We start from the raw sequence: 57,671 nt of genomic DNA on the forward strand, positions 1-57,671 counted from the left end.
TTTATATATTGATTCATCCGGAAAATACTGAATTCTGAAAATATTATTTCCAGAATTCATCATGATAGATATCGGCTTCCGTCTCATGGATAGCATCCAGAGTTTTTCCTATTTTTTCCAATGCCGAAGTATCCAGAATTTTTTCCAGATGAGGAAACCACGTCCGCTCTTCGAAGCGGATGTGTTGTTCCAGTGCATCAGCAAAATTTGTTAATAACTCAGTATTTACAGATAATTCAATATCAGCAATAAGCGCTCTGATCTGTTGGTGTTCTTTTCTGATCTGATCAGCAAATTCATCATCAGCATAAGGAAATAATATTTTCTCTTCCTCCCGAAAGTGTTCCTCCAAATGTGAGTTCCAGAAATAGCTCACATAATCCTTTATACGTTCGGGTGGAATATCTTTCTTCAATCCCTGGCGTATCTTCCATGCACACAATAATCCAAAATGGTGATCACGTGATAGTAATACAATATTTTCATTTCGTTTCATCATTTCATTTTTTATAAAAAATCTTCAGAGTACATGTGCTCTGAAGATTTGCATCAGTACGTCTATCTTTTTTCTTTCAGCGACCATCCGAACTTCAGCCCTATAATAAATATAACCAGTAGTAATTCTCCAAGTGCCAATAAGATATCTCCAGGTACACGCATCCAGCGTAGAAAATGCATCATATCTGTTTGCATAAATTCAGCAGAACGTGCATACCAGTAACCTTCTTTTATAGAAGCTACCGACTGTATAATTCCGATAGGTAAAAGACTTATTGTAACCATTACCAGTAAGCCTATATTAGTAAGCCAGAATGCCCAGCCTATCAGCTTATCATTCCATTGTCTTTCCGGATATAATCCTCTGAGCATAAACATCATCAGTCCTATGCCTAATATCCCGTATACTCCAAACAATGCAGCATGTCCGTGAACAGCCGTAGTATTTAGTCCTTGTATATAATATAATGCAATAGGCGGGTTGATGGCAAATCCAAAAATTCCGGCACCCAGAAAATTCCAGAAACACATTGCAATGAAACAATAAATTGGCCATTTGTATGCTTTAATCCATTTGGTAGATTTACTAAGCTGATAATTATGATAGGCCTCGTAACCAATGAGAACCAATGGAACTATTTCCAGTGCACTAAAGGTTGCTCCTAATGCTAAAACTGCTGTTGGTGTTGCCGAAAAATACAAGTGATGGAATGTTCCCAAAATCCCTCCTGCTAAAAATATAATAGTAGAGAATAATACTGCATTGGTCGCAGATTTCATTCTCAACAGACCTAATCTGGTAAACAGGAATGCAGCTACTACTGTAGCAAAGACTTCGAAGAAACCTTCTACCCAAAGGTGTACAACCCACCATCTCCAATACTCAGCAATTGCCATATGAGTCTGTCTTCCGTACATTAACCCTGCACCATAGAACATGGCAATGGCTACAGATGCCAATACAAAAAGTGTAAGCATGTGGCGGTTTTCATCTTTCTTCTTCAGTGCAGGCATCAGTGCTCTCAACATTAATATAAGCCACAATATCAGTCCTACTAACAATAGAATCTGCCATATTCTGCCAAGCTCTATATATTCATAACCCTGGTGTCCCCATAAAAAGTTATCCACAAGTCCCAGTTTTTGCATCACCCCCAGCCACTGTCCGGTAAGTGATCCCAGTACTACAATAAGTAAAGCTCCGAATAATATATTCACGCCCAATTTCTGATACTTCGGTTCATATCCCGAAACAGCCGGAGCAATATATAATCCTGTCGCCAGCCAGGAAGTAGCAATCCAGAAAATAGCCAGCTGAACATGCCAGCTTCGCGATACCGATTGTGGTAAATACTGATCTAACGGAATACCATAAAATGCACTGCCCTCTACTCCATAATGCGCTGTTACTACGCCGGCTAACATCTGCACAAGGATTAAGAGCGCTACTACCCAAATATACTTCAGGGTTGCTCTCATCGAAGGTGTAGGCTTCATATTACGCAAAGGATCCTCCAAAGGCAATTCCTCTTTTATTTCTTCTTCTTTGTTTCGGGCATGATACAATACTAAAATCCCCAGACAGGCTAATAGCATAAGTACACTGAATCCGGACCACATATGCAATGAACTTGGTGGTGTATTTCCTACTAATTCGTCATGTGGCCAATTGTTGGTATACGTAACATTATCTCCGGGGCGGCTGGTAATACATACCCACGTACTCCAAGCAAAAAATGCATTCATTTTTTCCATACGCCCAATATCCTTGATCGTATGAACCGGAATAGCATAAGCATTTCTGAGCTTATCCATGGAAGGATCTCCCATAAAGAGTTTTTCGTAGTAAACTGCCAGTTCACGTTGTACTTTTGCCCGCTGTGGAGAAATTACAATTGTATTGGAAGTCTCATCGAAAGTATTAGTTCTTAATTCTTTTTGTAATAAAATCTTATACTTGGCCTGTTCTTCATCCGGCAGATTGTGGTAGACTTTATTATCCTTTTTGGCCAGTTCATCCAAAAGCAATACAGCTTCACGGTGCAGATAGTCTGCGGTCCAGTCCGGAGCAATATAAGCTCCGTGTCCCCAGATACTACCTACCGTTTGCCCGCCAATAGACTGCCATACATTCTGGCCGTCTTTTACGTCCTGTCCTGTATACAATACCTGTCCTTCCGTGGTTATTACTTTATCCGGAATCGGAGGTATTTTGCGGTAGATATCTACACCATAGTATATAAGTACCGCAAAAGAAACAATGATTACAGCGGCCAGCCAGGTCCATAATTTTTTAGGTGTCATGTGTTTTTATTTTCTGGTTATAGTGCGCTAAAATCTTTTTCCAATCGGACAGATTTAGGGAATAGTATATTGTTTTCCAGATGAATATGTGTATGAAGATCATTTTCAAAATCCTGTAACATTGCAAATGTTACTTTGTAAGTATTACAAGCGTCCGCAGGTGGTGTATAACCGTCTGTTAATGCTGCTATTTTTTCAAAACGTTCTCCTTCTATAGTATGCTCGTGCTGCATCATATTCACAGGATTCTCTACCGTACCAAAATGCGGTTGTCGTAAAGCTTCTCCGGTCTGTTGTGCCTTAATCATATTACGGACAAAAGGAAAAAGGATAAGCTCTTCTTTTTTCATGTGGGCTGCAAGGTCCTTCGCAGACTCATCAAACAGCTCACGAATTTCAAAAAGCTCCGGGTGCCTGTCTCCGTGCACCTTACAAAGCTTATCCAGAAATGCCTGCAAAACCGGTGTTTTTTCCTCTACATAACGATGGTGTGTTTTTTCTACATAATCTGCCAATAGATCTAAAGGCCATGAAGTAAAATCAATATTAGCACCTCCGCTTGTAGGCAGATTATCTATTTCTTCATAGATTTTTTGTTCATCTATGCCTTTTTTCTCACAAGCATCTGCGATTGTTCTGCCACCTTTGCAGCAGAAATCTATTCCATATTTTTTGAATACAGCTGCTGTTCTGAAATCCTCAGCTACCATAGCTCCGATATGATCTGTTTTTGCGTTCATAATAAAATACCTTTTTATCTTTTATTGTTTTAAATTTTTTTGATTAAGACCTCACAGGCTTTAGAACCTGTGAGGTATGCTATTTATTTTTTCAGAGAAAGAATATATTTCACCATTAGCTTGGCATTGTCCTGACTTAGCCCGGCATGCGGTGTCATAGGAATGTCCCCCCATACACCTTTTCCGCCTTCAATAATTTTTCCGGCAAGATGATCTACATCGGCTTCTGTATATTTTGCAGCAACATCCTGATAAGATGGGCCTACAAGTTTGGCATCTACTTTATGACAGGATAAGCAGTCTGCTCCTTCTAACAGTTTCTTTCCTTCTTCTTCCGGAGTCCCTGCAGTTGCAGATTCCTGTGCCGTTTTTGGTTCTTCTAGCATGACATTGGATTCAGTTTTTGGCTGCTCCGGAGTTTCTTCTTTTTTGGAACAGGAGATTATAGCTAATGATGCCAATGCGAGGGTAAATACTATTTTTTCATTTCTTCTTTGGGGTATTAAATTTTACTTATTTTATTTGTTCCTTTATTTTGTCCACTGTTGTATTAATATCTATATTCAGTCCCTCTTTCTGGTATGCCAGAACCCCGGACTTAGAGAATACACTAATGATGTTGGAATGCGAAAAGTCCATTGGTGTTATCTTCTTATATTTTACCGCCAGTACATTGGCAAGCTCCCGTGTATCTTCTTCACTTCCCCGCAGAAATACCCATTGCTTTCCTTCCAGTTTATTGTTTTTTATAAAAGCTCTCATTCTTTCCGGAGTATCGTGCTCAGGATCTATAGAGACCAGTATATATTGCAGTTCATCCGAATTCTGTTTTCCAACTTTAGCCTCTATATCTTTCATATCTGCTGTTAATCGAGGGCAAGCCGTTTTGCAGGAAGTATAGATCATAACCATTGTCAGCACCTTTCCTTTTAACTCCTCTAATTTTATTTTAGTACCATCTGGTTTTTCCCAGGATGACTGTAAGTTGAAAATAGAATCGGGATCTATATTTTCGTTCTGTTTTTTCTGGCATCCACCCAGTATAAAAACAGATAATAAGCTTATAATAAATGTTCTCATTTTACTTTTTTACTTTTATTAATTTTCGGCATCTCTGGCACATCTGAAACCGAGATTGTTGATGGTATAATCCGCTTTCACGCTACCCCGGAGTGCAAACCGTATAAAGGCAGCATAATTCTTCAGGTCGGATGAAGTAACAGAAGCTCCGGCACAAAAAAGAGTCTCATTGGTTGTATTATCTTTTCGGGATTCTCCCGACATCATAACCGAACTAAAATCTTCTGTCCACTCCCATATAGTCCCAAACATATCATATACTCCCCATATATTAGGATTCGATTGCTTTACCGGCTTTTTATACATTAACTTTTGCTGATAGAGTTGCAGTATTCGCTGCGTAAATTCGGGAGTTGCAGCGGCATTTTTATTATTTTCATCTGCACGGGCTACATATTCCCATTCGTCTACTGTTGGAAGTCTTTTCCCAACACTTTCGGCATAAGCCTTCGCCGCAAACCACGATATACTGGTTACAGGAGCCTCCGGACTTACATCTTCAGGAATTTCATAATCTCCTTTCCAGTGATTCAGATAAGTAGAATCTGCAAATAGTCGTAATACTCTGCTTTTTGTCCATTGAGGATTAGCTTTCAGAAAAGTCAGGAATTCTGCATTGGTTACGGCAGTCTCATCAAGATAAAAGGTTTTTACTTTTACCAGACTGTCGGTTTCTTTTCCCACAAATGGTTTGTAACTTCCGCCCTCTATTTTCTGCATTTTTTTAGTATCTGCTACTGGTGTGAGTATACGGGAAACAGGCTTCGGTTGTTTCTGATCTTGTTTCTCGGAACAGGAAATACTAAAGAATAAAACCAATATGTATATTAAATTTCGCATCATTTGGCTCCCAACTTTTGCTGTCTAACTTCTGTAATTAATTATTCTTTTTATATACTTTAGGGTTATCATCACCCACTACTTTAATCTTACCAAGAGCGCCTTTATTAAAAGCTCTGAAAATAGCATGGTCTACAATTACATACTCACCAGGAACTGTCGCCTTAAATTCTACAATCGAAGCTCCGCCTGGAGGGATGACAGTAGTCTGAACATTTTCATTGATTTTGCTACCGCCTTCTATATATACTTTGTCAAAGATTTCACCGATGATATGAAAAGATGAAGTCAGATTCGGGCCTCCGTTTCCTACAAAGAATCTTACATTTTCACCCACCTTTACTTTCAATTCATTGTCTCCCAGAAGTGCTCCTGTCTTACCATTGAATACCACATATTCCGGGTGTTCTGCAATTGCTTTATCCATATCAAATTCCTGAATACCTTTGTCACCGTATTTACCTTTGGTATAGAAATCTCCCTGCATGATGTAGAACTCTTTATCTACTTTCGGCAATCCGCCTTCTGGTTCTATCAGTATTAATCCATACATTCCGTTGGCAATATGCATTCCTACCGGAGCAGTTGCACAATGGTATACATACAGACCCGGATTCAGGGCTTTAAAATTAAATACGGCTTCTTTTCCCGGAGCTACAAAAGTTGCTTCTGCACCGCCACCAGGGCCATTTACAGCATGAAGATCTATATTATGCGGGAATGTACTGTTTTCATTATTTTTTAAATGAAATTCAATCTCATCTCCTACTCTCGCCCGAATAAAGCTTCCCGGAACGGTTCCGCCAAAAGTCCAGAAGTTATATTGGGTCCCGTCTGACAGTTCACCTGTTTTTTCGATGGTCTCCAGACGTACAATCAGCTTTTTTGCAGCTCTGTTCCCTATTGGTTCCGGCACCAATGGAGGTGATGTCAGTTTGGCTTCTTCTGCATTTCCCTTAACAGCAATACTTTCAGTATTTCCGGATTGTGAGGTTTCAGAAGGATTTTGTTTACACGCATTTAATGCGAAAGTTGCAGACAAAACAACAGCAAGCATAATAGAATTTTTCATGTGTTTACTTTTTATTTTACTTCTAATCTTTTCTGGCAATAATGATTACCGCACACAGGTTTTTGTTGTATTTGGTAAAAATGTTTTTCATCTTCAATACCCTTTCCCTAATCCCCGGATGCAAAACCATATTTTTAGCAATGTTCAGGAATCCTAAAAAACCTTCATCACTTATGATCCGTTTAGGTTCCAGAAGATGCATGGGTGCTGTTTCAATATTCAGCATACTAAAACCTTCTTTTTCCAGTATCTTTTTCCATTCGTCCGGAGTAAGTGGTCTGGCATTCACTTTTATTACTTCTGCCAGCTCCCGCTGTATATGAGCTTTTACACTTTCATCCAATCCTTCCGGCATTAGTGCCAGCTCGTGTATGGCATAGAGACCTCCCGGTTTCAGAATGCGATAAGCTTCTTTCACAATCTCAGATTTTCTGTGATCGGCTTGCATGGTGAGCATAGCTTCTCCCAAAACTTTAGTCTGGCTATTGTCATTCAGCCTTGTCTGTGCTGCATGATCATTCTGAAATACAGCTTTGGTTTCAGAAAATTTTCGTTTTAGCAACTCTACAGCTTCTTCGTCTGCATCAATCCCCGTATATGTTTCGGGCCTATATTCCATTATTTTGCCTGCCGTGAAACCAAGCCCCGGAGCGAACTCGGTTACCTGATCTTTTTTATTTATAGCCAGTAATCCCAGCATTTTAAGCGTTAAATCTTTTCCTCCGGGGCGCAGCACTTTTTTACCAATTTTTGCCAAAAGCCAGTGTCCCGACATTTTTTCTATACTTCCCGTTCTCATTTTTTTATCTTTTTTAGCTGGAGAAGTATTCCTCCAACGATTAATATTAATTTCCCAACCTCAGCATATATAAAATAATCATGTAAAGAGGTTGGCTGTACTGGTTTTCCACTGGCCAACATATCTGCTCTTGCATCCAGAATGGGTAACATCCAAAACTTTTCGAGCAATAACAGAATAATCAGCAGTATATAAGAGATGATAATTCCGATAGTCAAATATTTTTTTACCAGTAAAAAGTTCAAGGCAATTACACCTGCCAGGAATAATTGGATATTGGTAGAAACTCCAAACATCAATTTTCCCAATTCCAGTGCTATAGGTAATGTTATTCCCGGAACCTGAAATTTCAGAGGTGTTTCCAGAAAACTGATACTCAGCATTAGCCCCAACCAAAAGCATAAAACAGCAAAAACAAACGGATATCTGACTTGTGTTTTCATATTAAAAGAATTAAATACCTTTTTATCTTTTATTATAATAAATTTTTTATCTCCGCAGAAAGGTTTCGTGAGCATCCAATTTATTGATGAACTCTCCTATTTTGGAATTTTCCAGCATTTCTTTCAGGTTTTTACGGATATGTTTAAATTCATTGTGTACAGGACACGGAAATGATTCGGAACATTCTTTAAGTCCTAATGCACAGCCGTTAAAAATACGGTCACCATCCATTGTCTTTACAATATCGGCGATAGGCCTGTTCAGATTATATTCATCCAGATAAAAACCTCCGGTAGGTCCTTTTGCAGATTGTACCAGACCTTTTCTGCTAAGATCCTGTAATATTTTAGCGATGAAATGTTCTGGTGAATCAATTCCTTTTGCAATATCTTTAATACCAATCCTGCTACCGTCCTTTGTTTGCTGGGCGATAAAAATCAGGGCACGAATAGCATATTCACAAGTTTTTGAAAACATTTCTGTACTTTTTCTATGACAAATGTACAGCAAAAACATTAATAAAAGATAAAAAACTCTTTTATTTAACATGATTTTTTTCAGCCCTCAAAGTCATACGCTTATGCACAGTTGTTCTCGGTACTAGAATTGGTAATTAAATCAGTTCTGTTTTTCTTTTTATAATAACCGGGCGCAGTGCAAGCAACATAACACCTATTAAAAGACAAAGTATTACATAACTAACAGACAAGCCTTTTATATCATATACATTCAGAACGCTGACAAGTGTATAGCTCACAACCGAATTAACAATATAACTGCCACCGCTGGTAACACCACCCGACATTCCTGCTGCTCCCGGAAACCTTGTAAGGCAATAGGTAAAGTAAACATTATAAAGATAACCCATTTGAAAGTGCAGAAGTGCTACAAATACCATCATAAAAGTTACACTATGAAAATAAGGTGCGGCGAGATACATTGCAACAGCTATTCCCAACTGTACCAGTAAACCATTGCTCAGTTTTCTAAAAAAGGGTTTACGGATCAGCCATTTGCCCAGCAATCCGCCTAATAGCAAAGCCAGCCCTGATAACAATGCACTATATCCGGTTTGTACCGCTGTATAATGGAAGACATTTTCAATAATAAAAGGAGCCGCCATATTGAAAACAATGACCATGGAATAACACAATCCTAATATAATAATCCCATAGCTAAAATCTTTTGCACCTAGCAGCTGCCGATAGGTTCCCAAAATAACATCCAAACGGAAGGGACGTTTTTCTTTTATAGTCTCTCTGCTAAATATACTTTCCAGTATTAGTAATACAAGTGAGTAAAATCCTAAAAAATAAAAATTGGATCTCCACCCGAAAAAGTGTTCCAGATAACCTCCTAAAAAAGGAGCCAGAATCGGAGCCGCAGACCATACAATGGAAAGCAGGCTTGTATAATGTTTCTGTTGTTCTCCTTCGTATACATCGATAAAAAATGACCGCTTCGCCACCATCACAATTGCTATCAAGAAACCCTGAACTGCCCGTAAAACTAATAGCCAGTCAATGTTGTACAACTGAGTAATAAGAAAATTACTTATAACAAAAAGCAATAATGCAACCATGGCTATTCTGTACCTCCCAAAACTATCGACAAGGCTTCCTACAAAGAGCTGAGAGACACCATAACTAATCAGATATATAGTTAGGGTTAATCGAATGTCTGCTGCAGAAACCTGAAGTCCTGTTACCATCTGAGGAAATGATGGAATATAGATATCCATGGCAAGTCCCGACACCGGAATCAATAAAAAAGCTAATACTGTAGATATTCCCCTCTGTTTTTTAGTCATTTTATCCATACTAATTATCTTTTAAATGAGAAGGTAAAGCTACAGGCTTGTTAATTTTTTTTCGTTACCTGATTCAAATAATTTTATACGAAAATCAAATACGAATTGAAAAACATTTACGATATTCCCCGGGGCTGTTTTGGGTATATTTCTTGAAAAACTGAGAAAAATGCTGTACATATTCGAATCCCAAACTGTTTGCTATTTCAGAAATATTCCAATCCGAATTTTTCAATAAATCTTTTGCTTCTTCCAAAATACGCTCCTGAATAATTACACTGGTAGACTTACCCGTTAATTTTCTTAAAGTATGATTCAGGTGGTTGACATGTACATGGAGCAATTCGGCAAAATCTCCGGGATTCCTTAGTCTTATCACAGTATCTGGCGCATCAATCGGAAACTGATTATTCAGCAACTGTAAAAAGCCAGATACCAGACGATCCGGACGCTCTGATTTCTCATCACTTATTACCCTCGATTTTTGAAAACGGATTACTGCATTAAAGATCAGGCGAAGAAAACTTTGCATCAGTTCTTTTTTATAGGGCAATGTACTTTGGTACTCCTGCTCCATCAGCTGAAAATAAGTATAGAGTGTTTTGTACTCTTCATCTGTCAGTAGAAGAAAAGGGAACAGTTGATCTCCCAATACAGTCTGAACTTTTTTAAATTCTCTTTTCAGATCCGGAGTCAGGTATAATTCATTAAAAATACTCAAATAGCCATCCTGTTCCTCTTTATACATATCAAAACTCATTTTAATGTCAGGATCTGTAAAGCAGATAAGAGGCTGGTCTGCAACAACTCTTCCCTCATCAGTACAAAACACGGTACCTCCAGTGGAAAGACAAACTTTATAATAATCTCTTCGGTGAAAAGGAAGGGATCGTAAACTATGATATCTCCTCAGTACATTAAAATGCTCTGACTTCCCACCCGATTTAATCAGGTCTTCGGGAACAACCCGGTTAGTAGACTGATAATATTGTACAATAGTTTCTAAAAAATCCATATTCAAATATACAAAAATCAAATACAGAAAATATCAGTTTTTAACAGAACGAAATATCAGAGCATTCTAAATATGATACTATGCAGGGATTACTTTACAGAGAAAGCCTGCTTTACCGGAAGACCTCTCCAGCTATCCGGCGTTTTCAATCCCAGCAACCATGCTATAGTAGCACCGGTATCGTAAGTAATAATTGTATTCTTCAGTTCCTGACCTTTCTTTACACCTTTACCATAGGCAACCCACGGAATCAGAATCTCATCTAAGGATTTTCCGCCATGTCCTTTATCTTTACCACCATGGTCAGCGGTTACAATAATAACAGTTTCGTTGGCAATACCTGCATCCTTTACAGCCTGTACAATTTTCCCGATACGGGCATCTACCTTTTTTAATTCTTCATAATAAGCTGGTGTACGATGTCCTATATTATGCCCTACACCGTCCGGCTGATCAAGATGAACAAATGTAAGCACTGGTTTTTTGGTTTTGATAACTTCCACAGCCGAATCTGTACAAAAATCATCATTATCTTTTGCAGGAATTCTTATATCCGTGGTCCCTTTCTGAACCAGAGCATCTATCCCCTGCCAACTGTATATAAGCGCTGTTGTAGCGGAAGGTTTTTGTTCTTTTAATATACTGAAAACAGAAGGGAATATTCCTTCCTTTGTAAGATCCGAAGAAGGGATCTCCGGAACAGCACTATTCCATTCGGTATAGCCATGCAACGTAGGTCCTGCTCCCATAATCATAGATGCCCAATTAACAGCACTGGACGAAGGTAGTACGGAACGTGCTTTCAACGACCATGAACCTTCTTTCATCAGATTTTTCAGATTAGGCATATCAGCTTCTGGTAAGGCATAAGCCCCGAAACCATCGCATCCGATAAGGACTACATGTTTTACTTTTTGTTGTGCATATACTGTTAATGCGATGAAAAAGCTCACCAGCACCAGAACAGATTTTCTCATGATATTTGTTTTAATGGTTATTCACCAAAGATACACAAAGTATGAGAGTTAGATCACAATTCTGTATTACTAAGACTTAACATAATCTGAAAAGAAAAGACTATTAAGAATGATTGACAAAAGCCTTGTCAGCATTTCGGACTCTGACAAGGCTAATTGTTTTACTGATGATAAATCTATAATATATTCAGGGCTTCTAAAATAGCCTGATAAATCTCTTCTAAATCTTCTTGAGTAGTGCAGTAAGGAGGCACCAGATAAATGATATTTCCCAGCGGGCGCATTAGTATACCACGCTGTAAGAAATAAGGATATAATATTTCGTGCATATCACTGAAATAGGAAGTCTCCTCATCTATCTTCCATTCCATAGCAAAGATTGTCCCTGTCTGGCGTACTTCTTTTACCTTAGGATGCTTCGCCAATATTTTAGCAAACTCTTTATGCTGTTGCACAATACGCTGTATCTTTTCCCCAGTATCTTTTAGTAATAATAAATCCAGACTCGCTAATGCTGCTGCACAAGCCAAAGGACTTGCCGTAAAAGAATGCCCGTGAAACAATGCTTTTGTTTTATCATCTGAATAAAAAGCATTATAGATTTCCTGTGTGCAGGTAGTTATTCCCAAAGGGAGTGTTCCGCCCGTGAGACCTTTTGAGAAGCACATAATATCGGGAGCTTCCGACAGGTGATCAGCAGCAAACAGCTTTCCTGTACGCCCAAATCCTACAAATATCTCGTCTTGGATAAGTAAAACCTCTTTGGATCTGCAAAACTGCATAAGCTCTGAAAGAGCATCGGCTTCATGCATCAACATACCACCTGCTCCCTGTACCAGGGGTTCATAAACAAAACAAGCTGCTTCGTCTGCGTACAAATCTATATAGTTTTTTATTTCCTTCAGATTCTCTTTTGTCGGAATATCTATAAACAATACCTCGAAGAGCTGCTCCCCAAAGGGATTTGTCCACATTCCACGCCCACTTACTGACATTGCGCCAAAGGTGTCACCATGATATCCATTTCTAAAAGCAAAAATTTTATTCTTTTTTACGCCACGGTTATAATGAAGCTGAAGACACATTTTCAGTGCTACTTCTATCGCTGTGGAACCATTGTCGGTGTAAAATGCTTTTTCCTGATTATCGGGTAGCAAAGACAAAAGCCGTTCAGATAATTCAATAGCATTAGGATGTGTAAATCCTGCAAAGATTACCTGCTCCAAAGTTTCCAATTGCTGTGATACTTTAGCTGCTATATAAGGATGTGCATGTCCATGCAGTGTTACCCACCACGACGACACAGCATCTATATATCTTTTCCCGTCCGCATCATAAATATAAGATCCCTCTCCTCTTACAATAGGGATATGACTAGCTGTTTTCATCTGGGTGTAAGGATGCCAGTTCACCTTACGATCACGTGCTATTAACTTTTGCTGCATACGGCCTCTCTTTCTTTAACCATAGGTTTCAATCCTAAATTCTGAAGCATTTGCATATCTTCCGACACTCCCGGATTTGGAGTTACTAACAATGTCTCTCGCTCGCCGGTAAAAATAGAATTTGCTCCTGCCATAAAGCACCATGCCTGTTCAGCTTCTGTCATTTCTATACGGCCAGCACTAAGGCGTACCATAGAAGCAGGCATTGCAATACGAGCCGTAGCTATCATTCTTACCATGTCCCATATATCGACTTTTGGATTATTTTCCAGTGGCGTTCCTTTCACTCTTGCTAAAGCATTTACCGGAACCGATTCGGGGTGTATCTCCATATTAGCAAGTGTTCTCAGCATTGCAACGCGGTCTGCATGAGTTTCTCCCAAACCTATAATTCCACCCGAACAGACTGTGATTCCTGCTTTTCGCACATTGTTTATCGTATTGATACGATTATCGAATTTACGGGTAGAGATAATCTCATCATAGTACTCTTCTGAGGTATCCAGATTGTGATTGTAAGCATATAAACCTGCTTCCTGTAATCTTTTAGCCTGTGGTTCAGTTAACATTCCTAAGGTACAACACACTTCTAATCCCATTTCATTTACACCTTTCACCATATCTATAATACGGTCAAAATCTCTGTTATCTCTTACTTCACGCCATGCAGCTGCCATGCAGAAGCGGGAAGCTCCTCTTTCTTTAGCTTTTTGCGCATGGGTCATTACAGTTGCTGTAGGCAAAAGTGCCTGCACTTTGATATCGGTATGATAGCGTGCTGCCTGCCCACAGTAAGAACAGTCTTCCGTACAACCTCCTGTTTTTACAGACAATAAAGTCGAGATTTGTACCTCATCTGCCTTATGCCATTCGCGATGTACTGTCGCTGCCTCATATACGAGTTCCATTAATGGCTTGTTATAAATTTCGAGCAACTCTTCTTTCGTCCAGTCATGGTGCAATGTCTTTTCTTTGGTCATATTGTTTGATTTTTACTTTTACTTTTATTTTTCAACACCCGTATTTACGGGCATTTGTTTTTTTTTACTTTAAATTTCGTTGAATGCCGCCAGCTACTTCCTGAATCACTTCTCTGGTAAGATCTTTAATCTCTGGTAACTCTATTACTTTTGAATTTTCCGGAATATGTTTTAACAACACTTCTCTGGTTTCCGGAACGAAGTCTCCGTTGAAAACAACAAAAGCAACTTCTATATTTCTATAGCCAAGTGCTTTCAGAGAAAGAAGTGTATGATTGATGCAACCCAGATAGTCTCGTACAACCAGAATAACCGGTATTTTAAAATGCTTAATAAGATCTATCATAAACTCCTCATGATTTAACGGAACAAATAACCCTCCGGCACCTTCTGTTAATAGTATATTATCGGTTTCAGGTAATCGGAAGTCATCTACCTTAATCTCTATTCCTTCCATAGCAGCCGACTGATGCGGAGATGCCGGATATTGCAAACGGAATCGCTCAGGATGCATTCTCCATTCATCACTGGTCAATTGCTTCACAAGCATACTGTCAGACTGATCCAGATCTCCGGATTGTACAGGCTTCCAGTAATCTGCCTTAAAGTATTGCCTCAATACAGCAGAGGCGATTGTTTTGCCAACCCCTGTACCTATTCCTGTAATAAAATATTTAGTATTCATTCTGTTATTTTCTTGTTGCTATTTTTTTCAACCACATAGACATATTTTTCTAACCACATAGGCACAAAGTTGTGTATCGTTATACCAAGGTATCTTCGATACTGATATAGAATACATAGCTGATGTGCAAAATTTATTTTCTATGAAAATCTTATAATCATGACTAATTCTATGTGGTTTAAAACAGTATTTTATCTCTTTTGTGGTTAAGCCAGCCAGAATATCATTTTCAGTCATGTTTCAAATTATCTTTAATTATACTAGCCAGTTCATCTATTTCTATAAATGAATTGAACTGATGTAGCGTAATCCGCAAACGCTCGCTTCCAGCTTTTACCGTGGGAGAAAAGATGGGATAAGTATTTATTTTTTGTTCTTTTAGCTCTTGTACAGCTTTACAAAGCTTTCCCACAGTAGGAAACTGTACAATTTGTACAGGGCTCATACTTTGAGACAGAGAATGAATCTGGTATTTCCGGAAGTACTCTATATTATTTTGTAATTCATTTTCTAAACGTGGATAAGTCTCAAGAAACTGATAAGCTTCAAGAATTCCTTGCACCTGATATCCCTGCATTGCCGTAGAATAAATAAATGGTGAAGCAAAATTAATAAGGTATTCTTTTAATACGCTGCTTCCCACTATCGTTGCACCCTGCATCCCAAAAGCCTTTCCATATGTTACCACTGTAGCAAGAACACGATTCTGTAAATTATACCGGTGTACCAATCCTTTTCCAAATACTCCAACTGCATGAGCTTCATCTACAATTATCCAGGCAGCATATCGTTCTGCCAGTGTAATAATTTCTTGTAACGGAGCAAAGTCTCCATCCATAGAATACAGACTTTCTACAGCAATAAACACTTGCCCTATTGTATGGGATAGTAAATACTCTAAATGATTCAGATCATTATGTCTGAATTTCTTTTTCTGAGCATGTGACAAAGCACAACCATCGTGCACAGAACGATGCACCAATTCATCAACCAATATTGTATGATGTCTGCCTGCAATACAGGAAAACAATGCAAGATTCGCTTTATATCCTGATGGAAACAATAAAGCACTTTCTAACTCATGGATTTTGGCAATAAATTCCTCTGCTTGTGCATAAACAAGACTGTTACCACTAATCAATCTTGATCCTGTAGCCCCGGAAAGCAGTTCCGGATTTACATTTAACAATTCAAGTAAATGCTGCTGAAAAGCTTTATTACCTGCAATTCCCAAATAGTCATTGGACAGAAAATCAGTTCCTTCTTCCTGTATTTTCAGACTGCGGAAATTTCCATTTTCCCGTCTGTCTGCTAATACCTTATGCCAGTGCTCCGGCTGATTCATAAGACAATACTTCTCTTCCTACTGCATCTATCCAATCCTGAAACAATTGATTTTCTATCTTCAGAACTTCTCCGGCATAATTCTCCCAATTCTCGTGGAAACGTTCTAACTGTTGGATCATTTCTTCAAGATGACCTTCTTCTTCCAGAATAATAGACTTCACCATTACTCTGGACTTTGCTTTATCCAATGCTTCCTGATAAACAGGATAAAGCTCATCTGCTCTCACTTCTATAGCATAGGTTACAAACAGATAAGAGGCATACCGAAGTTCTTTTCCATCTAACCGAAAAGTATCTTTCAGAAAACGACTGGCCCGCATATCCAATCTGTGGAGATATTGTCGGGTATATCCCTGCGCCAGCATTTCATCTACTTTATAATTAATACAGTAGTCCGGTATCAGTTTTAGTATTTGCTTTTTTAGATAATAAGCATGACGGTGCTCTTCTGCAGCATGCTTTAGCTGGATAAGATCTACCGTCACCGGATCTTCACAGGCAGATATTTTCCGGGCACCCGCATTTTCCATAAACGAAAGTGTATTCAGCCATTTCGCATGTATCTCATTATCCCGAATAATCGCTTCTATTATTTTTTGCATATAAATATTTGAAGCAAAATTATTATCTTGCCGGACCTTAAATGGTACCAGATTTAAAATAATGAGTAGTCCGGATCAGTTTTTATACAAGAAAATAATCTATATAGACAAAAAATCGTCACGACCTGTATATTTACAAATCGTTCATCAGATGATCAATGCTATCCAGCGGGGATATCTGATGAAAGGAATGAAATTGCTGGGAACCAGAAATATGAGCATTATTCTGGAAGTACACCGGAAAACGGTTATTGCTGCATATGAAGAACTGGATGCTCAGGGATGGGTAGAAACAATTCCGAATAAGGGAACATTTGTAATTGAAAGCGGAAGTACCAAAAACATTAATATAAAGACTCCGAAAAGACAAGATCTTGCAACTTATCCACAACAGACAGGTTTCAGTTTCCGTCAAAGCAATCTTCTGGACAATCCTTTTGAACATTCATCCTGCACATATATCTTTAACGACGGTGTTCCGGATACACGATTATCTCAGATCGGAAACTATTCTAGTTTTTACAGTGCCAATCTGAAACGTAAAAGCAGTTATAAAAAGATAGGTTACTACAATACCGAAGGGAGTGAATACTTTAAAGAACATCTTGCTCAGTATCTTAACCTGAGTCGGGGACTTCATATCAGTAAAAACAATCTTCTGATTACCAGAAGTACAGAAATGAGTATTTACATTATCTCCGAAATCCTTCTGTCTGAAGGTGATATGGTAGTTGTAGGAGACCCTAGTTATTTTGCTGTAAATATGATCTTTCAGAAATCCGGCGCTGTTATTAAAACAATCCCGGTAGATGAGGAAGGTATCCGCACGGATCTTATAGAAGAACTGTGCAAAACCACTAAAATCAGAATGCTCTATCTAACACCGCACCACCACTACCCTACTACAGTGCCTCTTAGTGCCCAACGTCGAATTGAATTACTGTCTTTGGCTTCGCAATATGGTTTCGCTATTGTAGAAGATGATTATGATTTTGAATTCCACTATGACAATACTGCAATATTACCAATGGCCAGCTCGGATACTGATGGCATGGTGATCTATGTAGGCTCATTTGGTAAATCTCTGGCTCCCGGATTTAGAACAGGTTTTATTGTAGCACCTGAAAATCTGATGACAGAAATGCGTAAATACCTAGGCATTATAGACAGGCAAGGTGATATTATTATGGAGCAAGCACTGGGAGAAATGATTGCAGAAGGAGAAATTAACCGTCACCTGAAAAAATCAGCCAAAATATATAAAGAACGCAGAGATTTGTTCGCAGGCTTACTTCAGGAACATCTGGGTGATCATATAAAATTCAGTATTCCTTCCGGCGGACTTGCGGTATGGATGGAATGGCGGTCACCGGTTAATCTTTTTCAGCTAAGTGCTCATTGCCAGCAAAATGACCTTTTTATTCCCCGTACACTCTTGTACCAGAACAAAGACTTTACCGCCCTCAGATTGGGTTATGGCCACTTAGAAGAGGATGAAATGAACAAATCATTGCAAATCCTTCGCAACGCAAATGAATCGCTGAAAAAATAATCTATCCTAAATAATTACAATCCCCTTCAGATTATAACTATTTTGTGGCTTTAAGCCCATAAGTGTAGACATTGTACGGCAGTAAACGCTGTGCAAAAAATTTCGAAATAAAGCTTCCCAACAGTAAAGGAAAAAATAACAAATAACCATTGGGCACCAAACTGCAAACCAGAAAAAGAGCTGTTAGCGGAGCATAAATGGAAGCTGATAAAGTTGCTGCAGCACCAACCAATACAAAATTAATAAGAATAAGATCTGTATGAAAATAAGTATTACACGCCAAAGCAAACAGTAATCCCAACAATGCACCTGAAACAATACTCGGGGCAAATACACCACCGTCGCCACCAGCACCAAGAGTTAAAGAAGATGCCACGGGTTTCAGGAAAACCAATGCCAGAAGTAAAAGCATAGATACTTCTTTATGATTTATCGCCTGGTTCAGGATTCCTTTAAGTCCGTGATAACTGTCTCCATATAATACTGGCAAAAAGAAAATCATACTCCCTACGATAAGGGCGCCAAGATTTACACGAAGAAAATTATTATCTATTTTTGAGAAAAAGTCTTTGATATGGATCACCAGAATGGTAAAATAAACTGACAAAATCCCACCCAGCAAACTGAGTATTACAAAAAATGGTACTGCCGACCATTTCCAGCCACTAATACTAATGTCCAATAAAGGTTTGCTATCGAACAAAAAGATAAATAGTCCTGCAATAAGAGCAGAAGCTGTACAGCTAATCGCCAGTGACTTATTGACTCTTCGGGCTATAACTTCCATAGCAAATAACCAACCTGCCAGCGGGCTTCCGAATAAAACAGCAACTCCGGCAGTTACTCCGGCACAGATCAGTTCGCGTTTATACATTTTTGCAGAAAAACCTTGTTCGTAAGCCATATTACCAACAGTAGCTGTTGCAACCACAGTGGAAACCTCAACACCTGTAGAGCCTCCGAAAATTACCGTAAGAAAACCATTCAGATAATGAGAAGGTATTTTGAAAAAAGGTAAATGATCTTTTCGTTGATCCAAAGTTTTATAGATTTCTGTGATCCCTTTATTCTTTCTGTTCTGAAAAAAATATTTTCTAAGGAAATAAATTGTCGTAATCCCCACAGTTGGCAGTACAATAAATAATAAAGAATTATGATCTTTCGCCAGAGAGAAAAACTTTTCTTCCAGATATTCGGTAATATGTTTTAGAGAGAAAGCCAGCAATGCACATATTAGTCCCACCAGCAATGATAATAATACAAGTTTGAAGTAATGTCGGATAATGACCTTTTTTCTTTCCATGTCAAAGATTTATGCATTGAAAAATGCTCTGCAAAATTACAACAATCATGTTTTTTTTCAAAATACACAGAAATAATATATATACTCAGTAAAAGCATTGTTATTCAGAAAAATAACTGTATGAAAAATTATGAATTTTAAGTAAATTGCAAGTACAGTCAGGCATAGCTTGCTGCATTTAACAATTTACAAGTAAATGACCGAAATACACCATCTAAACTGCGTACGAATTGTTTCTCCACTTAATGATAATGTATGTGGACATTGCTTACTGATACGAGAAAATGACAAACTTATCCTTATAGATACAGGTATTGGGCTTCTGGATACACAGCAACCTGATGAAAGAATAGGTCAACAGCTTATTGATATGGTAGGCTATCGCTTCAGTGAAGACCTGACTGCTATACGACAAATTCAAAACCTTGCCTTTGACCCTCAGCAGGTCACTGACTGCATTATATCTCACATGGATAACGATCATATTGGCGGTATTGCCGATTTCCCTCAGGCAACTGTACATATAGGAGCTGAGGAATTGAACAGTTTTAATTCCGGAAACCCCAGGTACATAAAACTGCCTATGGAGCATCGCCCCATAGTTAAAACATATGCTAAAACAACAGATGAGTGGTACGGTTTTGAAGCGAGAAAAGTTGAAACAGATACTGAGGCTGAAATATATCTTATTCCTCTGTTTGGTCATACCGAAGGCCATTGTGGAATTGCCATAAAGGCAAATAACCAATGGGTATTTTATGTTGCAGATGCTTATTATCTGAAAGCAGAGCTATATGACAGCAATCATCCTGTAAATGAGTTGGCCAGAATACGTGCCGAAAACAATGATTTGCGTATAGAAAGCATCAGTAAAATACGAAAACTAACCAATGAACATCCTGAAATTGAAGTATTCGGTTATCATGACATAGAAGAATTCAGGCGTTATAATCCTGAAACAGTATACTGACCCAAAATAAACACACAATCACATGAGCAGAAAAGAACATATTATCAGAAGTTATATCAATGCTTATAACCAGTTTGATATTCCCGGAATGGTAGCTAATCTTCACGACAATATCATTTTTAAAAATATTCAGGACGGAGAAACTAATCTACTGTTACAGGGAAAAAAAGAATTCAGGCAACAAGCTGAATTGGCTAAAACTTACTTTACCGAAAGACAACAGAATATCATATCTGTAAAACACTCCGAAGATCAAACTGAGATAGAAATAGATTATTTTGCAGTTCTTGCTGCAGACATGCCTAATGGATTGAAAAAAGGAAACGAGCTCAAACTAACAGGCAAATCAATTTTCAGATTTTCGGATGACAGAATTATTGAGCTAACAGATATAAGCTAAATATGGTAAGAACAGAAACCATAATTGCAGTAAAAAATGTATCCAAAAGTTCACAATTTTATCAAAAACTGCTGAACTGCAGTGGTGCTCATGGTGGTGAAACTTTCGAAATACTAAAAGATGGTAATACTGTAATCTTATGTCTTCATAAATGGGGTGAACATGATCACCCTACAATGCTGAACGCTGAAAAAGAAAATGGCAACGGAGTTATCTTATTTTTCAGAGTTAGTAATATCAATAGTATTTTAGAAAATGCCAAAATTCTGAATGCAACAATAGAAAAGGAAATTCATTACAATGAAAATTCTCTTAAAAATCAGTTTATTCTGAGGGATCCGGACAACTATTATCTTATTATTTCCGAATAAAATACAGCACTGTCATGAGCAATACTAAAAACACACTATCAGGATTATTAATATTTGTAATGAATATTATTTATCCACAAATTCAAAATGTGGAAAAGGTCATAGATACAAGTATAAAGAAGGACAACTTCAATGGTGCTATACTTTTAGCTAAAAACGGAAAAACTGAACTATTAACTTATACCGGATTCGCAGACAGACATTATGACATCAAATTTTCGGACAAAACAAAGTTTCATATTTTCTCACTTACCAAAACATTTACTGCTGTATTAATTATGCAATTGTATGAAAAAGGTAAAATAAATCTGGACGCACCAATAGCAACCTATTACCCTGAATATAAAGGTGAGGCAGCTAAAAAAGCTACAATAAGAAATTTACTAACCTACAGCAGCGGCCGTGAAAATAAAGACATTAGCTCTCCCGAACTCATTCATCAGGCTTATGATAATACAATCTGGGATCTGGATGATTTTATTAATACATTTCTTTCTGAAAAACTAGTGGATCAGCCAGGTACAAAGTTTAGTTATAATAATGGTGACTATATCCTGCTAGGCAAGATTATTGAAAAAATATACAAGAAACCTTTTGAACAGGTTCTAAAAGAAAAAATATTAGTACCCCTGAAAATGTACAATACAGGATTGCTGCATCATAATGACATTATGCAGAATATAGACGATGGATATGTTGCTGATGATTTGGATTCTTTTGCTTTGCATACTCCTACCAATACCTATATCGATAATTTATATTCTGCCGGAGCCATGTATTCTACACCAAAAGATTTACTGATCTTTGATCAGGCAGTTTTTAATCATACTATCATTAAGAAATTAACCTTGGACATTATGCTTACATCCAATAAAGAACTAGGAGATGTAGCATTGGGCTTATGGGTTTATCCTAAAAAGTTTGGTACTGTAAATACACTATTTGCCGAACGCCAGGGAGAAGGCTATGGACATAGTGCTAATTGGGTACATTTAGTTGACAAGAATATTTCATTAATTATTTTATCGAATACCAAGGATATTAAATACCTCAATAAAATGAGGGAAAGATTAATCTCCGCTTATTACGGACAATAACATAATAATAACACAAATGTTTACAAAAGAAGAAATAAAAGCTGCTCACAGCAAAGTGAAATCAGGTGCAGATTTTCCTGCTTACATTCAAGATTTAAAAAAGTTAGGAGTTATCTCCTATGAAACATTTGTAAATGACGGACATTCAGATTACCACGGTGCCAACAATTACAAAGCAAGCTCAGCCCCAGGATACGAAGTGCTAATTATATCAGACACCATTCATGAAGAACAATTTAAAAGTGACTTAAAGTCTCATCAGCAAGGCAATACAGATTATTTAAGATTTTGCAATGATGCTGCAAAATCTGGAATAGAAAAATGGCTTATAAATATGGATGAGATGACATGTACCTATTACAGTAAAGATGGAAAAAAAATTCTAACTGAAAATATACCGGGATAAAAATATGTATATGAAAGAAATACTTGATGATTACGAAACATATGGACCACTATTTTTAGTAGACCAGGAACATTACGAAGAGTTTTGCAGTTACCTGAAAAAAATAACTTTAAAAAAATCAGAGTTTTTTCTAAAAGAGGGTGAGCAATGTGAATATCTTGGCTTTTTGAAAAATGGACTTATGCGAACTTTCTATATCAACGAAAACGGAGAAGACATCAATTTTAATTTTCATTTTAATCATCATTTTTTCACAGACTATGAAAGTATTCTTCAGAACGTAAAATCCAAGATGAACATTAAAGCGCTTAAGGATTCCGAGATTATGTTATTGCATAAAGACGATTTACAAAAGCTCTATCAGAAAGAAGCTTACTGGCAGGAATTCGGAAGAAAAATGACAGAAGTAATCTTTCTAAGTGCCCAAAAAAGGATAGAAGAACTTTTATATTATGTTCCTGAAAGAAGGTATTATAACCTTTTATCAGAAAACCCTCAGATCTTTCAGTTAGTTCCTCAGAAACATATTGCAAGTTACTTAGGAATAAAACCTCAGTCTCTGAGCAGGATAAGAAACAGAACTGTAAAACGTTAACCTAAGTGAAGCATTTTTAGAAACCTCTGGTTGTATATTTGTTATACCAAAACATAACAGTATGGAAACAAACAATCTAACAATTATTTTAGTTCACGGGGCGTGGGGCGATGGCTCGCACTGGAGACATGTTATTGAAAATCTTCATAATGAAGACTACATTGTAAGAAGCGTTCAGCTTCCATTAACATCGTTAGAGGACGATATCCAAAAAACAAAAGACCTGATCGACATGCAGGAAGGCAGAGTTATTCTGGTTGGGCATTCTTATGGAGGTGCCGTTATTTCTGGCGCAGGGCATCACGACAAGGTAGTAGGACTTGTATACATTGCTGCTTTTGCACCGGATAAAGGAGAAAGCATGGGAAGAATTTTTGAAAGAAGAGAACAGCCTTCCGGAGCTGCCAATATTTACCCGGATTCTAAAGGTTTCTTATGGATTAAATATGACAAATTCCATGAGAGCTTTGCACAGGACCTGAATCCCGATGATTCAGTGGTAATGTCTTTATCACAAAAACCAATTCACGGAAATATTTTCGGAACAGAAGCTGGTGAACCAGCATGGAAAACCAAACCAAATTGGTATCAGGTTTCCGATCAGGATCATATGATTCCGCCAGCAACACAAAAAGAAATGGCAGAACGTATGGACCCGAGAAGAATTTTGCACCTGGATGCCAGTCATGCTTCATTGGCAACACATCCAAAAGAAGTTACAGCTCTTATTAAGGAAGCTGCAAGCGTTATGTATTAAAATTTCCGATTTATTTATAATCTAAAACCTCCTTTTTCAGGGAGGTTTTTATTTTCTATTTGTGGCTGGTCGGAATGAATTTCAATCACTAAATAAATAATTATATGTATAAAGTCTTAACTATCATTACATAATTATTCCCTCGTTTCTCCCGTGCTATTGCAATGTGGTGCATAAAAGGATTATCCCTTAAATTAGAAATAGAAAAATTCGACAGGTAAATAGGATTATTATATATTCAAGGTTTTAATCTTCAACATACCTTCTGCCCGCAGCTCTGAATCCAAAGAAGAACATTAGAACAACTGCTATTGACAGGAAATAAAAAGAACTCTGCCAGTCGGAATTCCAGTCATGCAATTTTCCAAAAATCGGAGGTCCGAAAGCTGCAATAAGATAACCAACGGATTGCGCCATCCCGGATACTTTAATAGCATTGGCACTGGATTTAGTACGCAAGGAAAAGAACAATATGGATAAGCTAAAAGATAATCCATTTGATAATCCCAACAATATTGCTGTGAAATACACCCAGTCCGATTTTAGCCATGCAAACATCAGAACGCTCGCCATCATAGGGATACAAACAAAAGCTATCATAATTTTCTGATCTTTCATTCTGTTAGCAATAATAGGCCCGATAAAGGTAATAGGCAGCATGGCAATCTGAATAGTGAAAAGTACCCATCCCGGTGCATTTCCTGTCATACCATAGTCTCCTAATACAGCCGGAAGCCAGGAAACAAGGCAATAATATACCAATGACTGTAAGCCCATAAATATGCTGATATTCCAAGCCTGTGCAGACTTAAACATATTAAAGTCTGACTTGGCAACATCTGTTTTCTGCTGCTTTGCAGTATCTTTATTAAAGATAAGTTCCAATATTACAACCAGTAAAGCCAGTAACGCTATCACCAACCATATTCCTAAAGATCCCTGCCAGCCGTAGCCTGTCCATTGTCCGATACTGATACTGTAACCAGATGCCAAGGCTGCTGTAAGATTCATTGCTACAGCAAAAATTCCGGTCATAAGACCAATCTGCTTGGGAAAATTATTTTTGATATATCCCGGTGTAATTACATTACCAATAGCAATACCTAGGCCTATGAAAACTGATCCCGCAAATAATGTCCATACTGATCCAAATACACGCAGAAACAAACCAAAACTAAGAATTATAAGTGCATAAAGTAAAAATCTATTGATACTAAACCGGTGAGAGAAACGGCTAACCAGAACTGAACAGCTGGCAAACATAAATAGCGGTATGGAAGTAAGCAGACTACTCTGAAAATGATCCAGATGTAATGTACTGCCTATCTGATCCAAAACGGGACCAACAGCTGTTATGGGAGATCTGAGGTTACTGGACACCAGTATAACAACTAAAACATTAATCAGTAATAAAAAAACTGAAGCTTCTTTTCTTGTTTCGTACTTCATCGTCATAAAGATTAGAGTACAAAAGTAATTACGCAATTTTATTTAAATTTGCCATAATATTAATATAAAACGACATGAGTTGTAATCAGGATCCTATCAATATAGATGATATAAAAAAGCCTTATTTTGTTTGGTTTGAAGACAACTGGATACATGATGATGAATTGCATTCGCATCATAAAGGTCAGCTGGTATATGTAGAAAGTGGCTTCCAATATCTGACGGTTGAGGGAAAGATTTATCTTTTACCACAAAACCATGCAGCATGGATTCCGCCGGGGCATATCCATAAGACCAACTCGCATTCCGAAAAGATCAGATTGATGATTATGTTTTTCGAAATCGATAAAGATGACTCGTTTTATAAAGAAGTCAGTGTTTTTCTCGTCCCGCCTGTGCTGAAAGAAATGATTAAATATTCCGAAAAGTGGTCTAAAAAAATGCAAGAAGATCCTAATGAAACTATATTCTTAAAAGCTCTAAGTAATGAGCTTCCGCAATTTGTTGCACGCTCTCTGCAATTGCACATCAGCCCACCGGAAGACAAAAGATTATGCAAGGCTATTGATTACCTCCATGAGCATTATACCGAAGATCTGAGTATGGAAGATCTAAGCGAAATTGCGGCATTATCTCTGCGTACACTGGAACGGGTATTTAAAAAAGAAACCGGATTAACACTAAGTAAATACCAGCAAATGCTTCGTATTATTAAAAGTCTGGAATTATTAAGCGACCAGGAATGGACGATATCCGAAATAGCTTTCAAAACGGGTTATAAAAGTCTGCAGGCATATACCAATAGCTTCTTCTCTGTTATGCAATACCGCCCCAGTGAGTTTCTGAAAAAATTGGTTTAGATTTTAAGCTCAAGAAATAAATTCATTTGAATTTCAATTAGCTTTCTGAAAACTTCAAGACTGTAAACTAAAACAAACTTTTATATATCTTTAATTTTAATACTTCTATTAGAACATTTTGTCAATTTATTTCTGAATAGTAATAATCCTCCGGCTAGTATCAAACATATAACACTGGTCCAAGCCAGACTTTGTATTCCGTAATGAGTAATCCAATAACCACCTATAAGCGTGCCTGCTGTTACCGCAAAGTTACCACATGAAGTAAATATACTGTTTATAAATTCCGGATTCTCCTTAGAAGAGGTTACTACATTAATATTTCCTATCAAGAATCCCCCGGAGTGTACAAGTCCCCAAAAACAAGTTATCCACACCATCGGAATAAATAAACCTCCGTATTCATAGATCAGTAAATGTATTATTAACAGAGAAATAATAAAAGCAGCTAATGTTGAGACAGAAAATTCACCCATAAACCTTCCAGCCAGTTTATTTCCTAAAATACCAACACTCCCAAATATTAGGAGCATCAAACTTATCTGTTGTCCGTTCATATGGGTAACTGTTTTCAGGAAGTCCGACATGTAACCATATGTAGAATACATTGCGGTAATCAACAAAAATGATAACAAGAAATTTATCCATAATAATCGGCTATTCAGTACTTTTTTATACAATACTTGTACTGCTTGATTACTATATTCGACAGAAGGTAAGTATAGATATACACCTGCAGCTGCTATTAGATTTATAAAAGCAGTTATTAGAAATGAATATTGCCAACCTATGGTATCAGATATTAATGTGGAGAGTGGGACTCCCAATACCGTGGCAACTGTAAGACCAGAGAATATTATGCCTGCCGCTTTCGATTGTTCTTCATTTGATACAGTTTTTTCAGCGATAGACAGTGCTACAGACCAATATACAGGATGAAAAAAGGCAGGGATTATCCTTATCAGCAATAAAATATAAAAATCATGAATATAAGCGGACATTATATTTATGAAAGCAAAAATGAGTAATGAGAAAATGAGTAGCCCTTTTCTGCGAAAAGAAGACAATAGCATAAGCGTAAACGGACCGAAAACAGCTACAATAATTGCAAATGCACTCAACAACCAGCCTGCTTTTTCGATTGAAACACCAAATGCTGATGCCAGATCAGATAATATTCCAATCACCCCAAACTCTGTTGTTGTGATTCCGAAAATACCAAGTGCCAATACATAGAGAGTTTTTTTAGATTTCATTTAATTTTTTTTGCAAATTTGTAAAACATACTATTCACAAACCATATACTTACCAATAAGTTCTATACTTACCTTTTGGAAAGTATAAAATAGAAATAAACCTATTATGCCTGAATTTTTTCACGACAAAAGACTGTATTACACCCCTATTGAATTTGCCCTAAACCATATAGGAGGTACATGGAAAATGCCAATATTATGGCGTCTGCAAGAAAAAGCTTTAAGATTTAGTGAACTAAAAAAAGATATACCCCATATCACTGATAAAATGTTGACTAGCCAATTACGCGAACTGGAAAGTAAAGGAATGGTTAATCGGAAAATCTTTCCTGTTATTCCTCCAAAAGTGGAATATAGCCTAACTCCAAAAGGGAAAAAAGCTATTCCGATTATAGAAACTATTATGAAATACGGATACGATCTGATAAAAGAAACCGGAATTGAATATCCACCTAAAAACATTGAAAATAAATAATCAACTTCATTAATAAGTATACTATATTACTCACTATTTAGTGATAAAATATTATATTTGTATAATATTCATTTCTAATCACTTTGGCTATTTTTAGCAATGGACTAATAAGTTATATAGGTGAGAAAGCCGGCCGCTTTATGTATGATGAAGATCTGGTCGGCATTCTCTTTTTATTCCTTTATATTTCAATTACTTACATATACATTATAAATACTTATATTTGCCATCAGTTTTTGGTGCATCTTAAAAAGTGCTTAAAAGGGAATCAGGTGTAAATCCTGAACAGACCCGCTGCTGTAAACTTCGCAAAACAAATTAGCAATATGTCACTGTTACCACAGTAATGGGAAGGCGCTAAAGAGAAGTAAGTCAGAAGACCTGCCAGAAATATATGTTTGATGCTTTCGTGGAATAAAGCTATATCGACCTGAATAAACTCTCCCGGATTTCTCTCTGGGATAGTCATGTACTGATATTCGCTGCAAAGGCTTAAACATTTTTGATATAATGTAAGGCCAATGCTAAAAAGACTACTTTCTTCCTGTTTCTACTCATTGCTTCTGCTTTTTGCAGCCGGATTTATTTTTGCTCAAAAAAAAGATACAACACGAATAAAAGAAGTCGAAGCTGTTGATATCTTCAAGAAAAACTCACGTACTGTAATTGCCCCACAGAAACTGACATCTGATATTATTGAAAAGCTAAATAACAATTCGGTTGCCGATGCTCTTCGTTACTTTTCCGGTGTTCAGATTAAAGATTACGGTGGTGTTGGTGGACTAAAAACAGTAGATATCCGCAGTCTTGGAGCACAACATGTAGGTGTATTTTATGATGGAATCCCTATTGGAAATGCACAAAACGGAATTGTAGATCTTGGCAAGTTTTCTTTGGATGATCTGGAAGAAATAACATTGTACAATGGTCAGAAAAGTGACATCTTCCAATCGGCAAAAGACTTCGGAAGCTCAGGTACAATTTATCTTCAGCCAAAGAAACCTATCTTCAAAAATAATAGAACAACCAATCTTACTGTCCGAACTAAAAGCGGCTCTATACAAACTTTCAATCCTTCTTTCAGGTTAGAACAAAAGATTTCTAACTCGGTTTCTGCTTCTCTTAGCGGAGAATATATGGATACTGACGGAATTTATAAATTCAGGTATTACAGAAAATATCCTAATGGCCAGATTGCTTATGATACCATTGCAAAACGACATGATGCCGATGTAAAAGCCAAACGTTTTGAAACCAGCATTAACGGTGATCTGAAAAATGGAAAATGGGATCTGAGAGCTTATGCATATTTATCTAACCGCGGATTACCCGGCGCTATTGTAAACGGGCGATTCGGCGACGAAGGGCAGAGGCTGAAAGATGCTAATTATTTTATTCAGGGAAGCTGGATGCAAAGAATTTTTCCAAAAGTACAAACACAGCTGAAAGCAAAATTTGCATACGACTACAATCGTTATATCGACACTCTTGCACCCCAGCGTCCAAAAATCGACAATCAGTATATACAACGGGAATTTTACATATCCTCCTCTACCCTTTACCAGATCAACAACAACTGGGACGCAAGTATATCGGCAGATTTTCAGTACAATAATATGGCTGCCAATCTTTATAATTTTAGCTATCCCAAACGTTATACTACTTTACTTGCTTTAGCAACCAACTATCGCTGGGGAAGACTAAAAGCTCAGGGAAGTTTACTCGGCACCTTTGTACAAAATAACGTATTACAAAATGCTGCACCTGGAGACGAAAACAAATGGACACCGGCTCTTTTCATTAGCTACCAGCCTTTCAGCCAACATGATTTTCATTTAAAAGCATTCTACAAACAGGTTTTCAGACTACCCACATTTAACGAAATGTATTATAAGACACTTGGAATGTCACTTCTAAAGCCAGAATTCACACATCAGTATGATGTTGGTTTTAGTTACCGTAAAACATTCTCCAACGGAATCGTAAAAAATATAAGCCTGAATGTAGATGGTTATTACAATGATGTAACCAATAAAATTACATCAACCTTCAATGGTAATATGTTTATCTGGATGAACCTTAGTCTTGGTAAAGTAGAGATTATAGGAGCAGATGTTAACCTACAAAGTGAACTGGAGCTGGGTCAGTGGCGAATACGTCCACTCCTTACTTATACATACCAGAGAGCAAGAGATTTTACAGATCCAAAAAAAAGTTATTATGGCCATCAGATTCCTTATACACCATGGAACAGTGGCAGTTTTGCTCTGATGACAGATTATAAATCCTGGGGGCTAAACTACAGTTTTGTATATGTAGGCGAACGTTATGATTCCAGTCAGAATAATATTCAGTACAACCATTTGCTCCCATGGTATACCCACGATCTGTCTGTACAAAAAACTTTTCAACTGAATAAACATCAGTTGAAAGCATCTTTCGAAGTCAATAATCTTTTCAATCAATACTATGATGTTGTGCTTAACTATCCTATGCCTGGACGCAACTTTAGGTTTATTTTAAATTTTACATTATGAAAATAAAAAATTTAGCTTATCTGTTATTTATTGTTTTCCTCGCTTCATGCCGTGGAGACCAGTATATCATTCAGAAAGAGACTGAAGAGATAACTCCACCACAAGATATAGCAACCAGAGGCTTTTACCTTCTTAACGAAGGTAACATGAACAGCAATAAAGCTACCCTGGATTTCTTTGATTATACTAAAGGAACCTATTCACGTAACATCTATGCAGAAGCCAATCCAAATGTGGTAAAGGAGATGGGTGACGTAGGTAATGACATTAAAATCTATGGCAGCAAAATGTATGTTGTAGTAAATGCTTCCAATAAAGTCGAAGTACTGAACGCCAGAACCGTAAAAAAAATAAAAAGCATTACAGTGGAAAATGGTAGGTCTTTAGCTTTTGCTAATGGTAAAGCTTATGTTTCCTCTTATGCAGGACCTATATCTGTGGATCCGAAAGCACCATTGGGAAAAGTAATGGAAATAGATACTATCTCATTATCGGTTACCCGCGAAGCAATAGTTGGATATCAACCAGAGGAAATGGCTGTAGTAAAAAACAAACTTTATGTGGCTAATTCCGGGGGGTATCGTGTCCCCAATTATGACAGAACTATCTCTGTGATTGATCTCACAAATTTTAAAGAAGCAACCAAATATGATGTTGCTATTAATCTTAATAAATTGATGGCAGATACAAAAGGCAATCTGTATGTAACTTCCAGAGGTGACTATCTGACCGTATCTCCAAACTTATTCATTGTTGATAGCCAGACAGGTGCCATTAAAAAGACTTTTAATATACCTGTCGGTAATTTCACTATTGTCAATGACAAACTTTATTATCTAAGTAATGCATTCAACTATAATACAGGAACTACAGTAAAGTCTTATGGAATTATCGATCTTAAAACTAAAGAGGTTATTACTAAAAAACTATTCAGTTCCGAATATGAAACAAAGATTGAAGCCCCTTATGGTATCGCTGTAAACCCAATTACAGAAGATCTTTATATAACCGATGCTGGCAATTATGTTTCCACAGGAAGCCTGTATTGTTTTGATAAAAACGGAAACTTCAAATGGAGGACTGAGGGTGGAAATATTCCGGCGCACTTTGCATTTTTATACAAATAAACATTGACACTATAATAAAAAATTATCCATGAAATTTTCAGAAAAAACAAATATTGGTAAAACATTTTTATTGGGAGGTATTATACTTACAAGCCTCTACAGCTGTTCTTCGGACAATGACACTACCGAGCCTATAGTCTATAGTAAATACATTAGTGAAGTATTGGATTATATGCCTGCTCCAGGACAGTTCACCAACGATCTGCCAAAATATAATGCCGGGGATACTAAAAAGGACATGATACAAAAGGCCAATGATGCTATAGCAAAAGGAGCCAATGGTATGATACATTTAGGTGGCTTTGGAGGCTATGTTACATTCAGATTTGACCACACCGTTGCAAATGGTGAAGGTGCTGATTTTAAAATTTTGGGTAATACTTTTACCGGAAGTTCTGAGCCAGGTATTATTATGGTAGCCTGGGATAAAAATAAAAATGGTAAACCTGATGAAGATGAATGGTATGAAATTGCGGGCAGTGAGTATTTTAAAGATACTACTATTAAAAACTATAGTATCACCTATTATAAACCAGATGAATCCAAAGCTCCGGTAAAAGGCACTGCAAATTGGCAGACAGATACGGAATATATCCGTTGGGAAGACAATCAGGGCGGCAAAGGTTATTTAACCAAAAACTCATTCCATAAGCAAAGCTACTATCCGATGTGGATCAGTGAATCTTCTATCACTTTTAAAGGAACCAGAATTGCCGATAATTTTAAACAGAACAACGGTATATGGAGCTCTGCTCCGTTCGAGTTTGGGTACGCAGACAATGCTACTAATGATAGTGATGCTTCTAACATCGATATCTCCTGGGCTGTGGATAAAAATGGAAAGTATGTAAAGTTACCCGGAATTGACTTTGTAAAAGTGTACAGTGCTATCCGTCAGGAAAATGGAATGCTGGGAGAAGTAAGTACAGAAGTTACGGGTGCTTATGATCTGCGGATAAAATAACTCGATTATCACAAACAAAAATACAAAACTACTATATATCAACCATTTATTAAACAATTAAAAAAATTATGAGAAAAGCATATACTTCTTTTGCTTTACCTTTATTGAGCTTTCTAGCGCTTTCGTCATGTTCTAATGATGATTTTGTTGAACCGTTAGAATCTGCTCCTTCAGCAGTAGTATCTACACAGGGATTTTATGTTGCCAACGAAGATTGGTTTGGACACGATAACGGATCTGTTAACTATTTTAAAAATGATGGTTCTATTATATACAGAGCCTATCGTGCAGCTAATAACGGCGAAAAACTTGGAGTAACTACTCAATTTGCTACTATTTACGGAAATAATGCTTATATAATATCTAAGCAAAAAAACAGATTGGTTGTGGCAGACGCCAAAACTTTAAAAATGAAAGCTGTACTTACCGAAATCGGTGGTGACGGACGTGCCTTTGTAGGGATTAATCCTAAAAAAGCTTATATCTCTACAAGCAACGGAATTTCTATATTCAATATCGAAACGCTGAAAGTAGAAGGTAATATCACAGGAGTGAGCGGCCAAACAGGAAATATGCTTTTAGTGGGTGATTATGTAATTGCTATTACACAATCGAAAGGAGCTTATGTAATCAATACCAAAACCAATACTGTAGAAAAATTAATCAGTGGAACCGACTTTGCCTCTGTTGTACAAAGTAAAGATGGTAAAGTATGGATCGGAGCTAATAAAAAATTAATCCAGATAGATCCTTATACATTAGAAAAAACTGATGAAATCGATATTACCAATGCCCCAATCGGTGCAACATGGTATGCATGGACTGCAGGAAGTCTTTCAGCAAGTACAAAACAAAACGTATTGTACTGGGCAAAAGGAAATTCAGTTATAAGATATAACATAGCAACTAAATCGCTTAATACTTCCTTTTATGATTTAGGTAAGGACGATCAGGGTGTACAACTTGCTTTTTACGGAGCAGGATTACGTGTAGATCCATTGACAGACAAACTTGTATTAACAGTAAAACGCAATGGCTGGGGTGATGCGGGCAGCTACAACTGGATACATATCGTAGGCAATACCGGTACTTTAGAAAAGAGCATCGTTGTAAATGGTGGTAATGGTACCAGCTCCAAAGACGAGCGCTATTACTGGTTCCCGGCAGTACCGTTCTTCGAAGATGTGAATGTACCTGAAATCTTGTTGAATAAAATAATTGTAGCACCAGGAAAAAGAAGAGCTATAGCCCTGAATGATAAGATTGTTGATGCTGATAATGCTTCTTCTTCTATTGTAAAATCCATCAGCGCTAAAGGTACTGAGCTGGCAACTTACGAGTTGAAAACAGATTCACTGATTATCAAAGCCAAAGAGCTAACAGGAAAAGAAAAAATTACCATTTCAGCAATTTCTAATGGTAAGTATGTAGAAAAAACAGTCAATATAGACGTTACACAATAATCATTTAAAGTAATTTAACTTGTAAGAAAGGGATCCGAATATTCAGATCCCTTTCTTCATTTTATTCGGTAAAATTACTCCGGCATTACGTTGTAAACAGGATCTTCTTCAATATTGACCTCTATAAATCCGCCTGCATTTTCCAGTAGACGTACACAGTCTGCACTCAAATGCCTCAATACTACCTTTTTGTTATAATTTTTATATTGCTCTGTTAACTTTTTCAATGCTTCAATAGCCGACATATCTGCTACACGGGATTCCTGAAAATCGATAATAATTCTGTCCGTATCAGTAAGTGCATCAAACTTATCCATGAAAGCAGTTGTACTTCCGAAAAATAATGGACCATATATTTCATACACTCTGTTTCCTTTTTCATCCAGAGACTTTCGGGCACGTATTCTTTTCGCATTATCCCATGCAAAAACAAGAGCTGAGATTATAACCCCAACCAATACAGCCAATGCCAGATTATGAAGTACAACCGTAATAACAGCTACCAATATTCCGACAAAGATATCCGACTTGGGCATTTTATTCACAATCCTTAGCGAGACCCACTGGAACGTTCCTATTGCGACCATCATCATTACCCCAACTAAGGCTGCCATCGGAATCTGTTCGATAACAGGTCCACCGACAAGAATAATTAGTAAAATAGTCAGCGCTCCGATAATTGCAGAGATTCTGGTTCTGGCTCCCGCTCCAATATTTACAAGAGTCTGTGCAACCATAGCACATCCTCCCATTCCTCCAAAAAAACCATTGACAATATTGGCAGTTCCCTGTGCCATTGCTTCCCTATTAGACTCTCCTTTTGTTCTGGTAATCTCGTCTACCATGTTTAGCGTTAGTAGAGATTCTACAAGTCCTACTCCGGCCATAATCAATGAATATGGAAATATGATCTTCAATGTTTCTGTAGTAAACGGAATAGCCGGTACATGGAAATAAGGTAATGAACCGCTTACGGATGCGATATCTATAACTTTTTTTGTATCAATATTCAGAAAGTAAACAAGAACCGATACTATGATAATTGCAACTAAAGACGAAGGAACAGCTTTACTGATTTTTGGAAAAATGAATACTATAGCAATCGTTAATAATGTAAGTCCGACCATTATATACAGCATACTCCCACTCATCCATCCACTTACACCATCTTGCACTATTTTAAACTGGGCTACCTGAGCCATGAAAATGATGATTGCCAGTCCATTCAGAAAACCATACATTACAGGTTGCGGGATCAGACGTACAAATTTTCCCAGTTTAAAAACTCCTACCATAAACTGAAGTACACCCGCCAATACAACAGCTGCCAACAGATACTGAACACCGTGAGATGATGCTAAAGCCATCAGTACAACAACAGTTGCTCCTGCTCCACCTGACACCATTCCAGGTCTTCCTCCTAAAACTGCCGTTACAATTCCCATAAGAAAAGCAGCATAAAGTCCCATTAAAGGAGACAATCCTGCTAATATAGCAAAGGACAGAGATTCCGGAATCATAGTCATGGCAACCGTTAAGCCTGCTAGTAATTCATTCTTAAAATTAATCTCCCTGAATGACTTTAGATTTAAAATATTGTTCATAAAACCGATTGTATAAGTTCTGGCCACAGAGAATTCTGACCAAAAAAGTATTTCATAACTCACATTTTATTTAGCATAAAATACCTGCTGCAAAGGTACAGAAAACTATAGATGCCGAAAACAGAAGCCTGAAATATCTTTAGAATCCTCTTCTGTCTGACAAATACATAAAGTGTTATATTTCAAATATTTTCATTAACTTTAAACAAAAACATTATGGGAAAATTTGAAATTTCAAAAAGAAAAAATGGTGAGTTTCAGTTCAATCTAAAAGCCACTAACGGACAGGTAATCTTAGCAAGTGAAGGCTACTCTACCAAAGCTAACTGCGAAAACGGTATAGAATCGGTAAAGAAAAATTCACAGGATGATAATAAATTCGATAAGAAAACCTCATCCAATGGTAAACATTATTTCAATCTAAAAGCAACCAACGGACAGATTATCGGTACAAGCGAAATGTATGAAAGTTCTGCCAGCAGAGATAACGGTATAGCTTCTGTAAAGAATAACGCTCCGGAAGCTTCCGTGGAAGATACGACAGTATAAAACAGCTATGTTATAAAAAAGGTTGTCTCCTAATGTTTGCAAAGTCAAATATAAGAGACAGCTTTTTTACGTGTCTATATTTGCTATAACAATAATATTTCAAAACTATTCTATTCTCAGCTTTTTCAGGTTTTGTCGGTAAGCATCCATGATGGTAGACTTCAATATAAACCCTGTATATTTTCCATCTTTAGTAAGTAAAACATAATCTTTTCTCGAGTCCTCCATCATCCTGATTATTTTCACTGTCGTTTCTTCAACAGATATAATATTGGCTGGTATGATAAATTTGGAAAAATCGACCTCATCTTCAAAAAAGAGATTTTTCCGTACATCATTTAGCATAATAATTCCCTGAATCATTAATGACCGATCCAGTACCGGAATAAAGTTCTGACTGGTGTTGGCAAATATATCTTTAATTTCAAGCGAAGTAAAATCTGTAAATACTGTTTTCAGATGGCTACTGTATAATAGGCTCACATCAATTTTATCCAGAATATTACGGTCCTTATCAGAGGTAAATACAATGCCTTTATCAGCTATACTATAAATATCCATGCTATAATTATCATATCTTTTTGCAATAGCATAGCTTATAGAAGAGACCAACATCAGTGGAATAATTAGTCCATAACCTCCGGTTATCTCTGCAATAAGGAAGATTGCCGTGAGTGGTGCATGGAACAATCCACTCAGTAAAGCTGCCATACCCACAACAGTAAAATTATCTATAGGCAGGTTTTTAATACCGATAAGTGTAACAGCCTTGGAAACCAGGTAACCTAAATAGGAACCTACAAAAAGTGAAGGTGCAAAATTACCACCATTACCGCCGCTTCCCAGTGTTAAGCCTGTCGCGATAGATTTAATCATCATCGTAATCAGTACAACAAGCATAATCCACCATTCATTTCCGTTAAGATGTTCAAACAATGAATTGTCCAATAGTTCTCCGCCCTGATTATTAGCCAGTACTTTTATATTTTCATAACCTTCACCAAATAATGGCGGAAACAAAAATATAAGCATCCCCAGTATACCGGCTCCCACGAAAGCTCTTGTATAAACACTTTTTGAATAATTTCCTATGCGGTGCTCTACCCATCGGAAAAGCCGTGCGTGGTATACAGACAAAAAGCCCGCGATAATGCCCAGAAGAACATAATAAATAGTATTATTATAATCGAAATTCAACCCTCTTTTAAAAGATAATAAAATACCGCCTTTTAGTGTAAGGTTCGACATAATTGCTCCCGTAGCCGAAGAAATCATAATCGGAATAAATGCCGAAACACTCATATCTGCTAATATCACTTCTATGGCGAATAATACCCCGGCAACCGGAGCATTGAAAGCAGTAGCAATCCCTGCAGCTACACCGCAAGCCAGCAAAAGTGTCCTGTCCTTATAATTCAGTCGAAAATCCTGGGCATAATTGGATCCCAAAGCTGCACCGGTAATTGTAATCGGAGATTCCAGACCTGCGGACCCACCCATACCAACGGTCAATGAGCTGGTAACAATCTGTGCATACATTTGTTTTTTAGGCATAAACCCCGATCTCTTGGCAACAGCAATCATAATCTGAGCAGTACCTTTCTCGAGAGAACCATCAAGAAATTTACGGATTATCAGTACGGTAAGCACAATACCCAATATAGGAAGTATACTGTTAAGATAGGGTAATTTCAGAATTTTATTAACATATGTGGTAAACTGAAAGACACTGTGTGCAAAGGTCTTCAGAACCGTTACTGCCAATGCAGAGGTTATCCCGACAATAACGCAAGAGAAATACAGAAACTGCCTGTCCGATAATACTATCCTTAGCAGCCCCAATATACTTTTTATATTGTATATACTCCGGCGTATAAATTTTGGACCTTTAGACCTCCTATTTTTTGACATACCCCAAAATTAAGATTCATTTTTTTAAAAATTATGGCTTCTTGTATTTTTTTTGTAACTATTATGGTTTGAAAACTGGCTGAGTTAATTAAGAGATGCCAGCCACAAAAAGCCAAACAAGCATATCAGGACTATTCCGATGATACCTGAAATAAGATATGAGATAAAATAATAGCTGAAACTTTTTAGTTTTTTCTGATAGGCGTGGATAATAAGAACGATTAATGTATAAATAAAACCTGATGCCAGAAAAGAAAGAATTATAAAATATAGAAGTGCAGATTCTAAATTGAGTGAAGCGGATGAAAGCATAATGTGTTTTTTCGGATATAAATAGTTTTTAGCATTTACCTGATGCACCAAATATACCTGTTTTTAAATTTAATTAGATTATTTCTTACGAAAACGCTTATCTGGGTAAGGTTTCGAAAATAAATTCGTATTTTTAAAAAAACCTTTTTATTATCATGTTTTATACCTGAAATACAGAAAAAAAATATGCCTGTATTTTTATAAATATGATGAATAAAATTTTCAACAACAATCACAAAATGGATCGTGAAACATTAAAAGAAAAACTCCGATTTTACATCACACAAGGAGAAGGACTGAGCGGCGAAGTCAGGGATCTGCTAATGGAATTTCGTAATCTGGGGGGCCATCAGGCCGATGCGGAAGAAATTGTAAAAGAGATTAAACAAGAGTCTGCAGAAGAATTGCAAAATAATACCGATGATGTACTGGATATTATTACTGGCTGGTGTACAGCCGAAATGCGTGTATGGAATGACGAATAATAATAGTCAACAATACTAATTTTAAGTAAGTACCAAAGTAAATGTCACAAAAATTTGTAGAATGCGGACAGCATGGAAAACAGGAAATAGCATTGATATGTACCCATCTTGCACATAGTGTATTGGGTGATGCTCCGCTTGGCTTCCATGAACATGATGAAGGTGACACCGGCAGACCAGATGCCTGGTGCGATCAATGTAACCAGGTGTTCGATAAAGCAGAAACAGAAGATGATTTCGATGAATGGTTTACCAATTGTGATCACAAAATTGTTTGTGTTAATTGCTGGGACGAAGTGAAGACACAAAATATAACAACATCTGATGAGTAAGACCAATCCTGTTATTTATTTCGAAATTCCTGTAAATGATCTTCAGCGGGCAGAAAAATTCTATTCAGCTATATTTGATTTTACTTTTGAGAAAGAAATAATGGATAACTACGAGATGTCCATCTTTCCTTTTGAAGAAACTAAAAGCGGAATAACAGGCGCTCTGGTAAAGGGTGATGTTTACAAACCTACCCAAAACGGAGTTATTTTGTATTTTAAAACAGAGGATATAGAAAATACTCTAAAAAAGGTTCAGGAATATGCCGGAAGAGTTTTGTATCCTAAAACCTTGAATGAAAAATATGGCTTCGCTGTTGCTGAATTCGAGGACAGCGAAGGCAACAGAATAGCCCTGCATCAGGATCTGCACTTCTAATTTCTAACTTCTAACTTCGTAAGTCACTCCTTATAGGTTCCGAAAAGCCTGTCCCAAACAGAAGTATAAAAACCAAAATTTTTACTTTCATCCATATGATGGAGATTATGAAATTTGGTTGTCCCGATTCCAAGTCGATCTGACTTTTTGGGGAAAAATTCCCTGTTCAAGTGTCCTATAGTTCCCCATATAAGGTTAACTGTTAGATATATTACAATCGCAACAGGAGAAAAATTATAGCACATCAGCAATACAATCATCATCAGTCCAAAGCCCAATGTCTCGAAAGGATGAAGCACAAACAAGCTTAAAAAATTTGTACTGACATGCTCATGGTGTTTTCCATGTAGTATTTTATAAATATAAGGTGAGTGCGCCGCATAATGGAAAAGGTACATACAGAAATCCATCAGAAGGATAAATGCTATAACTTCTAAAAAAATAATACCAGCCGGGGTATTACTATCTAACACTATCCAATGGTTTTTCCATAAAAGGACTCCCAACAGCATAATACTGCTATTGCAGATAACAGTTAAAAGGCTTAATAAAAAATCTGATTTTGTAACAGGATGGTCTTCTTTCTGTAGCTTGTCTTTACGGCATGTTTTGTCAACAAACAGATATAATCCTATGGAAAATAAGTATAGAAATACATTCACCACAAGGCTGAACATTAACCATTGTGTCCATGAAAACTCCTGAAGAACCTTTAGATAGTCATAAAGTTCAGGCCTATTAAAATTCATAAATTAGTTTTGTGCCTATTTTAGTTTCATAAAAGTATGAAATTCGGGTTACAATCTTAACCGGAAATTGAATTAATCACAAAAGGCAGCAATCTATAAAGCCTTGTCAAGGTTCGTATTTAGTGTACATTAGCCTTGACTAGGTTTGACAATATTATTTTATTGCCTTGTGCGATTGATAAAATAAAAAATGATCGGAATAAATATCCGATCATTTCTATTCATTCTAATACAGGTATAAGTTATTGAGCAACTCTTATTCCACTGGCAAGTAAACGGATTTCCGTTACAGGCTTTGTTATTTTGTCAATCTCGCTTTGTGGCTTCTTAGCATCTTCAGCATAATGCTTTAATTCCTCCACAGAAGTTTGTTTTAGCTGCGCTTTTCCATCCAGTAAAATTGTTTTTCCTTTAATCGCTGCCGGCAGGAAGAATGCATAATCTTTCATTTTAACAAAAACCTTTGTTTTTTCCGGATTGTCGAGTGTAATCCAGCATCCTTTCTTAGGACATACATCGGTAACAGTAGCTTTTACCGTAATATCCTGTACTTCTTTTCTCTCGTTCAGGATTTTATTCAAATCTGCCATGCTTACGGCTGTTCCGGCTTTTGTCTGTGAAACACCGGCACCATATTCATCACCAACATTAGCATTCCCTTCCGGAAGTTGAGCTGATACAGCAATGCCTATGAAAAGCAGGCTTAAAAAAAATAGTTTTTTCATATTATTAATCTTGTTGTTTGTATTATTTCGGGAGCTCTGGTGCTCTCATTTTATATTTATAACTGTTCAGCGTTTTCAGAAAAGCGACTACATCAAAAACCTCTTCATCTGTCATATTAAGCTTTTCTATCATTTCCGATTTATGTGGAAACTTCGGATCATTCACCTGATCTCCTCTCGGCGTTTCCCTGCCCATTCCGGCATTATACATCATTACAATATTCGCTAGCTCCGGAAAAAGCCCATTGTGCATATATGGTTTATTCTCCGACACTTCTCTTAAGGTAGGTGTTTTAAATTTACCAACATCCTCATTTTTAAGGGTTACCAAATACCTGCCCAGATCTTCATATTTTCTGCCATAGTAGGTAAGCCCTAAATTATGAAATTTCTGGTCAGAAAAATAGGGTGTATTATGACAATTGATACAATTCGCTTTTGTCCTGAATAAATGTAAGCCTTTGACCTCAGCATCTGTCAGCGCATTCCTTTTTCCGGAAACAAATTTGTCAAAGCGGGATGGCGGACTGATCAGTGATCTTTCAAAAGTTGCAATCGCCTTGGCAATCCGGTCTTCTGTAATTTCTGTTGTACCAAAAGCTTTTTCAAAAAGCGGTTTATAACCTTTTACTTTACGAATATTTTTAGTTGCCAGGCTCATGTGCAAATTCATTTCTACCGGATTTTCTATAGGTGCTTTCACCTGCTCTTCCAATGTTGTGGAACGTCCATCCCAAAAGAAAGTCTTTGCAAAACCTATATTTAGTAAGGTCGGTGCATTTCGTGTTCCGTTTTGCCTGTCATGTCCAAAAGACACACGATTCCCATCTGCCCAGCCCAGTTCGGGATTGTGGCAGGAAGCACAGGCAATCTGGCCACTTTTAGACAACCGGGGATCAAAGAACAAAGTTTTCCCCAATTCTGTTTTGTCTTCAGAATACGGATTGTCTGCCGGATACTTTATTTCAGATAATGGGCCTATATCCTGAAAGTTATCCACAGCCTCGTCAAACAAATGAGGTTTTGGCCATTTGGATTTATCCTTCCCCGAATAAAGATCTCGCAATTCCTCTACCGTATATCCTGTAGGATCATTCGGTCTGTACCCCAACATTAGGCCAACTGCTACAACTGCAATTATTGCTAAATACCTGTCTTTCATTCTTTAATAATAAACATTTAAACCTATTGTAGCTATAGTATTAGGTCTGCCATTATAAGCGGTAACGGTTTCTTTATACGTTTTATTGGTTAGCCACAACTGGTTAAAACCACCTGCAAATTCATATCTGATTTTATTGCTGTCCCATCTGTAAGCAGCATTTAGATTTAGTCCTATCTTAGGTGTGGAATCATAAGCATAATCCGGTCGTGCTATTTTTTGTACAAAAGTATTTTCCTGTGAACTCTGATAAGGTATATAATCAAATTCTTTCTGTACCGGAATATAAAGACTTTGTCCTATCCCAAAAGCTAATTTATGACCTGGCATCAAAGCAAACTCTTTTTCTATACCTACCTGGTATTCAAAGAAAGAAAGCTTTCTGTCCATCACTACAGAAATATCTTTCACACGGTTTTTACCATAACCTAAGTCCAATAGTAATTTGTAAGCTTCATTTTTACGATTATACCACATAAGACTGTTGCTCCATTTCAGATTCTGTTGCTCCAATCGGTAGGAAGTATATTGCAAAACATAATTATAGTTTGCATCTAACTGATCTTTATACGTTAATCTGGAGGCCATTTTATAGCCCGAAAAATTACCAAGATAATTAATATAAAAACTGTGCAGGTCAGTTTTTAATCCTGAATACTTCTCATAAATTCTATATTTACTAAGGTCAGCGGCCTGATATTCGTAGATTCTATAGAATTGTTCAATGGCATTAACATAATCATAACCAATACTAATGTGAGTATTTGATGTATTAAATGCATATTCACCACCCCATACATAGCCATTTACTTTATATTCAGTAAGTCCATATCTCAAACCATTATACTGATTTCCATACCCTTCATTATACCGGATAAAAATGCTATCATTAGACGGAACGTTGGTATTGGAATTTACGGATACAATATTATTTCTGCGAAAATTATTGAAATATCTTCCCTTTCCAAAAAGGCTATGCTTATTCCATGAAAATCCGATTTTTCCAAAAACTTTATATTGATAAGTACTTACCTCCGGGCGTGGATCTGCATCCTGACGATAAGCTTTACTAAAATTACCTTCAGCTCCCAATTGTGTGATCAGAAATTTTACTGGTCTGTAAGCAACCTGCCCATTAATCAGATAATTTTGTTTCATCCATTTTGCTGCACGTGGCGCCCAGTAATAAGAAGGATTATGAATAAAACTTGTGTTCGTTGTTCTTTCATCTGTCAAAATAAATGGAACATTATCTTCATGTTCTCTGTTAATTTTTAAATTTCCGGATAAAACAACTTTTGGATTCAGCTGATAGACACCTTTGGATTCAAAATTATAGTTTGACATTTTTTCCGGAGACTGAACTCTTTTAAAATTTTGTTTTCCGAATTCAGCATTAAGAGATGTTGTTGAAAAGTCCAACGGTTGAAAAAAATTGATATAAGGATTCTCTATTCTTATATCTTTTTCAATGGTACTTATATTAATACTGTCTAAACGAGTAGACTGAGAATACAGGAACTGGCTGCATAATGCAGCCACTCCCGTAATCCCTGATATAAAGAAATGTGAAAATATTTTATGTTTATTGTGCATATCCTCTTGGGTTTGCTTCTATAGTTGTAAAGTCATTCGCAGAGTTGTTTGTATCCTGTAATACAACACGTCCGTTAATAATTTCTTTAGTCTTTCTGATAACAGAATACGATGAATAATCTGGTAAAGCCAGTCCGTTTTTATTAGTAAAAGTCCTTGTAGCATCTACACTTGTTGGCAAGTCTTTTGGTGCTTTTTGATCTTTATCTGTAATATCAACCCCATCCAGAATAAAACTTGCAGGAACTTGTACAAACAAAGATCCTTTAGGATTCTTAGGACTTGCTACTTTAGCCCATGAAGCTACCTGTTGTGGTGTTGCACTAATAATTGCCACTGCTGGTTTAGAAGTTAAATTCAGAAGATAATCAGTAAGTGCATTTACCCAGTGTACAAATTCCATATCCGGAACCATAATATTCTGGATGTCCCACTGATAAGGATTTCTACCCTGGCTTTTTGCATAATCTCCTACATAAACTTCAAAATCAGCTTTGCTTAAATCAACAGTTAAGGAAGGATTCTTAATCGTCACTTGCTTACCATCGTTACCGTCAAAAGGTGCTTTATGATTAATAGCAGTTTGTGCGATTACAATACTCTTTCCTGGTAAAATTGGATACTGTGTTCCATTTCCGGGAATTTTTATAATGGAACTGGCATATGCGTAATCTGTATTCGCAGAGGACCCGCCGCTAGCCGTTTGACTCCAGTCATACTGTCCGTTGGCTAAAGTATAGCTTGTCACATTGTTATTTGTATTTCCCTCCATTAAAGCAACATATAATCCGTCAGCATAAATGGTTTGGTCCGAATTATTATGTATCTCTATAAACTGATCTCTGAAAGCAGCTCCTTCACTTGTAGACGATCCTGCATAATAAATTTGTTTAATAACCAAATCTCCAAGATTCCCACTGGACACTGTGATAACTGTGGAAGAAATGTTAGCATTAACCGTAACTTTTTCCTGAGAACCTCCAAAGTTCACTATGGGATAACTTGTAGTCTGTCCAAATGCTTTTTGATATTCGTCTTTGGTCATTTTCAGTTCCGAAGTCACATTATAAGTTCCCGGGAGTATGCTGTTTAACTTCAATTCACCATTAGCATCAGTACTTCCTTTAATGCTATCTCTTGTCAATGTATTCACTAAAACGACTTTTGCGTTGGCCGCACCTTTATTAGCAACATTCCCTGAAGCATTATCAAATTTTACTGTTACTGTAAAAGCCATTGGCCTGATTTCGTTGTTACCATTGAAATCATCACCTCTGTTACACCCAATCAGAAATATAACAGGTATTAATAAAAGAAATATTAATTTTTTCATAGTATATATTATTATTATAAATAAGTTTAGAATTTATAAGACAGATTAGCCCCAAAAGATATTGGTGTAAAATTGGCATATTCATATCCCGATTCATTATAGGGTTTCAGGTTAAAAACATTGTTAACATAAACTGAAACTCTGAAACCACTCAGGAAATCTTTTGTCACCCTAAGGTGGAAGTTATGTAATGTCTTACGAGTTAATCCTGATACTCTTTCTTCGGAAGCCTTTCTGAATAAATTTGAATACTTTGGATTCTGTCTGTCATTTTCAGGAATCATTGTTGTACGAAAATTATAATCTATATAACCTACAGGATAGACTGAATCTGAATAGGTATTTCTACGATCTAAAAGAAAATTATCACTTCTAAGCCCTATAATCAAACCCGAATCCGGCAAATGGTAGTCCAGACTAACACTGGCTCTGGCCATAGTTACTTTTCCTCCTGTATTATCATATAATCCATACTGAAAATTAGGGTCTACAACTTCCGGAGCTTTAAGGAGAAGAACCGAATTATCCCGCACACTTTCTGTTTCAACATAAGAAGCATTAAAACTAGGTACCAGATTCAGAGCCTTAATTTTTCTAAAGCCGACCATCATTTCCAATCCTTTATCTGTAGATGTTGCACCATTTACTACCTGAGTCTGGACATAACGGAATTTTTCAGTACCTACAATTTCAAAAGTAGGCCGTTCAGTGCCCACAATATTGACATTTACCTTCGCCTTATCTACTTCTTTAACAACAGATTTAGATGTAAATCCATCAAATAGTTTATTGTAATATGCTGTTAAACTAATGGAGGCGAACGGAAGTTGATAATCTACCCCGACTTCCGTCTTCCAGCTTTTCGATGGCTTCAGATCTACATTATCACCCGGAGTAACTACCGTTTGCATAATTCCTACTGTATAATATCCAGGCAGTCTGTAGTCTCCTAATAAAAGATCTATATATCTGGGACCTGTATATAGTTGGTTTAATGAAGGTGCTTTCGAAGTTAATCCGCCTCCTAATCTCAAACTTGTTCTTCCCATTTTGTAAGCAACATTTACCCTTGGGGATAGTGTTGATACAGAGTTTTGTAAATCATATCGAAGTCCAAGATTTGCACGCAGCGAATGTTTATTGGCAAAAAGTTTATAAATATTATTCTGAATATAAAATGCAGTTTGAGTAGATGCCAGAACATTATCTCTATAATTATAGTCTCTTGCTCCATCAACAGAACTTTTTGTTATTGTAGTTGTTGCATATTGTCCAGCTGTACCATAACGGCCGGCACCAAAATTATCACCATATCTAAAGTTAAAACCTATAGAATAATCGTGTATCCATTTTGATTGAGCCGAAATATAACGACCGTTTAAACTTACATTAAAATAAAGATTAAAAGGCTTACCCTCTACAAAAATTAAGTTGTCATAACTTGGAGGTGTATAAGGTGCATAATAAACACTGTTATCGATAGCATTCCCATAGGGTCTGGCTCCCATGTTCAGAAAGTATTTCCGCATAGAATACTGATCCCCATAACTTACTCCAACATCAGCGCTCAGGTTTTTCAAGCCATTTTCTCTTCCTGGTTTAGAAGTAAGTCTGTAGGTAAAATTGTTGCTTAATGAAAAATTCTTGTTATTACTGTTAATGGTAAGTCCCGTTAAATCATCAGGATCTTTTTTACCTTCACTTATATTCTGCGAAAAACTAAATGAAAGTTTATTCCTCAATCTAGAACCTGTAACGCTCCACATCGCGTTTGTGCTGAAACGATTATAACTCACAAGACTCGATCTTGGCTCTACAATAGAATTCATATAATCTACAGAAACACTCAAGGCCTGATTGCCTTTTATTTTAAATCCTTTATTCAGCCCAAATTGATATGTTCCCTCTTTAATAGAAGCTTCAACACGAAGTGGTGACTGCCGTGCAATAGTATTTACTTTTATCAATCCGGTAGTCAGGTCTCCATATTTAGCATCTGGTATCCCCTGTATCACTTCAACACTTTCAATATTCACTACTGGAATCTCTCTAAGATCCATTCCGTAATTAGGCTGCCCCGGAGTAAGATTTCCGGCACTGGATGTAGTTCCAAAACTAGTTTTATAAGGTGGATCATAGGCAGAACTGGCACTTTGCATATTTTCATTGTTGGACACAACCACATCATTTACCATTAGCTGTACTCCAAAAGCTTTATTCCCGTAATCATCTCCGCCCGGAATTTGACTGCTTCCCGTAATTGAAGCACCACTTGCGGTACGGAATACAATATTTTTAAACTGAGTATTATTAAAAGGTTGTACATACTGCCCAGGTAGTTGTTGTAGTACATCTCCAATAGAAAATGCTTGTACATTGTGCAAAGCTTCTTGCTTAATACTAATCTCCGAGAATATCTTTTTCTTGGCAAACAGTTCTACTTCTTCAATCCGGATCTCGGATTTTTCTCTTGGCTTTTTAGTAAGAATAATATACTCTTCGTTCTCTTTTAATATAATTGTTTCAGGCTCTTTTCCACGTTCTTTAATGGTAAAACTACATTTTCCCCAAAGCTTGGTTGCACCTTCTTTTGTATTCATAAATTCACATTTATTAATATGTAAAGAAGCCCCTTCAGCATATCGAAAATAAGATACTTTTCCATCATTTATTGTTTTCGATTGCCAATTTTGGGCATGCAAAGAACTTGCAGCTGCCAAAAGCATGGCAGCGCTTAGTAAAGATTTATTCACATCATACAGATTAAGCGACAAAGTTATTTATATTTTTTCTAAATAAAAATAAAATTGTCTCATTTAAAGACTTTACCTTGTGTAATTTTCAGCAAAAAAATCTGTAAAACTTAATATAAAACGATGAATAGTCGGGCATTAAAGCCATTTATAGAAATTTATGAATATATTTGAACAATGACAAATATCATCTGTATATTTAACCTTAAAATAAAAATATGAGATATTTGTATTGCTTTTTTATCCTGTTCTGTTTCAATTCAAAATCTTTTGCACAAAAACAAAATGCTGTGAAATCGGAGACAAAAGAAATTGAAAGTGGAAGAATTACCAAACAATATACAAATGGTAAGCTTAGCAGTTTTACGGTGGATATGGCAGCTGTAAATTATGGAAATACACTCTTCTTCACAAAAGAAGATAAAATCATTAGCATAAAAGACGGACAAAAACCGGATGCATTGATCAGGATTTATCTGAAAAACAAAAGATATACAACTGATCTACAGTACAACAATAAAGAACTAATGTATATTGAGTCAATTGATTTAGACCTCAATAATCTACCACCAAACAGCATTATTTCCTCTCAGTATAAAGATGGAAAAGCAGAAAGCATTATCAGCAGATCTAATCTCGAAGATACCCGTGGGTTGGATAAAGTACTAAAGTTATTCTGGAGAATGGATAAAAAAACAAATCTTACAGATATTGATGCTATTTTCAATGCACTTGCGGATGATTTTTCACAGGAAGATGCATTATTGAAAATATACTATGGCCGTTATGCAGAGAAATTTGAACCTTTGCCTGCTGCTTATCTAAACACAGATAATTCAGGAAAAATTAAAAAGGGAATTATCTGGACAGAAACCAGCGGACAGAACGGAAAATACAATGTATATAGCAACGGAAAAATTATTAAATCCAATAATCAAAACCTGACAGACTTCCAGAAAACTATTATGGATTATATGGAGAAATAGAACTCAGAACTCACATTAAAACAACAAACAGTACACCAGTCCAGGCTCAATTATCTGAAGCGAGGCCGAAAGTAGTTCTGTACAGGAATCTTTTAAATCATTAAGAAATTAAGGGTATTGAGAGATGTTAGCAAGAAAATAAACTAAAATTTCTTAATAACTTAATGGTAAAAAATTATACCAGAATTAGCATACCTTCAAATTAATTTATTGATTTTCTTCCTGAGATTCAGGCTCACTGTAATGACTAATTGCTTTTCGTAATTTTTGTTCAATACGCTTCTTTAATCTTAATGGTCTGTATAGCACCAGATTTTCTCCAAAACCTAATAATAAACGTTCTAACTCATAATTCAGTTGAACTTTAATACTGAAAACCGTTCCATCTTCTTTGTCCTCAATAATCTGCTGACTGTGATGTAAAGGTTTCGTTTTTACGTAAGGAGCATTGCTTTTATCCACAAAGAAAGTAACATTTCGAGGGTGCATACTCTCCGAAACAGTAACTCCTACAACATCTTTAAAAAATTCATCCCCATTCAGGTCTTTGTCAATATAGACAGACTGCTCATCTATTTCAATATTTTCCATTCTGTCCAGTGCCAAATTATACATAGCCCCTTTATAAAGGCATATCAAAAACCAACGATTATTAAATTCTTTTAGTAATTGTGGATGAACGGTATAGGTACTAAAGTCTCTTGCTGTAAAGCTTTTATAGAGAATCTTCAGTACCTTTTTATTCAATATAGCCTGATATAATACATCGATATATTCAAGACCTTTTAACTGCTCGTTTTTGTCCAGATGAATAATGGACTTCTGTTGAACAGCATTTACTGAATCTTCAAGTTTCTGCAACACACCATTCATTTCCCGAAACATCGAAAAGTCTTTAAACTGTTTCAGGATCTGTATCGCATTGTTCATGGCTTTCAGATCGCTTTCATTAACAGAAATATGATGAATGCTGTACTCTGGATCGCTATAACGATAATACTTACGTTCGTATACTTCTATCGGAGCTTCATAACCAAATTTCTCACTGCGCATGTTCTGCAAATCCAGCTGTATCGTTCGCTTGCTTACATACGATTCCTTCCCCTCATACTCAAACAGGGCTTCTGAACATTCATCTATCAGATCTTCCAGTGTATACTTGCGGTATTTATTTTTCAGACACTTATCCAGTGTTTTATACCGGATCAATGCATTTTTGTTAGAAGACATTTTTCAATGTTGGAATTTAGAAGTTAAAAATTTGAAGATTCACCATTCACTTATTCACAAATTAATAAAGTATTCAGTGTTCACACTAATACATTATTTCGCTTTTAGTGCCTCACCTTCAAAGACAATACCGCCCCATCCGAATTCTATAAAGTTTCTGATATTTTGGTGGTCTGTACCTTCAGGATTTTTCAATACATCTTCTCTGTAGAATGTACCAAAAAGATTCAGTGTATTCTCTTTAGACAGGTTGTTTACTTTAGCAAAGCTGAATACTTTACATGAGCCATTATTCTGTCCAGCTTCATTTACCGTATTACCATTTCTGAATTCAGTTGGTGTGAAATCATAATTGCTATCGATGTAAGCAATAACATCGTTAAATTCAATAGACTCAGAAGATTGCTCTAATTGTTCTAGTATCATTTTATATATTCTTTATCTGTTATTATCAATTTTTTTTCAAAAATATAAAAATATTTTATCTACGCAAAAACATTGCGCACTTACACAATTACTTTGCATTATCAAATTAAGAAAACGATGAAAATTACAGGAAACGAATTAATAAGCTTAGGATACAGACCAGGAAAATGGTTTGCAGAAGCATTAGAATATATCAACGAAAATAATCTGAATGAAGATCAAATGGCAGCCTATCTGGAGCAATTCAGATTACCGAAGCCTATTCCGTTGCATGAAGAATCAAAAGACTTTATCATCAACATCAGAGCTGAACACGAAAGTGAAAATGATAATGTGGAAAAAGTAATCAGAACAATGAAAACACTGATGAAAACACCAACATTAACTACCGGAGCCATAATGCCTGATGCCTGTCCTACAGGACCGGAAGGTCATATCCCTGTAGGAGGTGTAGTGGTCGCCAAAAATGCTATCCATCCGGGATTCCATAGTGCAGATATCTGCTGCTCTGTTATGCTAACAGACTTTGGAAAAGCAAACCCGAAAGAAGTATTGGATACAGCACATTCCATAACGCACTTTGGGTATGGAGGAAGATCCAGAGGAGAACAGATGCCTATGTCTGTAGAATTAATGGATGCTTTCAGAGGAAATATGTTCCTGAATGATGAAAAATTAATCAGCATAGCCCGTTCGCATATGGGAACTCAGGGCGATGGCAATCACTTTTTATATGTCGGAATTTCTAAAAATACTGGGAATACAATGTTGATTACACATCACGGATCACGTGCTCCGGGCGCTGCATTATATGATAAGGGCATGAAAGTGGCCAACCGTTTCAGACAGGATATTTCACCTGAGACTCTGAAAGAGAATGCATGGATCCCTTTTAATACAGAAGAAGGACAAGCCTATTGGGAAGCATTACAATTGATAAGACAATGGACTAAAGAAAATCATACTTCTATTCACGATGCTGTATTAGCAAAAATGGATATGGAAAAAGAAAACAGATACTGGAACGAACATAATTTCGTATTCAGAGACGGAGATTTATTCTTCCACGCCAAAGGGGCAACTCCGCTGGACGACAAATTTATGCCGGATATTACAGGCCCTAGACTCATCCCTCTGAATATGGCGGAGCCTGTATTGATTGTTCAGGGAACAACCAACGACAGAAATTTAGGATTTGCTCCTCACGGTGCAGGAAGAAATTTCAGCAGAAGCCAGCATAAGAGAACACTGGCACATAAAACCAATGAAGAAATCTTTGCTGAAGAAACCAAAGGACTAGATGTGCGATTCTTTTCCAACGAAATCGATATTTCCGAGCTTCCGAGTGCTTATAAAAATGCACAAAATGTAAGAACTCAGATTGAAGAATACGGATTGTGCGAAATACTGGATGAAGTAATGCCTTACGGATGTGTTATGGCTGGCGATGTTATGAAAAATGCGCCCTGGAAAAGGAAAAAGAAGTTTAAAAAATCATGAAAAACCTCTACAACAAAGGAAGATTCAGGTCCCGGGAATATGCAAAACACCTGAGACCATTCTTAAAGAGAATCGGCAATAAAAGATGGCGAAGAACCAGATTAAGAGAGGTTAATAATCATTTAAGAGATGAAAACTAAAATAATAAAAAAGCTAAAAGAAACCGAAGCGAAATACAATATAGAAATATTACTTGCTGTAGAATCCGGAAGCAGAGCCTGGGGATTTGCTTCACCGGATAGCGATTATGACATACGCTTTATCTACAGGCATTCCAAGGATTGGTATTTAACCCCATGGGATAAAGATGAAACAATAGAATTTATGACAGAGGATGATTTGGATGCTTCCGGTTGGGATTTGCGCAAAACATTCCATCTGCTGCTCAAGTCTAATGCAGCATTACTCAGTTGGTTTTATTCACCAATAGTGTATATAGAAAACAAAAGCTTTACAGAATTATTCAGACCATTGGCAGATCAATGTTTCTCTCCAATAGCTGTTTCTTATCACTATCTGAGTATGAGTAAAAAATACTTGGAAGCATGCCGAAATGATAAAGTAAAACTAAAAGGTTATTTCTATTGCCTAAGGACAGCATTATCCGGAAAATGGATAGCAGAGAAAAAAACGACTCCGCCTGTATTATTTAGTGACTTGTTAGACTTGGTTGACTATGGCATAAAAACCAAAATAGAAAACCTGATGGCACTAAAAGCGACAAAGGATGAAGCTTATTTTCATCCAAACGATCGGGAGCTATTCGAACTTATGGAACGATTGGTTTCAGAAAATGAAAAGCATTCTAAAAGTTTGCCTGGAGGAAAGGCTGATAAAACAGAAATGGAGCAGGTTTTTAGAAAACTTGTAATATAAATTTAATTACTCATGTAAAAAAACAAACTACGCAAAAACATTGCGCACATACTTAATTACTTTGCATGAGTAAATGGGACTGTAGCTCAGAGGATAGAGCAACGTAAAAACACTTTACCAGATTTTAACCTGTACACAGGTGTGATGATAAAGTTACTTCGCTTGGGGCCGTTGGTCGCCGGTTCGAATCCGGCCAGTCTCTCAATAACTGGAGTGGTGTGAGATATCAAGGTTACTTCGTTCAGAAAAAAAACACCTTTATTAGTTTTAACCACTTCATTAACTAAAAAAACAAAATAGTGATGTCAAAATTAAATTCAAAAAAAACAGGATTTGGTTCCGGTATTATTGCCGGAAAAGAAACAAATGCAGCAGGAATATATTCCGATTATGAATTATTGAGAAGAGTAACACTTGCTAATATTCTTTTTGAATCCGACTATTATCAGCCGGCAGATGAAATTATGGCCCAGATAGAAAACTTGTGTCATAAAGTAACCGGGCAACAGATTATCGATCTGGCATTGGAATGCCGTTTTGAACAAAAACTGAGACATACACCATTATGGTTATTAATTCTGGCTAATGAAATTCATCATGTGAATATAAAAGATGCTGTTGCCAAAATAGCCAACAGACCTGATATGACGATAGATCTGCTTCAGATGCTGAAAGCAAGAAACGGATCTTATAAAATGTCTAAATCTGTAAAAAAAGGTATTGCGAAAGCTTTTGATCAATATGACGAATACCAGATTGCCAAATACCGAAAAAGCAATATGGAAGTATCATTGGTAGATGTGATAAACCTTGTTCACCCTAAGCCTACAGTAGAAAACGAAAATGCATTAAAAGCGTTGGTAGAAGACACACTGAAACCCGCTAATACATGGGAAGTAGCCCTATCTCAGGGAGCTGATAAAAAAGGAACTTTCGAAAGAATGCTTACTGAAAAAAGTTTGGGATCCCTGGCGATTCTTAGAAATCTTAGAAATATGACGGAAGCAGGACTTTCCAGAAAGACAATGCGGGAAGCGATTGCTCAGGTAAAAAGTAACTGGCTGACTCCTTTAAATTTTCTGGCAGCACAAAGAAATGCACCGGAATATACAGCTTATATAGACGATGCTATGAAAAACTGTTTTTCTCAGGAAAAAATAGCAGGGACTACCATCTTGGCTATAGATGTATCCGGGAGTATGGGACAAGTAACCTCATCCAATTCTAAGTTTTCCAGAATGGATCTGGCTTTTGCTATGGCAGCTGTTGGTTCCTATATCTTTGAAGATCTTATTCTGGTATTCACCGCTGGTAGCGATTCTTCCCGAAAAGGAAAACATCTGATATGGGATAATGCTGCAGGGCTGGGAATATTCAGACATTATAAAAAGATATATTCTGAATTAGGTGGTGGTGGTATTTTCACTTACCAGCTATGTGAATGGCTAAAGGAGAAAGGTTATGCCAAAGATGCCGACAGACTTGTCGTAATCTCAGACAGCCAGGATATTGACGCACAATCCGGATTAAAAAGAAAACCGGATACTACACCCTATAAGACTTCTTATATTATTGATATCTCTACCCATACCCATGGAATAAAAACCGGGAACTGGACAGCAGAAATCAACGGATGGAGCGATCGTGTTTTCCATTATATCAAGGCTTTAGAAAGCAATTAATTTAAATTAAAAAGAACAAAATGACTATAGAAGAACTAAAAGCAAATAAACTTATCCTTTTTGAAGTCATATCCGGAAGCCGTGCTTTTGGACTGGCAACAGAAATTTCGGATACCGATATACGTGGTATTTATTATATGCCAAAAGATTCCTTTTTTGGCCTTGATTATACGCCGCAGGTATCCAACGAAACCAACGACACTGTCTATTACGAAATAGGTCGGTTTATGGAACTTTTGCAAAAAAACAACCCGAATATTTTGGAAATTCTGGCAAGCCCGGACGACTGTATTCTATACAAACATCCACTTATGGATCTGCTAAGTTCAAAAGAATTTCTTTCGAAACAATGTAAAGATACTTTTGCCGGTTATGCCATATCTCAGATAAAAAAGGCTAAGGGGTTGAATAAAAAAATATTGAATCCTGTAGAAAAAGAAAGAAAATCTGTCCTTGACTTTTGCTACGTCCTTAAAGATCACCTTTCTGTTCCTTTGAAAAAATGGTTAACGGATCAGGGAAAAGTTCAGGATAAATGTGGTCTGGCCAGCATAGACAATACCCGCGGAATGTATGCTATATTCTATGATGAAACCGGAACATTAGGTTATAAAGGGATTATACAGACTGAAGAAGCTAATCAGGTTTCGGTATCATCCACACCAAAAGAAGAAAAATCTATAGCTTATCTTTTCTGTAATCTGGATGCTTATTCTGTTTACTGTAAAGAGTACCGTGAATACTGGAAGTGGATTTCTGAACGCAGCGAGGATCGTTATAACGTGAACCGGAAGCATGGACAAAACTATGACAGTAAAAATATGATGCATACTATACGCTTATTACAGTCCTGTGAACAAATCTTCGGAACAGGTTCTTTACAGGTACGTGTGGATAACCGTGATGAGTTGTTGGATATTAAATCAGGTAAGTGGCCGTATGATATGATCATGCAAAAAGCAGAAGACCTTATTTTGGCTATTGAGGATTGCTATACCACTTCTACCCTTCCGGAATATCCGGATGTAAAGAAAACAGCAGATCTATTGGTAAAAATAAGAAAGCACCTATACAAATAATCTAATCTCTTTAAATTTTCGTACCTCATAGGCTTTTAAAACCTATGAGGTATTTTTATATTGATAAAATAATCAGGTGATGCTATCGCTTTTTCGATGCTTTTGCAATACTATTATATTCCAGACATATCCTGATCCAATAGTCAAAATCATCAGCTTTGCGAAAGCCCTCTGGTTCAACATAGCAATAGCCTTTAAGCTGCTTGCCTCTCATAATCATTGGAAGAAAGCCTGTCTTTTCCACAACCTCATCCTCAAGATCCGGATCATAGCGGCACATCAGATTTTCACCACTTATATTAATGCACATTTTCCCGTTAACCAGAAACGACAATCCGCTGAACATTTTCTTTTCTTCGATTGCTATATTTGGAATTTTAGCCAGCTTTTCTCTGACCCGATCTGCTAATTCTACACTGTATGCCATTAGCTTTTAGTTTATACCAGATTTAGAAAACTTTAATTGTTCATCTTAAAATATTACACAAACGCACTAAAACCTGTAATAGATCTGCCGACAATAAGGGAGTTGATTTCCTTAGTACCCTCATAAGAATAAATAGCTTCTGCATCTGCAACGAAACGGGCAACATCATATTCCAACAGAATACCATTTCCTCCCATTACTTCACGGGCGCGCGAAACAATGTCACGGGTTCTCATGGTACAGAATACTTTTGCCAAAGAAGCATGTTCATCTTTTAGAATGCCTTCATCCTGCATTTCGGAAAGCCGAAATACCAATGTTTGCATAGCAGTAAGGTTGGACAGCATTTCTACAAGGTGCCCCTGAATCATCTGGAAAGAAGCAATGGGTTTTCCAAATTGCTTACGCTTTCGCGTATAATCCAATGCACTTTCATATGCTCCCCGTGCACAACCTGTCGCCATCCATGCTACTCCTGCCCTTGTCATTCGCAACACTTTTGCTGTATCTTTAAATGAGTTGGCTTTTTGTAACCGATTTTCTTCTGTTACCAGACAATCCTTTAATGTAATCAATCCGTTTTGTACAATCCTTAGTGCCATTTTTCCTTTAATCTTTTCTACAGAAAAGCCCGGATTATCTCTTTCTACAATAAAACCCTTTACCTCGCCATCGTCCAAATCCCTTGCCCAGATAATGATGATATCTGCAAATGTGGCATTGCCAATCCATTTTTTCTCTCCGTTCAGAACCCAGCCTTCTGCTGTCTTTTTACAAGTAGCCGTTAATCCACCTGCAGCGCCGGATCCTACTTCTGGCTCTGTAAGACCAAAAGCTCCTATTTTATCAAACTTCTGCATCTGCGGAAGCCATTTTAGTTTTTGCTCCTCGGAACCACATATATATATGGAGCCCATTGCCAGCCCCGACTGCACTCCAAAAAATGTCGCTATAGAAGCATCTATTCTTGCCATTTCCATAGCAATTACACCTTCCATAAGGAAAGGCATTCCCGGACATCCATAACCTTCATAGGTAACACCGCATATATCCAGTTCTTTAAATTTCGGAATCAGCTCGAATGGGAATTCATCGTGCAGCCAGTAGTTATTTACTAATGGTTTTACTTCTTTCTCCATGAAGGCCCGAACTTTTAGCTGAACTTCTCTTTGTTCGGGTGTAAGTGTATGGTATATATCATAAAAATCTCCGTCTACAGGAGGAAGCTCTTTTTTAGGTCTGTCCTGATCCATCATTTTCATCAGTCCATTTATCTGCTTATCATCCAGCTTAGAGAAGTTATCCATAAGCTTCGGGATATCTACTTTTTGTGAAATCTTACTAAGTTTTTCAAAATC

At 36.9% G+C, this 57,671-nt stretch carries 57 protein-coding genes, 1 tRNA gene and 1 riboswitch (1 of these 59 cut by a window edge); of the genes, 25 read left to right on the plus strand and 33 right to left on the minus strand.

The window, feature by feature from the left end; all coding sequences use genetic code 11:
• Window positions 1-43: 43 nt before the first annotated feature.
• From C8J95_RS13630 to C8J95_RS13720, 18 genes are all read right to left on the minus strand, one after another.
• Window positions 44-496: a hemerythrin domain-containing protein gene (locus C8J95_RS13630; RefSeq protein WP_107809147.1), complete on the minus strand. Its 453-nt coding sequence runs from the start codon at window positions 494-496 to the stop codon at window positions 44-46.
• 62 nt (window positions 497-558) lie between these two features.
• Window positions 559-2,802 (minus strand): nitric-oxide reductase large subunit, encoded by a 2,244-nt coding sequence (locus C8J95_RS13635; protein WP_107809146.1) that lies wholly within the window; start codon window positions 2,800-2,802, stop codon window positions 559-561.
• Window positions 2,803-2,819: 17 nt separating this feature from the next.
• Window positions 2,820-3,542: an iron-sulfur cluster repair di-iron protein gene (gene ric, locus C8J95_RS13640; RefSeq protein WP_107809145.1), complete on the minus strand. Its 723-nt coding sequence runs from the start codon at window positions 3,540-3,542 to the stop codon at window positions 2,820-2,822.
• 83 nt (window positions 3,543-3,625) lie between these two features.
• The gene (locus tag C8J95_RS13645) at window positions 3,626-4,045 is read right to left on the minus strand and encodes a c-type cytochrome (RefSeq protein ID WP_107809144.1); all 420 of its coding nucleotides are present in this window, start codon (window positions 4,043-4,045) and stop codon (window positions 3,626-3,628) included.
• Between the two features lie 10 nt (window positions 4,046-4,055).
• Window positions 4,056-4,622, minus strand: a complete 567-nt coding sequence (locus C8J95_RS13650) for an SCO family protein (RefSeq protein WP_024566935.1) — start codon at window positions 4,620-4,622, stop codon at window positions 4,056-4,058.
• 18 nt (window positions 4,623-4,640) lie between these two features.
• Window positions 4,641-5,465, minus strand: coding sequence for a formylglycine-generating enzyme family protein (locus C8J95_RS13655; RefSeq protein ID WP_107809143.1), 825 nt, complete (start codon window positions 5,463-5,465; stop codon window positions 4,641-4,643).
• 34 nt (window positions 5,466-5,499) lie between these two features.
• Complete coding sequence (gene nirK / locus C8J95_RS13660; protein WP_107809142.1) at window positions 5,500-6,534, minus strand: copper-containing nitrite reductase; 1,035 nt, start codon at window positions 6,532-6,534, stop codon at window positions 5,500-5,502.
• 22 nt (window positions 6,535-6,556) lie between these two features.
• Window positions 6,557-7,333: a methyltransferase domain-containing protein gene (locus C8J95_RS13665; RefSeq protein ID WP_107809141.1), complete on the minus strand. Its 777-nt coding sequence runs from the start codon at window positions 7,331-7,333 to the stop codon at window positions 6,557-6,559.
• Window positions 7,330-7,776 carry a hypothetical protein gene (locus C8J95_RS13670; RefSeq protein WP_107809258.1) on the minus strand — a complete coding sequence of 149 codons (447 nt, stop codon included), beginning with the start codon at window positions 7,774-7,776 and terminating at the stop codon, window positions 7,330-7,332. Before C8J95_RS13670 ends, C8J95_RS13665 begins: the two co-directional genes overlap by 4 nt.
• 46 nt (window positions 7,777-7,822) lie before the next feature.
• Complete coding sequence (locus tag C8J95_RS13675) at window positions 7,823-8,254, minus strand: Rrf2 family transcriptional regulator (RefSeq protein ID WP_059323374.1); 432 nt, start codon at window positions 8,252-8,254, stop codon at window positions 7,823-7,825.
• Window positions 8,255-8,390: 136 nt separating this feature from the next.
• Window positions 8,391-9,596: an MFS transporter gene (locus C8J95_RS13680; RefSeq protein ID WP_107809140.1), complete on the minus strand. Its 1,206-nt coding sequence runs from the start codon at window positions 9,594-9,596 to the stop codon at window positions 8,391-8,393.
• An 85-nt stretch (window positions 9,597-9,681) separates the two neighbouring features.
• Window positions 9,682-10,602, minus strand: a complete 921-nt coding sequence (locus C8J95_RS13685) for an AraC family transcriptional regulator (protein ID WP_107809139.1) — start codon at window positions 10,600-10,602, stop codon at window positions 9,682-9,684.
• Between the two features lie 89 nt (window positions 10,603-10,691).
• The gene (locus C8J95_RS13690; protein WP_107809138.1) at window positions 10,692-11,579 is read right to left on the minus strand and encodes an alkaline phosphatase; all 888 of its coding nucleotides are present in this window, start codon (window positions 11,577-11,579) and stop codon (window positions 10,692-10,694) included.
• Window positions 11,580-11,755: 176 nt separating this feature from the next.
• Complete coding sequence (bioA, locus tag C8J95_RS13695; protein ID WP_107809137.1) at window positions 11,756-13,024, minus strand: adenosylmethionine--8-amino-7-oxononanoate transaminase; 1,269 nt, start codon at window positions 13,022-13,024, stop codon at window positions 11,756-11,758.
• Window positions 13,009-14,004 (minus strand): biotin synthase BioB, encoded by a 996-nt coding sequence (gene bioB / locus C8J95_RS13700; RefSeq protein ID WP_107809136.1) that lies wholly within the window; start codon window positions 14,002-14,004, stop codon window positions 13,009-13,011. Before bioB ends, bioA begins: the two co-directional genes overlap by 16 nt.
• Before the next feature lie 64 nt (window positions 14,005-14,068).
• Window positions 14,069-14,689: a dethiobiotin synthase gene (gene bioD / locus C8J95_RS13705; protein WP_107809135.1), complete on the minus strand. Its 621-nt coding sequence runs from the start codon at window positions 14,687-14,689 to the stop codon at window positions 14,069-14,071.
• A gap of 229 nt (window positions 14,690-14,918) precedes the next feature.
• Window positions 14,919-16,034, minus strand: coding sequence for a pyridoxal phosphate-dependent aminotransferase family protein (locus C8J95_RS13715; RefSeq protein WP_107809133.1), 1,116 nt, complete (start codon window positions 16,032-16,034; stop codon window positions 14,919-14,921).
• Window positions 16,009-16,638, minus strand: coding sequence for a hypothetical protein (locus C8J95_RS13720; RefSeq protein ID WP_107809132.1), 630 nt, complete (start codon window positions 16,636-16,638; stop codon window positions 16,009-16,011). The genes C8J95_RS13715 and C8J95_RS13720 overlap by 26 nt, the downstream gene beginning before the upstream one ends.
• 61 nt (window positions 16,639-16,699) lie before the next feature.
• Here C8J95_RS13720 and C8J95_RS13725 point away from each other — a divergent pair, with 61 nt between their 5' ends.
• Window positions 16,700-18,190 (plus strand): PLP-dependent aminotransferase family protein, encoded by a 1,491-nt coding sequence (locus C8J95_RS13725; RefSeq protein ID WP_107809131.1) that lies wholly within the window; start codon window positions 16,700-16,702, stop codon window positions 18,188-18,190.
• A gap of 37 nt (window positions 18,191-18,227) precedes the next feature.
• On the opposite strand, the gene C8J95_RS13730 is transcribed toward C8J95_RS13725, so the two are convergent.
• A complete protein-coding gene (locus C8J95_RS13730; RefSeq protein WP_107809130.1) occupies window positions 18,228-19,493 on the minus strand; it encodes a chloride channel protein in 1,266 nt (421 codons plus the stop codon).
• 196 nt (window positions 19,494-19,689) lie between these two features.
• On the opposite strand from C8J95_RS13730, the gene C8J95_RS13735 reads away from it, so the two are divergent.
• The 7 genes from C8J95_RS13735 (at window position 19,690) to C8J95_RS13765 (ending at window position 24,089) form a co-directional block, all read left to right on the plus strand.
• On the plus strand, window positions 19,690-20,463 hold the full coding sequence (locus C8J95_RS13735) for an MBL fold metallo-hydrolase (protein ID WP_107809129.1): 774 nt from the start codon (window positions 19,690-19,692) through the stop codon (window positions 20,461-20,463).
• A 22-nt stretch (window positions 20,464-20,485) separates the two neighbouring features.
• Window positions 20,486-20,863 (plus strand): nuclear transport factor 2 family protein, encoded by a 378-nt coding sequence (locus C8J95_RS13740; RefSeq protein ID WP_107809128.1) that lies wholly within the window; start codon window positions 20,486-20,488, stop codon window positions 20,861-20,863.
• 2 nt (window positions 20,864-20,865) lie between these two features.
• On the plus strand, window positions 20,866-21,234 hold the full coding sequence (locus C8J95_RS13745) for a VOC family protein (protein ID WP_107809127.1): 369 nt from the start codon (window positions 20,866-20,868) through the stop codon (window positions 21,232-21,234).
• A 14-nt stretch (window positions 21,235-21,248) separates the two neighbouring features.
• Window positions 21,249-22,331 (plus strand): serine hydrolase, encoded by a 1,083-nt coding sequence (locus C8J95_RS13750; protein ID WP_107809126.1) that lies wholly within the window; start codon window positions 21,249-21,251, stop codon window positions 22,329-22,331.
• Window positions 22,332-22,347: 16 nt separating this feature from the next.
• Complete coding sequence (locus C8J95_RS13755) at window positions 22,348-22,737, plus strand: DUF1398 domain-containing protein (RefSeq protein WP_107809125.1); 390 nt, start codon at window positions 22,348-22,350, stop codon at window positions 22,735-22,737.
• A 10-nt stretch (window positions 22,738-22,747) separates the two neighbouring features.
• Complete coding sequence (locus tag C8J95_RS13760; protein ID WP_107809257.1) at window positions 22,748-23,332, plus strand: Crp/Fnr family transcriptional regulator; 585 nt, start codon at window positions 22,748-22,750, stop codon at window positions 23,330-23,332.
• Window positions 23,333-23,393: 61 nt separating this feature from the next.
• Window positions 23,394-24,089, plus strand: coding sequence for an alpha/beta hydrolase (locus C8J95_RS13765; RefSeq protein WP_107809124.1), 696 nt, complete (start codon window positions 23,394-23,396; stop codon window positions 24,087-24,089).
• Between the two features lie 246 nt (window positions 24,090-24,335).
• Here the strand turns inward: C8J95_RS13765 and C8J95_RS13770 are convergent, their stop codons facing one another.
• Window positions 24,336-25,538: an MFS transporter gene (locus tag C8J95_RS13770; protein WP_107809123.1), complete on the minus strand. Its 1,203-nt coding sequence runs from the start codon at window positions 25,536-25,538 to the stop codon at window positions 24,336-24,338.
• 74 nt (window positions 25,539-25,612) lie between these two features.
• Here C8J95_RS13770 and C8J95_RS13775 point away from each other — a divergent pair, with 74 nt between their 5' ends.
• Window positions 25,613-26,398: an AraC family transcriptional regulator gene (locus tag C8J95_RS13775; RefSeq protein ID WP_107809122.1), complete on the plus strand. Its 786-nt coding sequence runs from the start codon at window positions 25,613-25,615 to the stop codon at window positions 26,396-26,398.
• Window positions 26,399-26,478: 80 nt separating this feature from the next.
• Here C8J95_RS13775 and C8J95_RS13780 read toward each other — a convergent pair whose 3' ends face one another.
• Entirely contained in the window at window positions 26,479-27,654 is a 1,176-nt protein-coding gene (locus C8J95_RS13780) for an MFS transporter (protein ID WP_107809121.1), read from the minus strand.
• A 106-nt stretch (window positions 27,655-27,760) separates the two neighbouring features.
• On the opposite strand from C8J95_RS13780, the gene C8J95_RS13785 reads away from it, so the two are divergent.
• From C8J95_RS13785 to C8J95_RS13805, 5 genes are all read left to right on the plus strand, one after another.
• Entirely contained in the window at window positions 27,761-28,129 is a 369-nt protein-coding gene (locus tag C8J95_RS13785) for a helix-turn-helix domain-containing protein (protein WP_107809120.1), read from the plus strand.
• A 220-nt stretch (window positions 28,130-28,349) separates the two neighbouring features.
• Window positions 28,350-28,533, plus strand: a riboswitch (cobalamin riboswitch).
• A gap of 117 nt (window positions 28,534-28,650) precedes the next feature.
• Window positions 28,651-30,666, plus strand: a complete 2,016-nt coding sequence (locus C8J95_RS13790; RefSeq protein WP_107809119.1) for a TonB-dependent receptor — start codon at window positions 28,651-28,653, stop codon at window positions 30,664-30,666.
• A complete protein-coding gene (locus C8J95_RS13795; protein WP_107809118.1) occupies window positions 30,663-31,793 on the plus strand; it encodes a YncE family protein in 1,131 nt (376 codons plus the stop codon). Before C8J95_RS13790 ends, C8J95_RS13795 begins: the two co-directional genes overlap by 4 nt.
• A 28-nt stretch (window positions 31,794-31,821) precedes the next feature.
• On the plus strand, window positions 31,822-32,757 hold the full coding sequence (locus tag C8J95_RS13800) for a PKD domain-containing protein (RefSeq protein WP_107809117.1): 936 nt from the start codon (window positions 31,822-31,824) through the stop codon (window positions 32,755-32,757).
• 68 nt (window positions 32,758-32,825) lie between these two features.
• Window positions 32,826-34,220, plus strand: coding sequence for a DUF5074 domain-containing protein (locus C8J95_RS13805; RefSeq protein ID WP_107809116.1), 1,395 nt, complete (start codon window positions 32,826-32,828; stop codon window positions 34,218-34,220).
• 74 nt (window positions 34,221-34,294) lie between these two features.
• Here the strand turns inward: C8J95_RS13805 and C8J95_RS13810 are convergent, their stop codons facing one another.
• Complete coding sequence (locus C8J95_RS13810) at window positions 34,295-35,824, minus strand: SulP family inorganic anion transporter (RefSeq protein ID WP_107809256.1); 1,530 nt, start codon at window positions 35,822-35,824, stop codon at window positions 34,295-34,297.
• Window positions 35,825-36,040: 216 nt separating this feature from the next.
• Between C8J95_RS13810 and C8J95_RS13815 the strand changes: the two genes are divergently transcribed.
• On the plus strand, window positions 36,041-36,373 hold the full coding sequence (locus C8J95_RS13815; protein WP_107809115.1) for a YegP family protein: 333 nt from the start codon (window positions 36,041-36,043) through the stop codon (window positions 36,371-36,373).
• A gap of 105 nt (window positions 36,374-36,478) precedes the next feature.
• Here the strand turns inward: C8J95_RS13815 and C8J95_RS13820 are convergent, their stop codons facing one another.
• Window positions 36,479-38,284: a chloride channel protein gene (locus C8J95_RS13820; protein ID WP_107809114.1), complete on the minus strand. Its 1,806-nt coding sequence runs from the start codon at window positions 38,282-38,284 to the stop codon at window positions 36,479-36,481.
• Window positions 38,285-38,802: 518 nt separating this feature from the next.
• Between C8J95_RS13820 and C8J95_RS13830 the strand changes: the two genes are divergently transcribed.
• From C8J95_RS13830 to C8J95_RS13840, 3 genes are read left to right on the plus strand one after another with little or no spacing between them, the layout of a single operon-like run.
• Window positions 38,803-39,081: a hypothetical protein gene (locus C8J95_RS13830; protein ID WP_255412814.1), complete on the plus strand. Its 279-nt coding sequence runs from the start codon at window positions 38,803-38,805 to the stop codon at window positions 39,079-39,081.
• A gap of 41 nt (window positions 39,082-39,122) precedes the next feature.
• Window positions 39,123-39,413, plus strand: coding sequence for a hypothetical protein (locus C8J95_RS13835; protein ID WP_107809112.1), 291 nt, complete (start codon window positions 39,123-39,125; stop codon window positions 39,411-39,413).
• A complete protein-coding gene (locus C8J95_RS13840) occupies window positions 39,406-39,789 on the plus strand; it encodes a VOC family protein (protein WP_107809111.1) in 384 nt (127 codons plus the stop codon). The genes C8J95_RS13835 and C8J95_RS13840 overlap by 8 nt, the downstream gene beginning before the upstream one ends.
• A 23-nt stretch (window positions 39,790-39,812) precedes the next feature.
• Here C8J95_RS13840 and C8J95_RS13845 read toward each other — a convergent pair whose 3' ends face one another.
• The 6 genes from C8J95_RS13845 to C8J95_RS13870 form a co-directional block, all read right to left on the minus strand.
• Window positions 39,813-40,538 carry a sterol desaturase family protein gene (locus C8J95_RS13845; protein WP_107809110.1) on the minus strand — a complete coding sequence of 242 codons (726 nt, stop codon included), beginning with the start codon at window positions 40,536-40,538 and terminating at the stop codon, window positions 39,813-39,815.
• Window positions 40,539-40,780: 242 nt separating this feature from the next.
• On the minus strand, window positions 40,781-41,263 hold the full coding sequence (locus C8J95_RS13850; RefSeq protein WP_107809109.1) for a DUF4920 domain-containing protein: 483 nt from the start codon (window positions 41,261-41,263) through the stop codon (window positions 40,781-40,783).
• Window positions 41,264-41,285: 22 nt separating this feature from the next.
• Window positions 41,286-42,425: a cytochrome-c peroxidase gene (locus C8J95_RS13855; RefSeq protein ID WP_107809108.1), complete on the minus strand. Its 1,140-nt coding sequence runs from the start codon at window positions 42,423-42,425 to the stop codon at window positions 41,286-41,288.
• Window positions 42,426-42,428: 3 nt separating this feature from the next.
• Window positions 42,429-44,021 carry a DUF6850 family outer membrane beta-barrel protein gene (locus C8J95_RS13860; RefSeq protein WP_107809107.1) on the minus strand — a complete coding sequence of 531 codons (1,593 nt, stop codon included), beginning with the start codon at window positions 44,019-44,021 and terminating at the stop codon, window positions 42,429-42,431.
• On the minus strand, window positions 44,011-45,354 hold the full coding sequence (locus C8J95_RS13865) for a DUF4876 domain-containing protein (RefSeq protein WP_107809106.1): 1,344 nt from the start codon (window positions 45,352-45,354) through the stop codon (window positions 44,011-44,013). The genes C8J95_RS13860 and C8J95_RS13865 overlap by 11 nt, the downstream gene beginning before the upstream one ends.
• A 26-nt stretch (window positions 45,355-45,380) precedes the next feature.
• Window positions 45,381-48,107 carry a TonB-dependent siderophore receptor gene (locus C8J95_RS13870; RefSeq protein ID WP_255412815.1) on the minus strand — a complete coding sequence of 909 codons (2,727 nt, stop codon included), beginning with the start codon at window positions 48,105-48,107 and terminating at the stop codon, window positions 45,381-45,383.
• A gap of 290 nt (window positions 48,108-48,397) precedes the next feature.
• Here C8J95_RS13870 and C8J95_RS13875 point away from each other — a divergent pair, with 290 nt between their 5' ends.
• Window positions 48,398-49,093, plus strand: coding sequence for a hypothetical protein (locus tag C8J95_RS13875; RefSeq protein ID WP_255412816.1), 696 nt, complete (start codon window positions 48,398-48,400; stop codon window positions 49,091-49,093).
• A 207-nt stretch (window positions 49,094-49,300) separates the two neighbouring features.
• Here C8J95_RS13875 and C8J95_RS13880 read toward each other — a convergent pair whose 3' ends face one another.
• Together C8J95_RS13880 and C8J95_RS13885 are read right to left on the minus strand one after the other, a co-directional pair.
• On the minus strand, window positions 49,301-50,323 hold the full coding sequence (locus C8J95_RS13880; RefSeq protein WP_107809103.1) for a YafY family protein: 1,023 nt from the start codon (window positions 50,321-50,323) through the stop codon (window positions 49,301-49,303).
• Between the two features lie 93 nt (window positions 50,324-50,416).
• Window positions 50,417-50,749: a HopJ type III effector protein gene (locus C8J95_RS13885; protein ID WP_107809102.1), complete on the minus strand. Its 333-nt coding sequence runs from the start codon at window positions 50,747-50,749 to the stop codon at window positions 50,417-50,419.
• Window positions 50,750-50,866: 117 nt separating this feature from the next.
• On the opposite strand from C8J95_RS13885, the gene C8J95_RS13890 reads away from it, so the two are divergent.
• The 6 genes from C8J95_RS13890 (at window position 50,867) to C8J95_RS13905 (ending at window position 55,886) form a co-directional block, all read left to right on the plus strand.
• Entirely contained in the window at window positions 50,867-52,249 is a 1,383-nt protein-coding gene (locus tag C8J95_RS13890; protein WP_107809101.1) for an RtcB family protein, read from the plus strand.
• Window positions 52,246-52,389 (plus strand): hypothetical protein, encoded by a 144-nt coding sequence (locus tag C8J95_RS18705; protein ID WP_158267945.1) that lies wholly within the window; start codon window positions 52,246-52,248, stop codon window positions 52,387-52,389. Before C8J95_RS13890 ends, C8J95_RS18705 begins: the two co-directional genes overlap by 4 nt.
• Complete coding sequence (locus C8J95_RS13895; protein ID WP_107809100.1) at window positions 52,379-53,125, plus strand: nucleotidyltransferase domain-containing protein; 747 nt, start codon at window positions 52,379-52,381, stop codon at window positions 53,123-53,125. The genes C8J95_RS18705 and C8J95_RS13895 overlap by 11 nt, the downstream gene beginning before the upstream one ends.
• Before the next feature lie 75 nt (window positions 53,126-53,200).
• Window positions 53,201-53,327: transfer RNA gene (locus C8J95_RS18710), tRNA-OTHER, on the plus strand.
• Window positions 53,328-53,427: 100 nt separating this feature from the next.
• Window positions 53,428-54,807, plus strand: coding sequence for a TROVE domain-containing protein (locus C8J95_RS13900; RefSeq protein WP_107809099.1), 1,380 nt, complete (start codon window positions 53,428-53,430; stop codon window positions 54,805-54,807).
• A 20-nt stretch (window positions 54,808-54,827) separates the two neighbouring features.
• Window positions 54,828-55,886: a DNA polymerase beta superfamily protein gene (locus C8J95_RS13905; protein WP_107809098.1), complete on the plus strand. Its 1,059-nt coding sequence runs from the start codon at window positions 54,828-54,830 to the stop codon at window positions 55,884-55,886.
• An 82-nt stretch (window positions 55,887-55,968) separates the two neighbouring features.
• On the opposite strand, the gene C8J95_RS13910 is transcribed toward C8J95_RS13905, so the two are convergent.
• Together C8J95_RS13910 and C8J95_RS13915 are read right to left on the minus strand one after the other, a co-directional pair.
• The gene (locus C8J95_RS13910) at window positions 55,969-56,313 is read right to left on the minus strand and encodes a TfoX/Sxy family protein (protein WP_107809097.1); all 345 of its coding nucleotides are present in this window, start codon (window positions 56,311-56,313) and stop codon (window positions 55,969-55,971) included.
• Window positions 56,314-56,366: 53 nt separating this feature from the next.
• Window positions 56,367-57,671, minus strand: partial view of an acyl-CoA dehydrogenase family protein gene (locus C8J95_RS13915; protein WP_107809254.1) — the 3' portion only. Its footprint extends 54 nt past the window's final position; the window shows 1,305 of its 1,359 coding nt (coding positions 55-1,359); its start codon lies beyond the right edge, outside the window; its stop codon occupies window positions 56,367-56,369.

Source organism: Elizabethkingia sp. YR214, from assembly GCF_003058195.1.
Classification (GTDB): domain Bacteria; phylum Bacteroidota; class Bacteroidia; order Flavobacteriales; family Weeksellaceae; genus Elizabethkingia.

Excerpts from the sequence above, each read along its gene's own strand:
- C8J95_RS13630 (WP_107809147.1), bottom strand. The coding sequence starts at position 496 with ATGAAACGAAATGAAAATATTGTATTACTATCACGTGATCACCATTTT.
- C8J95_RS13635 (WP_107809146.1), bottom strand. The coding sequence starts at position 2,802 with ATGACACCTAAAAAATTATGGACCTGGCTGGCCGCTGTAATCATTGTT.
- ric (WP_107809145.1), bottom strand. The coding sequence starts at position 3,542 with ATGAACGCAAAAACAGATCATATCGGAGCTATGGTAGCTGAGGATTTC.
- C8J95_RS13650 (WP_024566935.1), bottom strand. The coding sequence starts at position 4,622 with ATGAGAACATTTATTATAAGCTTATTATCTGTTTTTATACTGGGTGGA.
- C8J95_RS13655 (WP_107809143.1), bottom strand. The coding sequence starts at position 5,465 with ATGATGCGAAATTTAATATACATATTGGTTTTATTCTTTAGTATTTCC.
- nirK (WP_107809142.1), bottom strand. The coding sequence starts at position 6,534 with ATGAAAAATTCTATTATGCTTGCTGTTGTTTTGTCTGCAACTTTCGCA.
- C8J95_RS13665 (WP_107809141.1), bottom strand. The coding sequence starts at position 7,333 with ATGAGAACGGGAAGTATAGAAAAAATGTCGGGACACTGGCTTTTGGCA.
- C8J95_RS13670 (WP_107809258.1), bottom strand. The coding sequence starts at position 7,776 with ATGAAAACACAAGTCAGATATCCGTTTGTTTTTGCTGTTTTATGCTTT.
- C8J95_RS13675 (WP_059323374.1), bottom strand. The coding sequence starts at position 8,254 with ATGTTTTCAAAAACTTGTGAATATGCTATTCGTGCCCTGATTTTTATC.
- C8J95_RS13680 (WP_107809140.1), bottom strand. The coding sequence starts at position 9,596 with ATGGATAAAATGACTAAAAAACAGAGGGGAATATCTACAGTATTAGCT.
- C8J95_RS13685 (WP_107809139.1), bottom strand. The coding sequence starts at position 10,602 with ATGGATTTTTTAGAAACTATTGTACAATATTATCAGTCTACTAACCGG.
- C8J95_RS13690 (WP_107809138.1), bottom strand. The coding sequence starts at position 11,579 with ATGAGAAAATCTGTTCTGGTGCTGGTGAGCTTTTTCATCGCATTAACA.
- bioA (WP_107809137.1), bottom strand. The coding sequence starts at position 13,024 with ATGCAGCAAAAGTTAATAGCACGTGATCGTAAGGTGAACTGGCATCCT.
- bioB (WP_107809136.1), bottom strand. The coding sequence starts at position 14,004 with ATGACCAAAGAAAAGACATTGCACCATGACTGGACGAAAGAAGAGTTG.
- bioD (WP_107809135.1), bottom strand. The coding sequence starts at position 14,689 with ATGAATACTAAATATTTTATTACAGGAATAGGTACAGGGGTTGGCAAA.
- C8J95_RS13715 (WP_107809133.1), bottom strand. The coding sequence starts at position 16,034 with ATGAATCAGCCGGAGCACTGGCATAAGGTATTAGCAGACAGACGGGAA.
- C8J95_RS13720 (WP_107809132.1), bottom strand. The coding sequence starts at position 16,638 with ATGCAAAAAATAATAGAAGCGATTATTCGGGATAATGAGATACATGCG.
- C8J95_RS13725 (WP_107809131.1), top strand. The coding sequence starts at position 16,700 with ATGAGTAGTCCGGATCAGTTTTTATACAAGAAAATAATCTATATAGAC.
- C8J95_RS13730 (WP_107809130.1), bottom strand. The coding sequence starts at position 19,493 with ATGGAAAGAAAAAAGGTCATTATCCGACATTACTTCAAACTTGTATTA.
- C8J95_RS13735 (WP_107809129.1), top strand. The coding sequence starts at position 19,690 with ATGACCGAAATACACCATCTAAACTGCGTACGAATTGTTTCTCCACTT.
- C8J95_RS13740 (WP_107809128.1), top strand. The coding sequence starts at position 20,486 with ATGAGCAGAAAAGAACATATTATCAGAAGTTATATCAATGCTTATAAC.
- C8J95_RS13745 (WP_107809127.1), top strand. The coding sequence starts at position 20,866 with ATGGTAAGAACAGAAACCATAATTGCAGTAAAAAATGTATCCAAAAGT.
- C8J95_RS13750 (WP_107809126.1), top strand. The coding sequence starts at position 21,249 with ATGAGCAATACTAAAAACACACTATCAGGATTATTAATATTTGTAATG.
- C8J95_RS13755 (WP_107809125.1), top strand. The coding sequence starts at position 22,348 with ATGTTTACAAAAGAAGAAATAAAAGCTGCTCACAGCAAAGTGAAATCA.
- C8J95_RS13760 (WP_107809257.1), top strand. The coding sequence starts at position 22,748 with ATGAAAGAAATACTTGATGATTACGAAACATATGGACCACTATTTTTA.
- C8J95_RS13765 (WP_107809124.1), top strand. The coding sequence starts at position 23,394 with ATGGAAACAAACAATCTAACAATTATTTTAGTTCACGGGGCGTGGGGC.
- C8J95_RS13770 (WP_107809123.1), bottom strand. The coding sequence starts at position 25,538 with ATGAAGTACGAAACAAGAAAAGAAGCTTCAGTTTTTTTATTACTGATT.
- C8J95_RS13775 (WP_107809122.1), top strand. The coding sequence starts at position 25,613 with ATGAGTTGTAATCAGGATCCTATCAATATAGATGATATAAAAAAGCCT.
- C8J95_RS13780 (WP_107809121.1), bottom strand. The coding sequence starts at position 27,654 with ATGAAATCTAAAAAAACTCTCTATGTATTGGCACTTGGTATTTTCGGA.
- C8J95_RS13785 (WP_107809120.1), top strand. The coding sequence starts at position 27,761 with ATGCCTGAATTTTTTCACGACAAAAGACTGTATTACACCCCTATTGAA.
- C8J95_RS13790 (WP_107809119.1), top strand. The coding sequence starts at position 28,651 with ATGCTAAAAAGACTACTTTCTTCCTGTTTCTACTCATTGCTTCTGCTT.
- C8J95_RS13795 (WP_107809118.1), top strand. The coding sequence starts at position 30,663 with ATGAAAATAAAAAATTTAGCTTATCTGTTATTTATTGTTTTCCTCGCT.
- C8J95_RS13800 (WP_107809117.1), top strand. The coding sequence starts at position 31,822 with ATGAAATTTTCAGAAAAAACAAATATTGGTAAAACATTTTTATTGGGA.
- C8J95_RS13805 (WP_107809116.1), top strand. The coding sequence starts at position 32,826 with ATGAGAAAAGCATATACTTCTTTTGCTTTACCTTTATTGAGCTTTCTA.
- C8J95_RS13810 (WP_107809256.1), bottom strand. The coding sequence starts at position 35,824 with ATGAACAATATTTTAAATCTAAAGTCATTCAGGGAGATTAATTTTAAG.
- C8J95_RS13815 (WP_107809115.1), top strand. The coding sequence starts at position 36,041 with ATGGGAAAATTTGAAATTTCAAAAAGAAAAAATGGTGAGTTTCAGTTC.
- C8J95_RS13820 (WP_107809114.1), bottom strand. The coding sequence starts at position 38,284 with ATGTCAAAAAATAGGAGGTCTAAAGGTCCAAAATTTATACGCCGGAGT.
- C8J95_RS13830 (WP_255412814.1), top strand. The coding sequence starts at position 38,803 with ATGATGAATAAAATTTTCAACAACAATCACAAAATGGATCGTGAAACA.
- C8J95_RS13835 (WP_107809112.1), top strand. The coding sequence starts at position 39,123 with ATGTCACAAAAATTTGTAGAATGCGGACAGCATGGAAAACAGGAAATA.
- C8J95_RS13840 (WP_107809111.1), top strand. The coding sequence starts at position 39,406 with ATGAGTAAGACCAATCCTGTTATTTATTTCGAAATTCCTGTAAATGAT.
- C8J95_RS13845 (WP_107809110.1), bottom strand. The coding sequence starts at position 40,538 with ATGAATTTTAATAGGCCTGAACTTTATGACTATCTAAAGGTTCTTCAG.
- C8J95_RS13850 (WP_107809109.1), bottom strand. The coding sequence starts at position 41,263 with ATGAAAAAACTATTTTTTTTAAGCCTGCTTTTCATAGGCATTGCTGTA.
- C8J95_RS13855 (WP_107809108.1), bottom strand. The coding sequence starts at position 42,425 with ATGAAAGACAGGTATTTAGCAATAATTGCAGTTGTAGCAGTTGGCCTA.
- C8J95_RS13860 (WP_107809107.1), bottom strand. The coding sequence starts at position 44,021 with ATGCACAATAAACATAAAATATTTTCACATTTCTTTATATCAGGGATT.
- C8J95_RS13865 (WP_107809106.1), bottom strand. The coding sequence starts at position 45,354 with ATGAAAAAATTAATATTTCTTTTATTAATACCTGTTATATTTCTGATT.
- C8J95_RS13880 (WP_107809103.1), bottom strand. The coding sequence starts at position 50,323 with ATGTCTTCTAACAAAAATGCATTGATCCGGTATAAAACACTGGATAAG.
- C8J95_RS13885 (WP_107809102.1), bottom strand. The coding sequence starts at position 50,749 with ATGATACTAGAACAATTAGAGCAATCTTCTGAGTCTATTGAATTTAAC.
- C8J95_RS13890 (WP_107809101.1), top strand. The coding sequence starts at position 50,867 with ATGAAAATTACAGGAAACGAATTAATAAGCTTAGGATACAGACCAGGA.
- C8J95_RS18705 (WP_158267945.1), top strand. The coding sequence starts at position 52,246 with ATGAAAAACCTCTACAACAAAGGAAGATTCAGGTCCCGGGAATATGCA.
- C8J95_RS13895 (WP_107809100.1), top strand. The coding sequence starts at position 52,379 with ATGAAAACTAAAATAATAAAAAAGCTAAAAGAAACCGAAGCGAAATAC.
- C8J95_RS13900 (WP_107809099.1), top strand. The coding sequence starts at position 53,428 with ATGTCAAAATTAAATTCAAAAAAAACAGGATTTGGTTCCGGTATTATT.
- C8J95_RS13905 (WP_107809098.1), top strand. The coding sequence starts at position 54,828 with ATGACTATAGAAGAACTAAAAGCAAATAAACTTATCCTTTTTGAAGTC.
- C8J95_RS13910 (WP_107809097.1), bottom strand. The coding sequence starts at position 56,313 with ATGGCATACAGTGTAGAATTAGCAGATCGGGTCAGAGAAAAGCTGGCT.